At 46.2% G+C, this 57,671-nt stretch carries 46 protein-coding genes and 1 tRNA gene; 17 read left to right on the top strand and 30 right to left on the bottom strand.

The window, feature by feature from the left end:
• The first annotated feature begins 25 nt into the window (after window positions 1–25).
• The 5 genes from BQ8014_RS12450 to BQ8014_RS12430 all read left to right on the top strand — a co-directional run bounded on the left by BQ8014_RS12450 (window position 26) and on the right by BQ8014_RS12430 (window position 3,501).
• Window positions 26–99, top strand: a tRNA-Thr gene (locus tag BQ8014_RS12450).
• Between the two features lie 170 nt (window positions 100–269).
• Window positions 270–761 (top strand): DUF4199 domain-containing protein, encoded by a 492-nt coding sequence (locus BQ8014_RS12445; protein WP_234998037.1) that lies wholly within the window; start codon window positions 270–272, stop codon window positions 759–761.
• A gap of 39 nt (window positions 762–800) precedes the next feature.
• On the top strand, window positions 801–1,748 hold the full coding sequence (locus tag BQ8014_RS12440; protein ID WP_080904632.1) for a glycosyltransferase family 2 protein: 948 nt from the start codon (window positions 801–803) through the stop codon (window positions 1,746–1,748).
• Between the two features lie 124 nt (window positions 1,749–1,872).
• Window positions 1,873–2,487 (top strand): hypothetical protein, encoded by a 615-nt coding sequence (locus tag BQ8014_RS12435; protein WP_080904631.1) that lies wholly within the window; start codon window positions 1,873–1,875, stop codon window positions 2,485–2,487.
• A gap of 24 nt (window positions 2,488–2,511) precedes the next feature.
• The gene (locus tag BQ8014_RS12430) at window positions 2,512–3,501 is read left to right on the top strand and encodes an FAD:protein FMN transferase (RefSeq protein ID WP_080905957.1); all 990 of its coding nucleotides are present in this window, start codon (window positions 2,512–2,514) and stop codon (window positions 3,499–3,501) included.
• Window positions 3,502–3,532: 31 nt separating this feature from the next.
• On the opposite strand, the gene BQ8014_RS12425 is transcribed toward BQ8014_RS12430, so the two are convergent.
• From BQ8014_RS12425 to BQ8014_RS12405, 5 genes are all read right to left on the bottom strand, one after another.
• Window positions 3,533–4,114 (bottom strand): Maf-like protein, encoded by a 582-nt coding sequence (locus BQ8014_RS12425; protein WP_080904630.1) that lies wholly within the window; start codon window positions 4,112–4,114, stop codon window positions 3,533–3,535.
• Between the two features lie 22 nt (window positions 4,115–4,136).
• Complete coding sequence (locus BQ8014_RS12420; protein ID WP_080904629.1) at window positions 4,137–4,658, bottom strand: KdsC family phosphatase; 522 nt, start codon at window positions 4,656–4,658, stop codon at window positions 4,137–4,139.
• Window positions 4,651–5,430 (bottom strand): Rossmann-like and DUF2520 domain-containing protein, encoded by a 780-nt coding sequence (locus BQ8014_RS12415; protein ID WP_080904628.1) that lies wholly within the window; start codon window positions 5,428–5,430, stop codon window positions 4,651–4,653. Before BQ8014_RS12415 ends, BQ8014_RS12420 begins: the two co-directional genes overlap by 8 nt.
• Window positions 5,427–5,984 (bottom strand): nitroreductase family protein, encoded by a 558-nt coding sequence (locus tag BQ8014_RS12410; protein ID WP_080904627.1) that lies wholly within the window; start codon window positions 5,982–5,984, stop codon window positions 5,427–5,429. Before BQ8014_RS12410 ends, BQ8014_RS12415 begins: the two co-directional genes overlap by 4 nt.
• A gap of 70 nt (window positions 5,985–6,054) precedes the next feature.
• Window positions 6,055–7,350, bottom strand: coding sequence for an NCS2 family permease (locus tag BQ8014_RS12405; RefSeq protein ID WP_080904626.1), 1,296 nt, complete (start codon window positions 7,348–7,350; stop codon window positions 6,055–6,057).
• Window positions 7,351–7,630: 280 nt separating this feature from the next.
• On the opposite strand from BQ8014_RS12405, the gene BQ8014_RS12400 reads away from it, so the two are divergent.
• From BQ8014_RS12400 to BQ8014_RS12390, 3 genes are all read left to right on the top strand, one after another.
• Window positions 7,631–9,778: an alpha-amylase family protein gene (locus BQ8014_RS12400; RefSeq protein ID WP_080904625.1), complete on the top strand. Its 2,148-nt coding sequence runs from the start codon at window positions 7,631–7,633 to the stop codon at window positions 9,776–9,778.
• Window positions 9,779–10,079: 301 nt separating this feature from the next.
• Window positions 10,080–11,852, top strand: coding sequence for an ABC transporter ATP-binding protein (locus BQ8014_RS12395; RefSeq protein ID WP_080904624.1), 1,773 nt, complete (start codon window positions 10,080–10,082; stop codon window positions 11,850–11,852).
• Window positions 11,845–13,578, top strand: coding sequence for an ABC transporter ATP-binding protein (locus tag BQ8014_RS12390; RefSeq protein WP_080904623.1), 1,734 nt, complete (start codon window positions 11,845–11,847; stop codon window positions 13,576–13,578). Before BQ8014_RS12395 ends, BQ8014_RS12390 begins: the two co-directional genes overlap by 8 nt.
• 59 nt (window positions 13,579–13,637) lie before the next feature.
• On the opposite strand, the gene BQ8014_RS12385 is transcribed toward BQ8014_RS12390, so the two are convergent.
• Window positions 13,638–15,695, bottom strand: coding sequence for a DUF5686 family protein (locus BQ8014_RS12385; RefSeq protein ID WP_087880510.1), 2,058 nt, complete (start codon window positions 15,693–15,695; stop codon window positions 13,638–13,640).
• A gap of 303 nt (window positions 15,696–15,998) precedes the next feature.
• Between BQ8014_RS12385 and BQ8014_RS12380 the strand changes: the two genes are divergently transcribed.
• On the top strand, window positions 15,999–16,700 hold the full coding sequence (locus BQ8014_RS12380; RefSeq protein WP_080905955.1) for a Crp/Fnr family transcriptional regulator: 702 nt from the start codon (window positions 15,999–16,001) through the stop codon (window positions 16,698–16,700).
• A gap of 93 nt (window positions 16,701–16,793) precedes the next feature.
• Here the strand turns inward: BQ8014_RS12380 and BQ8014_RS12375 are convergent, their stop codons facing one another.
• The 6 genes from BQ8014_RS12375 to lepA all read right to left on the bottom strand — a co-directional run bounded on the left by BQ8014_RS12375 (window position 16,794) and on the right by lepA (window position 25,174).
• A complete protein-coding gene (locus tag BQ8014_RS12375; protein ID WP_080904622.1) occupies window positions 16,794–17,951 on the bottom strand; it encodes a Rid family hydrolase in 1,158 nt (385 codons plus the stop codon).
• Window positions 17,952–18,086: 135 nt separating this feature from the next.
• A complete protein-coding gene (locus BQ8014_RS12370) occupies window positions 18,087–19,619 on the bottom strand; it encodes a di-heme oxidoredictase family protein (protein WP_080904621.1) in 1,533 nt (510 codons plus the stop codon).
• Window positions 19,620–19,724: 105 nt separating this feature from the next.
• The gene (locus BQ8014_RS12365) at window positions 19,725–20,906 is read right to left on the bottom strand and encodes an imelysin family protein (RefSeq protein WP_080904620.1); all 1,182 of its coding nucleotides are present in this window, start codon (window positions 20,904–20,906) and stop codon (window positions 19,725–19,727) included.
• Between the two features lie 29 nt (window positions 20,907–20,935).
• Window positions 20,936–22,246 (bottom strand): hypothetical protein, encoded by a 1,311-nt coding sequence (locus tag BQ8014_RS12360; protein WP_080904619.1) that lies wholly within the window; start codon window positions 22,244–22,246, stop codon window positions 20,936–20,938.
• A 589-nt stretch (window positions 22,247–22,835) separates the two neighbouring features.
• Window positions 22,836–23,363 (bottom strand): flavin reductase, encoded by a 528-nt coding sequence (locus tag BQ8014_RS12355; RefSeq protein WP_080904618.1) that lies wholly within the window; start codon window positions 23,361–23,363, stop codon window positions 22,836–22,838.
• Window positions 23,364–23,386: 23 nt separating this feature from the next.
• Entirely contained in the window at window positions 23,387–25,174 is a 1,788-nt protein-coding gene (lepA, locus tag BQ8014_RS12350) for a translation elongation factor 4 (RefSeq protein ID WP_080904617.1), read from the bottom strand.
• 85 nt (window positions 25,175–25,259) lie between these two features.
• Between lepA and BQ8014_RS12345 the strand changes: the two genes are divergently transcribed.
• Window positions 25,260–27,431: a tetratricopeptide repeat protein gene (locus BQ8014_RS12345; RefSeq protein ID WP_080905954.1), complete on the top strand. Its 2,172-nt coding sequence runs from the start codon at window positions 25,260–25,262 to the stop codon at window positions 27,429–27,431.
• A 10-nt stretch (window positions 27,432–27,441) separates the two neighbouring features.
• Complete coding sequence (gene pncB, locus BQ8014_RS12340) at window positions 27,442–28,617, top strand: nicotinate phosphoribosyltransferase (RefSeq protein WP_080905953.1); 1,176 nt, start codon at window positions 27,442–27,444, stop codon at window positions 28,615–28,617.
• A gap of 28 nt (window positions 28,618–28,645) precedes the next feature.
• On the opposite strand, the gene BQ8014_RS12335 is transcribed toward pncB, so the two are convergent.
• The 11 genes from BQ8014_RS12335 to kbl form a co-directional block, all read right to left on the bottom strand.
• On the bottom strand, window positions 28,646–30,574 hold the full coding sequence (locus BQ8014_RS12335; RefSeq protein ID WP_080904616.1) for an NAD(+) synthase: 1,929 nt from the start codon (window positions 30,572–30,574) through the stop codon (window positions 28,646–28,648).
• 140 nt (window positions 30,575–30,714) lie between these two features.
• Window positions 30,715–32,898: a glutamine synthetase III family protein gene (locus BQ8014_RS12330; RefSeq protein ID WP_080904615.1), complete on the bottom strand. Its 2,184-nt coding sequence runs from the start codon at window positions 32,896–32,898 to the stop codon at window positions 30,715–30,717.
• An 18-nt stretch (window positions 32,899–32,916) separates the two neighbouring features.
• A complete protein-coding gene (gene asnA, locus BQ8014_RS12325) occupies window positions 32,917–33,951 on the bottom strand; it encodes an aspartate--ammonia ligase (protein ID WP_080904614.1) in 1,035 nt (344 codons plus the stop codon).
• Window positions 33,952–34,032: 81 nt separating this feature from the next.
• Window positions 34,033–35,343, bottom strand: coding sequence for an ammonium transporter (locus tag BQ8014_RS12320; RefSeq protein WP_369808829.1), 1,311 nt, complete (start codon window positions 35,341–35,343; stop codon window positions 34,033–34,035).
• A 91-nt stretch (window positions 35,344–35,434) separates the two neighbouring features.
• On the bottom strand, window positions 35,435–35,785 hold the full coding sequence (locus BQ8014_RS12315; protein WP_080904612.1) for a P-II family nitrogen regulator: 351 nt from the start codon (window positions 35,783–35,785) through the stop codon (window positions 35,435–35,437).
• Window positions 35,786–35,924: 139 nt separating this feature from the next.
• Window positions 35,925–36,671 carry a TorF family putative porin gene (locus BQ8014_RS12310; RefSeq protein ID WP_080904611.1) on the bottom strand — a complete coding sequence of 249 codons (747 nt, stop codon included), beginning with the start codon at window positions 36,669–36,671 and terminating at the stop codon, window positions 35,925–35,927.
• A 78-nt stretch (window positions 36,672–36,749) separates the two neighbouring features.
• A complete protein-coding gene (locus tag BQ8014_RS12305) occupies window positions 36,750–37,976 on the bottom strand; it encodes an LL-diaminopimelate aminotransferase (protein WP_080904610.1) in 1,227 nt (408 codons plus the stop codon).
• A 47-nt stretch (window positions 37,977–38,023) separates the two neighbouring features.
• Window positions 38,024–38,833, bottom strand: a complete 810-nt coding sequence (gene dapF / locus BQ8014_RS12300) for a diaminopimelate epimerase (RefSeq protein ID WP_080904609.1) — start codon at window positions 38,831–38,833, stop codon at window positions 38,024–38,026.
• An 821-nt stretch (window positions 38,834–39,654) separates the two neighbouring features.
• Window positions 39,655–41,325 carry a formate--tetrahydrofolate ligase gene (locus BQ8014_RS12295; protein WP_080905952.1) on the bottom strand — a complete coding sequence of 557 codons (1,671 nt, stop codon included), beginning with the start codon at window positions 41,323–41,325 and terminating at the stop codon, window positions 39,655–39,657.
• Window positions 41,326–41,384: 59 nt separating this feature from the next.
• A complete protein-coding gene (locus tag BQ8014_RS12290; protein WP_080904608.1) occupies window positions 41,385–42,233 on the bottom strand; it encodes a histidinol-phosphatase in 849 nt (282 codons plus the stop codon).
• 8 nt (window positions 42,234–42,241) lie between these two features.
• A complete protein-coding gene (gene kbl / locus BQ8014_RS12285; protein ID WP_080904607.1) occupies window positions 42,242–43,429 on the bottom strand; it encodes a glycine C-acetyltransferase in 1,188 nt (395 codons plus the stop codon).
• A gap of 159 nt (window positions 43,430–43,588) precedes the next feature.
• On the opposite strand from kbl, the gene BQ8014_RS12280 reads away from it, so the two are divergent.
• Entirely contained in the window at window positions 43,589–44,572 is a 984-nt protein-coding gene (locus BQ8014_RS12280) for an NAD-dependent epimerase/dehydratase family protein (protein ID WP_080904606.1), read from the top strand.
• A gap of 84 nt (window positions 44,573–44,656) precedes the next feature.
• Here the strand turns inward: BQ8014_RS12280 and BQ8014_RS12275 are convergent, their stop codons facing one another.
• Complete coding sequence (locus BQ8014_RS12275; RefSeq protein ID WP_080904604.1) at window positions 44,657–45,319, bottom strand: superoxide dismutase; 663 nt, start codon at window positions 45,317–45,319, stop codon at window positions 44,657–44,659.
• A 231-nt stretch (window positions 45,320–45,550) separates the two neighbouring features.
• Here BQ8014_RS12275 and BQ8014_RS12270 point away from each other — a divergent pair, with 231 nt between their 5' ends.
• The 5 genes from BQ8014_RS12270 (at window position 45,551) to gldH (ending at window position 50,584) form a co-directional block, all read left to right on the top strand.
• Window positions 45,551–46,090: a pyruvoyl-dependent arginine decarboxylase gene (locus BQ8014_RS12270; RefSeq protein ID WP_080904603.1), complete on the top strand. Its 540-nt coding sequence runs from the start codon at window positions 45,551–45,553 to the stop codon at window positions 46,088–46,090.
• A gap of 175 nt (window positions 46,091–46,265) precedes the next feature.
• Window positions 46,266–47,900, top strand: coding sequence for a dipeptidase (locus tag BQ8014_RS12265; RefSeq protein WP_080904602.1), 1,635 nt, complete (start codon window positions 46,266–46,268; stop codon window positions 47,898–47,900).
• 48 nt (window positions 47,901–47,948) lie between these two features.
• Window positions 47,949–48,422 carry an outer membrane beta-barrel protein gene (locus BQ8014_RS12260; protein WP_080904600.1) on the top strand — a complete coding sequence of 158 codons (474 nt, stop codon included), beginning with the start codon at window positions 47,949–47,951 and terminating at the stop codon, window positions 48,420–48,422.
• A gap of 337 nt (window positions 48,423–48,759) precedes the next feature.
• Entirely contained in the window at window positions 48,760–50,133 is a 1,374-nt protein-coding gene (locus BQ8014_RS12255; RefSeq protein WP_080905951.1) for a PSP1 domain-containing protein, read from the top strand.
• The gene (gldH, locus tag BQ8014_RS12250; protein ID WP_234998036.1) at window positions 50,102–50,584 is read left to right on the top strand and encodes a gliding motility lipoprotein GldH; all 483 of its coding nucleotides are present in this window, start codon (window positions 50,102–50,104) and stop codon (window positions 50,582–50,584) included. Before BQ8014_RS12255 ends, gldH begins: the two co-directional genes overlap by 32 nt.
• 3 nt (window positions 50,585–50,587) lie before the next feature.
• Here the strand turns inward: gldH and rodA are convergent, their stop codons facing one another.
• From rodA to purH, 6 genes are all read right to left on the bottom strand, one after another.
• Window positions 50,588–52,036 carry a rod shape-determining protein RodA gene (rodA, locus tag BQ8014_RS12245; protein WP_080904597.1) on the bottom strand — a complete coding sequence of 483 codons (1,449 nt, stop codon included), beginning with the start codon at window positions 52,034–52,036 and terminating at the stop codon, window positions 50,588–50,590.
• Window positions 52,023–53,885: a penicillin-binding protein 2 gene (gene mrdA, locus BQ8014_RS12240; RefSeq protein WP_080904595.1), complete on the bottom strand. Its 1,863-nt coding sequence runs from the start codon at window positions 53,883–53,885 to the stop codon at window positions 52,023–52,025. The genes rodA and mrdA overlap by 14 nt, the downstream gene beginning before the upstream one ends.
• Window positions 53,872–54,393: a rod shape-determining protein MreD gene (mreD, locus tag BQ8014_RS12235; RefSeq protein ID WP_080904594.1), complete on the bottom strand. Its 522-nt coding sequence runs from the start codon at window positions 54,391–54,393 to the stop codon at window positions 53,872–53,874. Before mreD ends, mrdA begins: the two co-directional genes overlap by 14 nt.
• Window positions 54,386–55,240 carry a rod shape-determining protein MreC gene (mreC, locus tag BQ8014_RS12230; protein WP_080904593.1) on the bottom strand — a complete coding sequence of 285 codons (855 nt, stop codon included), beginning with the start codon at window positions 55,238–55,240 and terminating at the stop codon, window positions 54,386–54,388. The genes mreD and mreC overlap by 8 nt, the downstream gene beginning before the upstream one ends.
• An 88-nt stretch (window positions 55,241–55,328) precedes the next feature.
• Window positions 55,329–56,348, bottom strand: coding sequence for a rod shape-determining protein (locus tag BQ8014_RS12225; RefSeq protein WP_080904592.1), 1,020 nt, complete (start codon window positions 56,346–56,348; stop codon window positions 55,329–55,331).
• Window positions 56,349–56,366: 18 nt separating this feature from the next.
• A partial coding sequence (gene purH / locus BQ8014_RS12220) for a bifunctional phosphoribosylaminoimidazolecarboxamide formyltransferase/IMP cyclohydrolase (RefSeq protein WP_080904591.1) occupies window positions 56,367–57,671 on the bottom strand: 1,305 nt, incomplete at its 5' end.

The following is a 57,671-nucleotide window of genomic DNA, read 5'->3' as shown; positions in this document are numbered from 1 at the left end:
CGCGATGTAGTAAGCTTACCCACTTGCCTCTTTAGCTCAGTTGGCCAGAGCACGTGATTTGTAATCTCGGGGTCGTTGGTTCGAATCCGACAAGAGGCTCTCCAAAGAAGAAGGAAACCGGTTCAGGTTTCCTTTTTTCATTAGAGGCAAGCCTTTGATTACATTCGTTCAAGAAATTTTCCCGCAGGAATTAGAGACTGATTCTATGAAAAGACGTACCTTTGGGAAGGTAATTTATTAACAGAATACTGGTGGGAGAAGATAAAAGTATGTTGGCTCATTCGGCGATGTTATATGGCGCTTTGATGGGACTCTTTTGGATAGTCAAATATTTGTTTTTCATGTTCGGCTTTCATTGGCCGTTTTTTGACATGGTTTATTGGGGATTGACCTTTTTGGTACCCGTGTTAGCCTATGTGATGACCCTCTATTATAAGCACGATATAGGAGGACACATCAGTTTCCTGCACGCTTGGCAGTTTGGTTTCTTGCTTTATCTTTTTGCGGCGCTGCTTGTCTCCTTGCTACATTTTGTCTTTTATCGCTTCGTTGCTCCGCCCGACTACATTGCCAACACTTTCCATCAGACAGTTCTTCTTTTGAAGGAGGTTGATTTGCCTGCCGATGTACAAGCGGCCATTGATAAGATGGAGGTGCCGAGTCCGATCCTGATGGTCTTTTCGCAGTTGTTGAATAATATTATTTACGGAATTATCTTTTCCATTCCGGTAGCCTTGCTTGCCTGCCGGAAGAATGCGTAATTATGATAGGTAGGAAGAAACTAATACAAATAAAATAGAATGGACATCTCAGTAGTAATACCTTTGTATAATGAGGCCGAATCGTTGCCCGAATTATATGCCTGGATTAAGCGGGTAATGGATGAACATCAGTTTAGTTATGAAATTATTTTTGTGAATGACGGCAGTACGGACAATTCATGGGAGGTTATCGAAAGCCTGAGCAAGCAATCGCCTTGCATCAAAGGAATCAAGTTCCGCCGCAACTATGGCAAGTCTCCCGGCTTGCAATGTGGATTCAGCCGGGCGGAAGGAGAAGTGGTCATTACAATGGACGCCGATTTACAGGACAGCCCTGATGAAATCCCTGAATTATACCGGATGATCATGGAGGATGGATACGACCTTGTTTCCGGTTGGAAGAAAAAACGCTATGATCCACTGTCGAAAACCATACCGACCCGCCTGTTCAATGCAACTGCACGCAAGTTCTCCGGCATTCAATTGCATGATTTCAATTGCGGGCTGAAGGCCTATCGCAAAGAGGTCGTGAAAAATATAGAAATTTATAACGATATGCATCGTTACGTTCCCTATCTTGCCAAAATAGCCGGATTTACCAAGATAGGGGAGAAAGTGGTGCAACATCGCGCCCGCAAATATGGAAAGACTAAATTTGGATTAAATCGTTTTGTGAACGGTTATCTGGATCTGATTACGCTCTGGTTCACCTCCCGTTTCGGAAAAAAGCCGATGCACTTTTTCGGCTTGCTGGGAAGTCTGATGTTTTTCATCGGCTTTGTCGCCTTGGTTGTTGTCCTTTCCATGAAGCTGGCTTCTCTCTGGAGCGGCGATCTAAGGCCATTGGTCACGAACTCGCCCTATTTCTATATTTCACTGACGGCCATGATTATCGGAACGCAGCTCTTTTTGTCGGGATTTGTGGCGGAATTGATTGCCCGCAGTTCTCCTCAGCGCAATAAGTATAAGATAGAGAAAGAAATATAATAGTCCTGAAAATTTGGCATTTTTAGATAAACTATTCTTTTTGTTAAGTCTTTTTGTCAGATCCGTTTTTTTATATCGTAGGTATAAGGTTACATTTGTCCAATACTTCTAAATAAGGGGAAAAATGGAGGGGATGAAGAAGCGGACGATTATATTGTTTGTAATCTGTTTGCAGCCGATTTTGGTAATGCATGCGCAGGAACAGGAAGAATGGACGCGAGAAGATTCCATCTGGCTGGAAGGTATAAAGTCCGGGAAGATTAAGTTGAAGTTGAATGATCAGACATTGAAGTCCATCAAATCCGGCACCTTGATTTCTCCGGATGCGGCATTACAGGGCATACAAAAGTCGGCTCCTTCCCACCTTCCAATTACAAAGTCTTTTTCTGGCATCCATCCTTTGGAGTCTCTTTCTCCTAATTTATCAGCGGGCACAAGATGGTTGGAGCATAAGCGATTAGCGCTTCCGGATTCCGTTGCCATGAAGAAAATCAATTATAAGGATTTGCCACCTGGTGTCTTTGTACATTATGAACCGAAATATCTTCCGGAATTGGATTTGCCGTCTTTTCGGATTTACGGTAGTGATAAAGAAGATTTGAAAGCGCGTACCCCCAAACCGCTGGCCACCTTTTCCGCTGAAGACCTTCTCCGTTCCATCTTCTGGAAAAGCCACCGTGCAAAGAAAAGGAATGCCCAAAAGGCCAATGCCTGGAAAACTTATCATGCGATTCCTTAACTTTGACGGATAATTTCAATGGCAATGAAGAAACGAATCTTATGGGTGGTTATCCTGGCGCTCGGCTTGTTCTCCTGTTCGAAGAAAGAATATTTTGAGGACAGCGGGACGACCTTTCATACGCTTTACCATATTAAATATGAGGCTTCCGGACTGCTGACTGAAAAGATCGACGCCGAATTGCAAGCCTATAACTTCTCCCTGAATCCATTTCATCCGCAATCTATTATCTCGAAGGTGAATCGGAACGAGGAGGTGGAAGTTGATGATTGGTTTGCCGATGTCTTCCTTAAAGCGGAGGAGGTTTCGGAAAAGACAGGAGGGACATTCGACATTACCTGTGCACCTTTGGTCAATCTTTGGGGCTTCGGCTTTAGCAAGACGGACAGTGTGACACCGGCGATGATCGACAGCATCCGTTCCTTTGTCGGCTACCGGAAGGTCAGGCTGGAAGGACGAAAAGTCATTAAGGACGATTCGCGGATTCTTCTCAATTGTTCGGCTATAGCCAAAGGATATGCATGTGATGTTATTGCCCGCTTACTCGAACGGGAAGGAGTGAAAAATTATATGGTGGAGATAGGAGGGGAGGTGACCGCCAAAGGCGTTAATGAAGAAGGGGAGTGCTGGCAGATCGGCATCAACCGCCCCGGAAGCGAAGCGGAAGTAACGGGTGCTGTTCAGGATATTTTGACTATTTGTGACAAGAAAGGAATTGCGACCTCCGGGGATTACCGGAAGTTTATTGTCAAAGACGGGAAACGTTATGGGCATCATATTGATCCTCGTTCCGGCTATCCGGCGGAGCAACAGATCCTGAGTGTGACGATTTTATCCGGCGATTGCATGACTGCCGACGCTTACGCCACCGCTTTTCTGGTTCTTGGCGTCGAAGAGGCGACCGCATTAGCCGCCCGTACGCCTGAAATTGATTACTATATTATATATAACGACTCCTCCGGAATTCAAAAGACCCTCTATTCAAAGGGAATGCAAACCTACCTCAACCGGTAAGGCGGGAGTAAAGTGCTAAGCCCGCTTTTTTTCAGAATCGCTTTAGTTCTTGATATACTCGCTGGATCGGTAGCCCCATGACATTATAGAAGGAACCGGAAATAGATTCGACTCCGATGTATCCGATCCATTCCTGAATGCCATAGGCGCCGGCTTTATCGAAAGGATGGAAGCGGTCGGTATAATACAGAATCTCTTCCGTATCCAGCGTTGCAAAGCGAACCTTGGAGACTACCGAAAGTTCCTTCCGCTTCTTCCGGGTGACAAGGCAGACGCCGGTAATCACTTCGTGAGTCCGACCGGATAAGGTTTGCAGCATTCGGATGGCCTCTTCCTGGTCCCGTGGCTTCCCCAATATCCGGCCATCGATATGGACGACGGTATCCGCCGTAATCAGTAATTCGTTTGCCTGAAGGGCGGCCAAATAGGCTTCCGCTTTTTTTCTTGCGACATATACCGGTATCTCATGGGCAGGCAAGGCCTCCGGGTAAGACTCATCGATGCCCGGAATAATCCTGACTTCGAAGGGGATTCCCAAACCTCCCAGCAACTCTTTGCGCCGGGGAGAGTTTGAAGCTAAGACCACCTTATATTTTTCCAGATTTCCTAACATCTTTTCTTTTTGCCTTTCTTTTTTACCATCCGAAAGCTTCTTCGCCCATCCAGTTCCCTTGCGCTTTCATTGTCTGCTCGATTACTTCGCGGGCTACGCCTTCCCCTCCCTTTTTCTGTGAGATATAGCCGGAGATCGCCTTGATCTCCGGAGCGGCATCAGCCGGGGCGACAGGTAAACCGACCAGGCGCATTACTTCATAGTCCGGAATATCATCTCCCGCATAAAGCACCTCTTCGGCTTTTAGATCCGTCTTTTGGATAAAATCGGCGTAATCGATGGCCTTTATGGCCGATTTCATGTAGATATGTTTCACTCCGAGGCGTTCGAAGCGGATGCGGACAGCCTCTGTATAGGCTCCTGTAATGATGGCCACTATATATCCTCTTTTGATGGCTAATTGCAGGGCGTATCCATCCTTAATATTGACCGTGCGCATCGGTTCGCCGCTTTCGGCCATTGGGACGATATTGGACGACAGCACGCCGTCCACATCGAAAATGAATGCTTTTATTTTGGTTAAGTCGTAATTGATACTACTCATGACTGAATTCTTTATGTATGCTGTCGCTTAATCGTTTGTATAATTCTTTCCGTTCCGGATCGTCCAGGAGTTCCAACTGCCGACGGATGACCTCTTGGTCGTAGCGCACGGCCGGACCTGTTTGCGCCTCCCGCGGCGTCATATCCCGGACTTTTGCGGCCGTTTCTTCGATTAACGGCAGGAGCAAATCTTGGGGGATTCCCTGTTCCGTTATGATTTGGCCGGCCAGATCGTAGAGATGATTGGTGAAGTTGCAAGCGAAGACGGCGGACAGATGCAGGTAACGCCGCTGTTCCGAAGAATAGAAGCGTACCGTGCGGGACAAGTCGCTGGCCAGGTAATAGAGTATGTCTTCGTCGGCCTTCGATGTCGCTTCCAGAATAAACGGGATATGCTCGAAGTCGACGTCTCGCTTTTTACTGAATGTCTGCAACGGATAAAGTACGCCATAGCGGTCTACATGTCCTTTGAAGATATCCATTGGCACCGAACCGGCGGTATGTACCCATAGCGCATTGTTCGGCTGGATTGTCCGGATCGCTTCCTCCAGCGCGGAGTCCTTCAGGGCGAAGATGTATAAATCGGCATCCTTCCGGATTTTTTCAGTGGAAGTTGTCCAACTGCATTGCAGGCGGATAGCCAATTCGGCCGCATGTGCTTCGGTGCGGCTGTAAACTTGCAGGATCTGCACACCGGCTTTTTTCATCGCAAGGGACAGTTGTGTCGCCAGGTTGCCCGATCCGATGAAAACAACTTTTAATTGTGTTTTCATTTTTCTTCTTCTTTTTTCTCCAGCAAGCTGAAGGTTCCTATATGTACATTTTCCCAAGGCAACTGGTCTTCCTTGATCGGCTGCCGCAGCTGGTCCTTATGCCCGAATCCGATGATCGACAGGATGTCCAGTTGGTAAGGCATATTCAACAAACCACGGATATAATCGTTGGAGTCGGTCTCGTCTTCCCTTTGACGGTTTCGGATCTGACACCAGCAACTACCCAGTCCCAGGTCTTCGGCCTGTAACTGCATGTAGATCGAAGCGAGCGAAGCGTCTTCTATCCATACATCGGTGATCGTTACATCGGCAGCCACGACCACTGCAAGGGTGCAACCGGAAAGGAAAGCCCCTCCGTGTTTTTTGCTGGCGCTTAGCTTGGCTAAGATTTCCTTGTCTTCCACGACGATAAAATGGCAAGGCCTGGAGTTCTTGGATGTCGGCGCCTTCAAGGCCGCTTTTAGTATAAGTTCTACCTGGTCAGGCGATAAAAGCTCGTCGGTGAACTTGCGTGTACTTCTCCGTCTCGTTATGAGGTCTGAAAAATTATTCATAGTCTTTATTGTAATTCCATTTCATGAAAGACAAATGTACGGATTTATTTGTTTCTTCCAACCCGCTTCCTTATCCGAAAACGTACCGCAAGACAAACAATACGGACAGCACGTATAAGGTCGGCGATATCTGTCTGAACTGTCCGGTCAGTACCTTCATCAGCGTATAACTCAGCATTCCTAACGTGATTCCCTCCGCAATGGAGTATGTCAGGACGATGGTCAGTATGATCGTAAAAGCCGGCAGTGCCTCCGAAAGATCCGTCAATTGGACCTCCTTGATGCTCTTCATCATCATGACGCCGACGACGAACAGCGATCCGGTCGTGGCGGCGCCTGGCACCAGCAGGAATAAAGGAGAGAAGAACAGAGCCAGCAGGAATAAGGCTCCGGTCGTGGCGGCCGTAAGTCCGGAGCGTCCTCCTTCCGCTATCCCGGCCGCGCTCTCCACATACGTGCAGACGGTAGACGTTCCGCATACCGAGCCGAAAGTCGTCCCGATGGCGTCGGCCAGCATTGCCTGCTTCATGCCCGGAAGATTTCCTTTCTTGTCCAGTAAGTTGGCTTGCGCAGCGGCGCCGATAAGCGTTCCTACGGTATTAAATATATCCATGAAAATCAGGATCAGGATGATGATGAACGTGTCGAAATTTAATAACGGAGCGAAATCGAATTTCAGGAAGGTAGGTTCCAGCGATTGCGGGACGGATACCGGGAGGAAATTTTCCGGCAGGGAAGTCACTCCCAGCGGGATGCCCAGAAGGGTGCAGAGGATGATGCTGATAAATAAGGCGCCCCGGACTTGTTTCCATAACAAGGCTCCGCTGACAAGGATCCCGAAAAAAGCGAGGAGTGCCGTCGGTGTGAATTTTCCCAAGGTCACGAAAGTAGCGGGGCTGGCCACGATAATACCGGCATTCTTCAGTCCGATAAAAGCGATAAACATGCCGATGCCGACCGAAATGGCATAGCGCAGATTCGGCGGAATGCTGTCGACGATTTTTTCCCGGATATTCCCCAAGGTGATGAGGATAAAGATAATCCCCTCCACAAAAATGATCGCCAGCGCCGACTGCCACGAATAGCCCATTCCTTGCACGAGTGTAAAGGCAAAGAACGTATTAATCCCCATACTGGGAGCTAACGCAAACGGCATCTTGGCGATAAAAGCCATCAACAGGGTAGCTACCGCTGATGAGAGAGCCGTCGCTGTGAAGACGGAACCTTTGTCCATGGAGGTCGTGCCCAGGATATCCGGGTTGACTGCCAGGATGTAACTCATGGTAAGAAAGGTGGTAAGGCCGGCCAACAGCTCGGTTTTCAGGTTCATGGCCTTCTTATCGAAGCCAAATAATTTCTTTAGCATACAAGCATATTAAAAAGAGAAGGCAAAGGTAAAAAATATTGCATTGCTTTCAAATGACTTCCTTTCGCACAAACTTTTTAACCGGAAATATGGATTGTTTACACTCCTTTTCCTACCCGGTAACGTTTTGCCTATGCCCTGGTATAAAAAAGAGTGTATATCCGATCCTAATTAACAATTAATAATTAACAATTAACAATTAATATTCGGTTTTGCTTTAACTTGCACAAGCTTTTCTATTACATAGACTGATTCATTAATTAGTAAAGATTTTAATGCCATGACGAAATGTATTTCATTTATAACCAATTGCCTGTTATGTTTCCTGATCCTTTCCTGCAGTACGGTTTCCAAGGGTAAACAGGAACTTGACATAAAACAAATCGCAGAGCGTTCGGAAGGGAATCCGCTGGCTATCGGCCAAAGTAGCGTCTTCGATAAACCGGCCTTGCAAATTTCACCGGAAGATGGAAATAAGGGCATCGTGATTTGGAAAAAGGGTGATCACCCTATTTGGAGTGCAAACGGATATCTCGTATTTGAGGTTTATAATAAAGCCGTTTACAGTGGAATCATCAATCTGGAATTTTATAAGGATACACGTAATTCCGACTCCGAAGAGATCGTCTTGCAAGGGGGAGCGATCTCCGGAACGAAAGAAGAAACACCCTGGATCTCCTGCATGCTCGGCATATTGCCCCAATTGAAGACCCAAATGGTCTTTCCGTTGTCTTATCTGGATGCGCAGCAGATCTTTCTTCCCCGTTTTCCCCGGCAATTGAAGGGAACGGTCAGTGGAAATCGATTGGATATAAATGATATAACCAAAGTCGTATTGCGCTTCGGCCCCAATGACGGAACGAATTACAAGACGGCCTACGAATTGGCGTCGGTATTCGTAACGGATTCTGTTCCGCAATCTTATCCTGCCATATCCAAGCCGGTTGTCGACAGATTAGGCCAACGGAAAGATAAGGAATGGCCGGGTAAATTGAAGGACGAAAATGATATGATCGCCCAAAACCGCGAGATGGAGAAAGAGGTAGGGAATGCGCCGTTTCCATCGGAATGGGGGCGCTATGGCGGCTGGAAAGAAAAACACTTCGAAGCTACGGGCTTCTTCCGGACACAGCATGACGGCAAACGCTGGTGGCTGGTTGATCCGGAAGGGTATGCTTTCCTTAGCGTCGGCGTCGATTGTATAGGCACGAGTTCGGGGGGGCCTGTGACAGGAATTGAAGACCTGTTCGAATGGCTTCCTGGGAAGGACGATCCGGATTTTGCCGAAGCGTTTCGTGAAAGAGGAGACTCGAAATCCGTCGATTTTTATGTCGCCAACCTTATCCGTATTTACGGGAAAGACTGGAAGAACCAATGGAATAAGGTGACGGCGGATTTGATGAGGAATCTGCGTGTAAATACAGTCGGCAACTGGTCGGATATCGATTTTTCACGGAAGAGCCGCATCCCCTACGTGCTGCCGCTTCATAGTTTCCCCAGTACGGATGTTGCTTTATATCGTGACTTTCCCGATGTATTTTCGTCAGAATATCAGGAAAATGCAAAGGAATTTGCCACCCAGTTGGAAGAATTCAAAGACGATCCCTACCTGGTAGGTTACTTCCTGCGTAACGAGCCGCAATGGGCTTTTGGATATCATAATCTGGCATACGAAATGTTTGCTACTTCGCAACAGTCCGCTACAAAGGATGAATTTACCAACTGGTTGAAGGATAGGTATAAGGACGACATCAAAGCCGTCAATGAAAAATGGAAATTACAGTTAAAGGACTTTGCTTCCCTGAAAGAAAGCATCTTTAAGGAATATCCTTCCGAGACGGCAAAAGTAGATTTCCATGAGTTTTCGGCCGTGATGGTGAAGAAATACGTGGATGTGCCTTGCGATGAAGTCGAAAAGGTCGACAATAACCATCTGAATTTAGGAATGCGTTACGCATGGATAAGTTCGGATTTGCTTTATAAGGCAGGAGAACGTTTCGATGTATTTTCTATCAACGGATACGGACTGACGCCTCCTGCCACGGCTGAGATCGCGGAACGCAGCGGCAAACCGGTGATGATCGGCGAATTCCATCATGGGGCGGTAGACCGCGCATTGCCTGCGACCGGCATCATCGGCGTGATGAGCCAGCAGGAGCGTGCGGATGCCTATCGGAATTATATAGAGCAGGGATTCGCTCGCCCGGAACTGGTCGGAATGCACTATTTCCAATGGGTGGATCAGGCTTATACTGGTCGTTTCGACGGGGAGAATTATAATATAGGTGTTGTCACGACAGCCAATATTCCCTACCCGGAGTTAACGGAAGGCATGATCCGGACCAATGAGCGTATCTATGACGTCGCAACCGGAAAGGCTAAACCTCATGCTGTAAACATTCCGAATACTCCGGCTATACATTATTAATTTATTGCTGACAAGGTGTAATTCAGTCTACCTATTTATTGTTATCGGCCTGTGGGTATTTACCTATATGTGGTGATTGATGTGTTTTCGATTTCTCCGGAAATTTGTAGAACTCATAAACATCATAAACTCATTACACCTTGAAAACAGAAAAATGTAAAATGTCACTGGCCCTTTTTTTATTATCATTTACTAATGTCATCTGCTCACAGGATAGGAATTCCATAATAACAAGTAGGTTTTTATCGACGGGAAAGAATGCGCTGGTTTCTGTCTATTATATAATATCGATCTATTTATTATGGGTACCTTGAAGAAACTCCAGGCATATATGGGCAACCGGAAAATCCTTCTGCCTGTCTCTATGGTATTGTCTGCGGTCAGTTACCTGGCGGGAATTCTGCCTTTTATCTTTGTCTGGTTTATTGTAAGGGAACTGTTTCGTGCGGGGGGAATCCAGGCGTCTGACAAAGTGATCACCTATGCCTGGTGGGCGGCCGGTTGGGCGATTATCAATACAATACTCTATTTTGTCGCCCTGATGTCATCGCATCTGGCGGCCTTCAGGGTAGAAACGAATCTTCGCCGTAAGGCCATGAAGAAAATAATCAACATGCCGTTAGGCTTTTTCGACACGAATACGAGCGGACGTATACGGAAAATTATTGATGATAACGCAAGCATAACACATACTTTTCTGGCGCATCAATTGCCTGATCTGGCCGGAACCATCCTGGTCCCGGTTGTTGCGGTCATCCTTGTTTTCGTGTTCGACTGGAAGCTCGGACTCGTTTGTATGATACCGGTGATTATTTCTTTCTTGCTGATGACGGTCATGATGAATAACAACAGCCGTAAATTCATGCAGGAATATATGACTTCCCTTGAGGAAATGAATGCAGAAGCGGTTGAATATGTAAGAGGAATTCCGGTTGTGAAAGTCTTTCAGCAAACTATTTATTCTTTCAAGAATTTTCATAGAAGCATTATGAATTACAACAAGATGGTTTCCTCCTATACGGCCATGTGGGAACAACCCATGTCCGCCTATACCATTGTCATTAACGGATTCGCCTTTCTACTGGCGCCTGCCGCCATTTTGTTGATTGGAAATACCGGAGATTATGCAACGGTGCTGCTTAACTTTTTCCTCTTTATCCTGATTACTCCCATGTTTTCCCAATGCATCATGAAAAGCATGTATCTGGAGCAGGCATTAGGACAAGCTACGGAGGCAATCAACCGTCTGGATAAACTAACCTCTTTTAAACCCTTGCGGGCTACGTCTTATCCAAAACCGGTTAAGAATTATGGTATCTGTTTCGAGCATGTTTCCTTTATCTATCCGGGGGCGAAGCAGAAGGCCATCGACAATATCAGTTTTTCCATTTCGCAAGGGAAAACCGTAGCATTGGTCGGTGCCTCGGGAAGCGGGAAGACAACAATTGCACGCCTGGTTCCCCGTTTCTGGGAAGCCACGGAAGGGCAGGTCTTGTTGGGAGGTACCAATGTCAACGATATTGGGCCGGAAGAGTTGATGAGCAAAATCTCTTTTGTTTTCCAGAATACACGTTTGTTCAAAACATCCCTGCTTGAAAATATCAAATACGGTAATTCAGAAGCAACGCTCGAAGAAGTCGAAAGGGTAGTGGATCTGGCCCAATGCCGCGACATCATAGACAAACAGCCGAACGGACTTGATACCTTGATTGGAACGGAAGGCACTTACCTTTCCGGAGGCGAGCAGCAGCGAATCGTGCTGGCTCGTTCCATCCTTAAAAATGCTCCCGTTGTGGTTCTGGATGAAGCGACCGCTTTTGCCGATCCGGAAAACGAACATTTGATCCATCAGGCGATGGTGGAACTGACCAAAGGTAAAACCGTCCTGATGATTGCCCATCGGCTGACCAGCGTAACCGATGCCGACAATATATTGGTAATAGATAAAGGGAGAATCGCGGAACAAGGCTCCCATAACGGATTAATTAATCAACACGGCCTTTATTCCGCCATGTGGGATGAATACCGACAGTCCGTCCGCTGGACCATAGGAAAGGAGGCTCGTCATGCTTGAAATAATAAAAAAACGCTTTGCTCTTTCGGATAAGGGGGCTAAAGACTTTTGCAAAGGAATATTTTTTACCAACTTACAGGATATTATACTGATGCTTCCTGCCGTTTTTGTATTCCTGTTTCTTGATGATTATCTCCGGCCGATTCTTATTCCGGACTCTTCACCGGTACACGGATTACTTTATTACAGCCTTCTCGCCCTGTTTTTTATTTTGGTAATGTATGTCGTTTCTGTCTTCCAGTACCGCAGTACTTATATCTCTGTTTATGAGGAGAGCGCTAACCGGCGTATTTCCCTTGCGGAAAAACTCCGTAAATTACCCCTGGCCTTTTTTGGAGAGAAGAACCTTTCGGACCTTACCGCTACGATCATGGACGACTGCACAGACCTTGAGCATACATTCTCCCATGCCGTACCGCAGTTGTTTGCCTCCCTAATCAGTATCGTCCTGATTGCCGTCGGAATGGCGTTTTACAACTGGCAATTGACATTGGCTTTATTCTGGGTCGTACCGGTAGCCCTGCTGGTTATTCTTTTGTCAAAGAAGAAAATGCGCAAGGACAACCGGATGAATTACTTAAATAAACGGAGCGTCAGCGAGCAGATACAGGAGGGACTGGAAACTATCCAGGAAATTAAATCCTATAACCGGGAGAATGATTATCTGGAGAAACTGAATGCCAAGCTGGACCGCTATGAAAAGGAAATGACCCGGGGAGAATTGCTGATCGGTGTCTTTGTGAACGGTTCACAAAGCATTCTGAAACTGGGATTGGCCAGCGTAATCATTGCGGGTGCCCAATTACTGGCCGTAGGAAGGATAGACCTGTTTACCTATTTGATCTTTATGATCATAGGTTCCCGGATTTATACACCGATCGATGAGGTTTTGAACAACCTGGCCGCCCTTTTTTACCTGGATGTCCGCATTAACCGGATGAACGAGATGGAAGAGCTGCCCATTCAGCACGGGAAAACGGAATTCACTCCCCAGGATTACGATATCGTATTCGACAAGGTCGATTTCTCCTATGAATCCGGGAAGCAGGTATTGAAAAACGTTTCGTTTTCTGCCAGGCAAGGCGAAGTAACCGCCCTGGTAGGGCCTTCGGGAGGCGGGAAGAGTACGGCCGTCAAGTTAGCCGCCCGCTTCTGGGATGTCCAGTCGGGCAAGATCACCCTCGGAGGAGAAGATATCAGCCTCGTTGAACCGGAGACGCTGTTGAAGAGTTATTCCGTTGTTTTTCAGGATGTCGTGCTCTTCAATGCATCCATTATGGAGAATATCCGCATCGGGAAACGGGATGCGACTGATGAAGAGGTGATACGCGCCGCCCGCCAGGCCCGCTGTGACGAGTTTGTGAGCAAGATGCCGCAAGGATACCAGACGGTTATCGGTGAAAACGGGGAGACGCTTTCCGGCGGTGAACGCCAGCGCGTGTCTATTGCCCGCGCCTTGCTGAAGGATGCCCCGATCGTATTGTTGGATGAAGCGACGGCCTCTCTCGATGTAGAGAACGAGACGAAGATACAGACGGCCATTTCCGAATTGGTACGAAATAAGACAGTACTGATCATAGCCCATCGTATGCGGACGGTTGCCAATGCCGACAAGATTGTCGTTTTGGATAATGGAAGCGTTGCCGAAACAGGCTCTCCTGAAGAGTTGGGAAAACATAACGGGTTGTTTGCCCGCATGGTCGACCGGCAGCGGTCAAAAGAATAAGAAAGTATGACTGAGGAACGAGCTGATATCTTCGATAATAAATGTTTTTGGGGTGGACTTTAGAAACCTTCGAATGTGAATTTAAGGCCTACACCCTGGCATTTCTCCGCATCGAAACCAAGGAAACCGGCCATGTTGAAAATATGGTTGCCGAATCCGTAACCTAATTCCGTGTAATTCGGCAACGCCGGCGTCCACAGTTTACTGATGTAAAACCGCTCGGTCAAGACATACCGTGAGATATTCAGCAGCGAGGAGAGGATAAAGGGACTTTCATATACGAAATGGGCCTGGGCAAAGGAATTGGAAGCATTGTACCATTCGCTTTTCAGAAGGTTGAACCGTCCGCCGATCGGCTCGTTCCACGATTCGGGGAAGTTCCGCCGGGCGAAGTAGCGGAAGTCGGCAAAATAAACCGATTTCTGTTTGGAAAAAAATCCTCCGCTCACATGATAGCTAAAGCGACGCAGCAATCCGAGCGAGATACTCTGGTGGATATCCGCCTCCATGCGTTCATAATTCCCGACGCTGCCTAATACGCCCGGAATCCCCCGGGCGTATTCGACTGACATCGTCGGGAAATTGGAGTATAGGTATTCCTTGTGTCTGCCCTCCATCCGATAATATTGGCGGGGCGTATAGGTTAGGCCGATATAAGGGGATAAGTCATTATAGTCTTCGTTGATAAGATCACTGATATCTTCATTCACAACTTTGTCTCCTTTTTCTTTCACCGGGATGCGGCAATGATAACTGACGCCGGTAGTTAGCTGCAAGCCGTTTATCAGTTCGATCCTGTTCTTCAGTTCGACGTAGTAGTCATTGTAATACTTTAAGTTTAGGTTGTCGAAATTGAAAGCCGAATCTTTCAGTAATTCATTGATGTCGTCGATCAGTTCCGATGAATAGGCCTGGTTGCCGTTTCCGATGATGCCGGATAGCGTACCCTGCCTTTCCGGCCAGTATTCCCATTCTCCGTCTACTTTATAGAAAATCTTCTTTCGTTTGAATACGTAACCGATTTCGGGATTGAAGCGTAGGATCGTCCCGTCGTCGTATTCCTTCCGGATGCGAAGCCGCTGCTGGTAAGAGAGGCCGTTGAACCCAGAATAGCCCAGTTGGAATGGGTTTAGGATACCCGAATATCTGATGTGCATAGTATTCCGGTCGAAGTTGAGAGAGTTGGTCAGGTTTTCCGTCAGTTTCATATATTCCAGTTTTTCAGATGAATCGGCCGGAGCTTCCAGTCCCTTCTCTTCTTTCTTTCTTTTCGCCGTATTATATAAAGAGTCTTCTTCGACCGAAAGGGGAACGGCCCGGACTCTTTCCCAGAAAGCGGTATCGCTGATAACCGGAACCGTGTCCGTAATAATCTGGTGATATTCGGTCAAGTCGAGAGAGCGATGCTTCTCTTTCTCCTTTTTCGATGCCTCGTCTTCGTTTACCCATTCAATGCGTTTGTATTTATAAAAGGAATGGTAGGTCGTTTCGATTACATTACCCAAGACGCTATACCATAATTTCAATTGCGCTTTTTCTGCCAAAAGAAGCTGGTGGGCTTCCTTTCCGAAATAGATTTGCAGTTCGAACCTGGCGTAAGGGGATAATCCCTTAAGCTTAAACTGGTCGATGGTCCATGACTTGTCGACAATGTGCATTGTTCCGGAGACCAGGCTGCGGCTTATTTTCTTGGGGTGAAAGTTAATGACGAATATTTTATTCCCCTGATCATTGTCTATCCGTTCCAGTTCGAAGGTATAATGCTTGAAGGCGTTGGGAGCGACCGGCATTAATATCTGATTCTTGTTGACGGTGGCTGTGTAAGCATTGATGTTTAAAAAGGAGAGGGCTTCCTTTTGCTTATCTTTATCCGGCAGTTGGGTTCCGTTGACAGCGCAGAAACGATGAATGTAGTTGTTCGGGGAATTATAAGTCGATTGGCTGAGCAACTCGAAAAAATATTGTTTTTTTTTCCGGTCGACCGGAATAATATGATGGGCAAACAGAATCAGGAAGTTCTGCTTTTTTATTTCCGTATAGCCCTTGACGTAGAGGTCGGCTTCATAGCGGGAAATTTGCGTTGCATAGGTTTCCGCATTTTTTATAACCTGTTTCATTATGGAATCTGCTATATACGACTCATTACCTTGCCTGCCGGAAGATGTTAAAGGGGATAAGGGGCAAGTGCTTGTTGCATGGGTCAAGGTGGCGGCCGAAACACAAAAAAAGATAACTATGAAAACAATATTTCTCAACTCAATTTGTTTCTTCTTGTACAAACTTAAGGATTATATTTCAATATTAATGCCTAAACAATGTGAATAGAAAGAATCCATCTTATTATATTATTTGAGAATGAATAATTATTAAAAAGAAAAAATGTATATTTGTGCTTCAAAAGCATGTTATTAAGCAGAGCCGTGATAAAACAGAACAAAGCAGAAGTCGACTTGTCGGCTAGTTTGTCAGAGGTATGGAGGGTCTTGACCGAAAATGAGCGGGAGGTGCTTCGAAGCAGTGCGACTATTCAGCAGTATAAGCGGAATGAGTTGATTTATTGTGAAAACGAAGAACCGAAGGATATGATGTGTTTATTGAGAGGGAAGGTAAAGATATTCAAGGAAGGGGTCGGAGGAAGAAGCCAGATTATCCGGATGATTAAACCGATCCAATACTTTGGCTATCGCGCCTATTTTGCTCAGGAAAACTATCTGACCAATGCTTCGGCCTTTGAGGCATCCACTGTTTGTTTAATCCCTCTGACGGTTGTAAAGACGTTATTGTTGGGCAATACGAGTCTGGCGTTGTTTTTTATTCGCCAGTTATCGATTGACTTGGGTATTGCTGATGAACGTACTGTTAACTTAACCCAAAAGCATATCCGCGGTCGTTTAGCGGAATCTTTGCTGTTCCTGAAAGACAGTTACGGGTTGGAAGAAGACGGTGCGACATTAAGTATCTATCTTTCGCGGGAGGATTTAGCCAATTTATCCAATATGACTACTTCCAACGCTATTCGTACTTTATCCACATTCGTGTCCGAACGTATCATTGTGATGGACGGGCGTAAAATAAAGCTGATCGACGAAGAAAAACTCCGGAAGATCAGCCGCATGGGATAATAATTCTTCTCCTTCGTTTAATGGATGAAACTGTAGACGCTATGTTTATATTACCCAATATAGACATAGTGCCTGCAAGGACTTTACGTCTTATTACAGGCAGTTATACTTCGGATCCCCGTCTCCCGTAATGGCGATGCATTCCGTTTCAATGAGCCACCCGGGACGGCATACCGGCGCCAGCATGATTAGGTGGGGCAGGTAAGGGTGATGAGCCTGAATATACCGTTCTACCACCTGATAATCCGACGGATCCCGCAAATAGACAAGAGCTTGCTTTATATCCCGGAGAGAAGCGCCGGCCTCTTCCAGTAGTGCCCTGATATTTTCCAGCATCCGCTCCGTTTGCTTCAGGATGTTGCCGGGATAAAGGATATTCCCCCGGTTATCAATACTTGCCGTGCCGGAAAGGAAGATATGTTTCCGGTCTCCATACGTAACCGCCACTCCCCGCTCAAAAGTCACCCCATATTCATAGGTAGGATTCAGGTGGGTCTTTGCGTAGAGGTACCGGATCTGTTCCGGTAAGAGGCCATCTACCGCATACGCATCCATGGTTGTCAGTACTTGTGGATCCGCATTCCGGCCTTCGATTCCCGTACTTGCGATATAATGTGTTTTCTCCGTCAGATCCTGGGTGAAGAATACCTCTTTACGGGCTTTGACGACTCCCGCATAGTTCACATCGATATTCTGTACGAAAAACCAGGTACGGATACAATTGGAGGCAAGCGTGCCTCCCTGTTCCGTGAGCCTCAGGATGTAATCTTCCAATGCCAAGCGGGTTTGGTATTCCGGATCAGCAGCCTTGGAATGCAGATTGCCGGCCCATAAGTGGCGGTATCCGTTATGTGCTGCTTCGAACATACCGGAAGAATGGGTTTCGGTTTCAATGCCGGATCCGGTCTGCAAATAAGCCCATAATGCGATTTTCGTTCCGTTTAGCGGAGCTTGCTGTATAACGGACAGGGCGCAGAAAGGATTCAAGCTTTCCTGTTCGGCCAGCAGATCTGCCTGGTTGGCCGCATCGCTCAGGAAATAGCGCCGGAATACCGCGACAGCCTTTCGCCCCAATTTCTCTTCGACGATAGCCGCATAGGATTGCCGAATTATTTGCAATTGTTCCTTAAAGGAGAGCAGTGGATTTGTTATCGATAAGAGAAGATGATAATCTGTTACCCCTCCTTTGCCTTCAAAAGCGTTTAATTGGATATGGATTGCTTGTGTTTCGTCTTTTGTTTTATATTCCATCTGAGATGTGAGCATCGTTATCTGTTCTTGTTTTATTGTTTTTTACTCTATGATAAAGGTAAAAAAAAAAAGCGTTACCCACAGCCTTTTTAAGGATGGGTGGGTAACACTTTTATATGTCATACGTTTTCTGCGTTAAATGGATTTCAGAAATTCTACAAGAGCATCTCTGTCTTCTTTCGACAAGTTACGGTATTTTTCCCTTGCATATTTGCCGTCTCCGCCATGCCACATGATCGCTTCGTTATAATTACGGGCGCGCATGTCGTGAAGGTGATCGCCCGCTCCGGTACATATTTCGGAGAGTCCTCTTCCCCATAACGGGGTCGTGCGGCACCATCCGGTACGGATGTTATTCACCATTTCCAGACGGTGTTGCAGGAGGTCGGTATAAGGCCATATTTTCTGGTTTGGATAACGCGGCAGTTTGCCTTTTACGATCGGGTCACCGGAATAGTCGTCCGCTCCGGTCGTCCAGGAAGGACGGTGGCAGTTCGTACATCCGATCTGATAGAAAAGTTCTTTTCCTCTCTTTACCTCAGGATCGTCCAGGTTACGGGCGGCAGGCACTGCCAATCCACGATGCCAGATCATGAATTGTATATACTCCCTTTCACTCAGTTCATTTGGTAATTCTTTGGACATCAGGTAATCAAAGATCTCCTCTTCCGATTGTCCCAATTGGTCCTGAATGGATTTATTCTGTGACATAGCCGTTGCATAGTCTTTCGTCACATAATGATAGTTCCTGCTGGGACGTATCACATTGGTTATGTTCCAAATCGCATTAGCTCCCGGTCCGTTTTGCAGGGTTCCCCGGGTAAGACCGTAGGTGTAACGTCCCGGATGGGATGTACCGTCTACTTCTTTTATGAAGTTTTCCGGTTGGTATTTCGCGTCGTTGAGTGTGTAACCCAAGTTTTTTTCGTGTTGGTATTGGGCCAGAAGCGAATCGTCCGGTATAGCGTCGATCAGTCCGGTTCCGTAAACGCCGATCGTAGCTTCCAGTCTTACCTTATAAAAATCAGGCATCGGAACATTGAAGGCTGAACGATCGATTGTCACTTCAGGATAGATCAGGCTGTATGTCTCGCCGTCAGGGAAACGATTGCCGAACTCGTCTACGTAGTCCTTCCATTCAATCTTGATTCCGGATTCGTCAATCGGGGGAAGAAACGGAGAAACAGCCTTTGTCTGGGGCATCCCGGTGAGGGTGGACACGTAATTATCGTTTTCATCGATAACAACGAGCAGATAGCCGTTTCCGTAATCATTCGCCCTGTAGCGGTCCATCCGTTTCCCGTGTCCGTATCCCGGATGGCAGATGATGCAGGCGCTCCGCACATAAACTGGGCCTAATCCATGCCGTACGCCGCTTGTGTTTGTATTGAAATCCTTTTCAAAGAAAGCTTCTCCGTATAGAAAATCACTCGCCATTCCGGCTTTCTCGACGGCTGGTGTCGGTTGTTCGTAAGAATTAGAGACAAAGTGCTGCCATTGGGGTTTTTGTACTTCCGGATCAACAGGGAAAAAGGTTCCAAGTTCTCCACCCGTATAATACTCTTCTGAAATAGGTTCTTCCGGTGTCGGTTCATCGCTTTCATTATCGCTACAAGAAACAAGGCCGGAGAGAATAACACTGATGATGCATAAATATTTTTTTCTCATAAAGCGTATTTATATTAAAACTGAAAAGCGGATGCGTCTAAATTCCACTAAAACCAGACGCATCCCCTGTATGAAGATTTATCAAACAATTAATCCAATTGATCGTTATTCTTGTAATAGAACAGCTTTGGCATCTTTCAACGCTTTTGCCAAATCAGTTCCGATGACCTTCACTGCGGCATCGGCTTGAGTTGAGGTGTAATCAAAGGGGAAAGGTATGGCTTTAATCGCTGCATAAGAAGCTGCAATCTGATCCTTTACGGCTTTATCCGCTTCCGGATTAACGCTGGCGATATATTCGCTGATAGAAGCGCCTTTTACTCCGTAAGCTGTACCCAGGTAAGCATTTTCGATGCTCTTGATATTGTTGGTAAAGTCCGTTAGCGAATTATAGCTATACGGAGATTCGATATAGTTTTTGTCTTCTTCGCTTGCACTTTCATTGGCAGCCGTACCAATCTTAGTATTACCGACTTCATCTGCAATAACGAATGCATATTCAAGAATATAGGACGCAGCAGAAGTAACCGTAACATACGGACTTCCTGGTTTCCCGGCATTAAGCATTTCTTCACCATATGAAGAAAAAGCAGAAGTGGAACGTTTTACCACCAATTCAAAATCTTCTACTAATTCCTGTTTCTTTGCTGATACGTTGTCGATTCCAGCCCATGCCGTTTCTGCACGTACACATTGATTTCGAAGATCCCCTGCTACAGCAGTGGCATATATCAATTCATTTTCTGTAATCTTCGAAGCTGACTTCGGCTTTCCTTCTTCGAACAAAATGTATTCAATGCCGTGAAAACCAAGTAAAGAGAAACCTAAATGGTCTGCGGCCCAAACAGAGCCATCTTCCTTTGCTAAACTTTCCATAAATCCTGCATTATTGAGAAGCTTGTTGAACCCTTCCACATCTAATGGCCATGAATCGATATGTGGGTCTATGGATAATTCGGAATCAGATACAGCTCCAAACAAGAAAGCTTCGCTTAATTCCCAGTGTTCACGAGCTGAAAGCCATGCATCTGTAGCTGCCTTAATATTCGCATCGGTCTTTTCTTTTTTTAAAGCTTCTAATTTCTCGTATAGAAGAATTGTTTCATCCGATAGATTTTTATAGGTTGCTATAACTATATTGTTTACATAATTTTCAACGACCGGTGTCAAAACTTCTGCCTTCGGATCTGTTTCGATTGGATCATCATCATCATTACAACCCACAAAGATTGATGTAGAGAGGGCTATACAAATTAAATAGAGTGGTAAAATTAAATACTTTTTCATCTTTTTATTATGTTAGAAATTATTGATCTTTACTTTGTGAAAAAACCGGCATAAACAACGCCTATATTTATTGCATTCTCATCTATATAAGGTTTTTTCATTATACCAGCGGAGAATTCAGCCTTAATGGCTACTTCTTTTATCGGATAATAGTTCAAACCACCTACTATAACTTTACGTCCACACCAATCTTTATCCGTGATGTTTTGGGGAACTTTATACATGGAGTCGAAATACTCATAACGTCCGAATAGATATAGTTTCTGCTTTTTTTGTTTCAGTTTAGGTATCTGGGAGAAAATATCATATCCCACCTCCACTCCAGTGGCAAGGGCATCCGATCCAATATTTGTCCGTGGTGATGCGGATTGGTTCGATAGATTTCTATTGTAAATAGAGATTGTTTGGGCATCTCCAAGATGTCCATAGTCAAAATATCCACGTCCTATCCAATTGTGTGCATTATATTCAAAATCAAAACTGCCAATTAGAACTTCTCCTTTTATATCTTTGTATTTATCGCTAGAGGTAGTTTTTATCCCATTATTAAAACTTTGTCCATAGTAACCACTAACTCCCAAACGAAGTCCCGGAATAGAATAATTGTCAATTCTCAAGGCGGAGGCAAGTTTATTTCCAGCTTTGAATTCATATGGCGAACCGGCACCTCCGGAAATCCAACTCTCGCTACCAAATAATTCAGAATCCAAACCTCCCAATATCTGTACCTCGTAGCCCCACTTCCCGATATGTCCCCAAAGGCTTATTCCGTTTTGGTGCCAGGTACATGGTAAAATCGTACGTTCACCCTCCGGACGGAATACGGTGAAAAACTGGGTGGGCAAGTGGTTTCCGTTCGTCAGGCCTACCGGGATGATAATATGTCCCATGCGAAGATTCAACGCCCTGCTGAACGTTTTCTCAATCCAAAACTGTTCCAGTGCCACTTCGCCTCCGCGTTCCACTTCCATTTCATATTCACCCCCTTCTTCCGGTTCTACTTCCATGGCAGATTCCGTACCGCCGTGTTCAAACTCGATTTCCGAATTCATCCGCCATCCGTTTCCGAACTCATAGCCCAAAAAAACGACGACATGTGGCAGGTCAAATCTCCCATGTGCCGGGTCGTCTTTGTAGTTATTAGGGGTCATGTAACGGAATACGTTGCCGCTATAAAAATTACGGCTGTAGGTTGCTTCTCCGTATCCTCCGACTATTAGTCCTGAGGTTTTTGTTTCATTACTATTGCTCTCGCCGGCGGATAAGTTATCATTGGTCTGCGCTATGCTTGGGAGAGTGAGTATGAACGAAATTGTGAATAATTGCAATATTCTCTTCATTCTTTAAATATTTTTGGCAAAGGTATGGAGTACTCGATTTTTTACAATCACCAGGTGTAGGTAAAAAATGTCTTAAAATACCTATATGTAGGTATATGAAGTTAAAAAACGATGTATAGATGTGTTTAATGGAATCTACTATAATAAATAATAGGTATGCGGAGCCAGCCTTTGGGATTGGTAAAGCAAACAAATGTTTTGCTTTTGCCGGTCAACAGCATGAAAACGGCGCACCCATATACTGATTTTCATATAGATATGCACTCTTTGCCCTGCTTCACTGAACTCAATTGGGTGTTCGACGGCTGTAGAATAGGTGTTTGACGGCTGTAGAACACGTGTTTGACAGCTATAGAACACGTGTTCTACAGCCGTCAAACACTCAACCGGATGCACCCGAAATAGATCGACTTAAGCATCATCCGACAATTTCACGCGGCCATAACAATTAAGAGGATAAATGCATTAAAAAATGTGTAGGGGCAACCCGTCGGCCGCCCCTACACATCTTCCCTATGGGTCCTTGATTTTATAAATGGATTTGGTCAAATCCGTTTATCGTCCATACTTCATCGTTTACTTTACACAATCAGAAGATGAAGCTTTCGCCTTCCGTGCTTTTGAATATCTTATGCACTTCGGCTACATATAAATAGTGGTGGTCGTTCTCCGGATACCAGGTCTTATCGATCTTAGAGTCCAGGAAGAATTCCGGCGCCAGTTGTTGGATGTATAGCTTTTTGACGAACAAGACGGCGTTGGCCTCGGTAAAATAGGGGATGCCGTCCTCATGCGCTATGGTAAAGCCGGATTTGGTGATTTTATCCTCGTCCCGTCCGGAAACTTTACCTAAATATCCCAATTCTTTTTGGTATTCCTTATTGAAGAAGGTTAAGGAAAAGGAGGTGGCGGCATCCACAAATTCCTTTGTGTATCGTTGCGGGCGAATGACGACAAAGACGACTTCTTTATTCCATAATACGCCGAAGCCTCCCCAACTGGCTGTCATCGTATTTACTTTTCCCTCTTTCTCCGCTGTAATCAACATCCATTTGTGCTTTAGGTCAAATGGGTTGATTTTAAATTCTTTATAGCCTATTTCTTTAAATCCGTTCATCTTTTTACCTCCTATTAAATAAATTAGTCTAATTTCAAAACTGCCAGGAAGGCCTTTTGCGGAACCTCGACGGAGCCAATCTGTTTCATGCGTTTCTTTCCTTCCTTCTGCTTTTCCAACAGTTTGCGTTTACGGGAGATGTCTCCTCCGTAGCATTTGGCCGTCACATCCTTGCGGACGGCTTTGATTGTTTCGCGCGCGATGATCTTGGCACCGATAGCCGCCTGTATCGCAATGTCGAATTGTTGGCGGGGAATGAGTTCTTTCAGTTTCTCGCACATCCGGCGGCCGAAATTCACGCTGTTGTCGATATGGGTTAAGGTGGAAAGCGCATCGACCGACTCCCCGTTCAGGAGAATATCCAGTTTTACCAGTTTACTGGGACGGTAATCGTGCAGGTGATAGTCGAAAGAGGCGTATCCTTTAGATATACTTTTCAATTTGTCGTAGAAGTCGATGACGATCTCGCCCAGAGGGAGATCATAATAGATTTCCACCCGGTCACCCGAAATATATTCCTGTTTGATCAGACTGCCCCGCTTCCCCAGGCAGAGGGTCATTATCGGCCCGATATAGGCCGTCCGGGTGATGACGGAAGCGCGTATGTAAGGCTCTTCAATACGATCGATCAGCGTCGGATCGGGCAAGCCGCTGGGGTTATGCACCTCGAGGCAGTTTCCCTTCTTATCATAAACTTTATAGGAAACGTTGGGGACTGTGGTAATGACATCCATGTCGAATTCCCGGTCCAGGCGTTCCTGTACGATTTCCATGTGGAGCAATCCGAGGAAGCCGCAACGGAAACCGAAACCCAGGGCAGCCGAACTTTCCGGTTGGAAGGTGAGGGAGGCGTCGTTCAGCTGCAATTTTTCCAGCGAAGAGCGGAGATTCTCGAAATCTTCCGCTTCGATCGGATAAACGCCTGCGAACACCATCGGTTTCACCTCTTCAAACCCGGCAATTCCTTCTTTAGCCGGCCGGGCCACGTGCGTAATCGTATCGCCTACGCGTACTTCCTTAGAAGTCTTGATGCCGGATATGATATAGCCCACATCACCGGTTCGCAGTTCCTGACGCGGGCTCATGGTCAGTTTCAACACTCCGATCTCGTCGGCGTCGTATTCTTTTCCCGTCGCGATGAATTTTACCCGGTCTCCTTTGCGGATCACGCCGTTTTCCACTTTGAAATAGGCGATGATCCCCCGGAAGGAATTGAATACCGAGTCGAAGATCAGGCATTGTAGCGGAGCGTCCGGGTCTCCTTTGGGAGGGGGAACTTTCTTGATGATTACCTCCAATATCTCGTATACGCCTTCGCCCGTCTTTCCGCTGGAGCGGAGTATGTCCTTCCGCTTGCAGCCGAGCAGCTCTACGATCTGGTCTTCCACCTCTTCCGGCATAGCGCTGGGGAGATCTATCTTGTTGATGACCGGAATAATCTCCAGGTCATTCTCGATGGCCATGTATAAATTGGAAATGGTCTGTGCCTGTATGCCCTGCGCAGCATCCACGATCAGGAGGGCACCTTCGCAGGCCGCAATGGAACGGGAAACCTCGTAGGAGAAATCGACATGTCCCGGGGTGTCGATCAGGTTCAGTATATATTCTTCCCCATCCAGGGTGTAATTCATTTGAATGGCATGGCTTTTAATGGTGATCCCCCGTTCACGCTCCAGATCCATATCGTCCAAAACCTGCGCTTGCAAGTCTTTACCCTCTATGGTTTTGGTGTATTCGAGCAAGCGATCCGCCAGGGTGCTTTTGCCATGGTCAATATGAGCAATGATACAAAAATTGCGGATATTTTTCATCTGCCAAACTTTATTTAGGATTGCAAAGATAGGAATTATTGCGCAAAAACTCTATTTTTGGCATGGCATTTGTCTGTATGAAAGTATGACACAGCAAGAAATAATAAAAGCATATCATCGCATTACCGGCTTTCTGGAGAACAAAGAAATAAAGAATGCCTTGGATTCACTTCAGAACCTTATTTCCGGAGCGCAGAGCTATGCCTTTCAGGACAGACTGGATGAAGTCCGGGATACCTATAAATATATGCTTTCTTATTTTACGGAGGGGATGGAAGACCCGCTGCAGCCTAAGATTTATGACGATATCCAAATTCGCTTATACCAACTTGCCGATCAGATACATACCGATCTGCTGATTGCCGAATCCTTGTTGTCATACTATCGTACACGTAGGAAAATGAGGATATTGTCCCTTACCTACGATCAGGTGGGCGAACAATTGAGGAATAGTTACGAGGTGGATAATTACGCTCAATTCGATGATTCCCTGCTGTTACTGTTTAATTTGGTATGGACTTCCGATTTTCTTACCCGGGAGGCGGCGGGCAAATTGAATATGTTGCTGATCGATCGTTCTCTGCCTTCGGCCGTAGGCTCCCAACTGGTGTCCGCCCTGTTTCTGGGGCTTCAGCAGGTCTTCGATATCGAGAAACTGGAACTCCTTTTCGATGCGGCCGCTTTGGAGGATGAAGAGATCAGGATCCGCGCTATTATTGCCATTCTTGTGACGCTCTATTTTTACCGTAAACGTATCTCTCTTTATCCCCAGATAAGGGACCGCTTGGACGATTTATCAGAAAGGCCTGATTTTAAAAATATCCTGCGTATTATCATCCTGCGTTTTATCCTTTCCCGGGAAACGGAAAAGATTACGCGGAAATTGCAGGACGAAATTATACCGGAGATGATGAAGATTGCTCCTAAGTTGAGCAAGAAGATAAATCTATCCGATTTGACGCCGGATATCCAGGGTGATGAAATGAATCCGGAATGGCAAGACCTTATTTCGGGCACGAATCTGGAAAAGAAGATGCAGGAATTCAGTGAATTGCAGCAAGAGGGCGCGGATGTCATGCATTCCACTTTTACCAATTTGAAGAGTTTCCCGTTCTTTAACGAGGTGGGTAATTGGTTCCTTCCTTTCTACCGGAGGTATTCGTCCCTGAAGCCTATTTTCGGCGAAAATGCGGAGAAACATGGGCTTGACTCCATTGTGGAAGCTCCTTTTATGTGTAATTCGGACAAATACTCGCTTTGCTTCAGTTTTATTCAGATGCCGCCGATGCATCGTGAGGTTGTAATCAGCCAAATTGACAGTCAGTTTTCGGATGCCGTCCAGCAATCGAAAGAAGAATTGGCGACCGTAGGCAAGAGGCAACTGGTTGAACAGATTGCCGGGCAGTATATTCAGGACTTATACCGTTTCTTTAAACTCTATCCTTACCGCTACGAATTCGAGGATATCTTTGCCTTGGGTCTCGATTTCCATCATTTGCCGATTCTGGCTCCTTATCTGCAAGATGAGGAAAGCCTGTTGATGATTGCGGAGTATTACCTACGCAAAAACTATTTCAGCGATGCGCTTTCGATCTATAACCAACTGGAAGTAAAAGATCAGACAAGTGAGATGCTATATCAAAAAATAGGCTACTGCAAGCAAATGAGCGGTGATTGGCAAGGTGCATTGGATGCTTATCTGCGGGCAGATTTGTTAAATCCGGACAGCAAATGGCTGATTCGCCGGATAGCCAATTGCTATCGTTCGTTGAAGAGACCGGAAGAAGCGTTGGTCTATTACCGCCGGCTGGAGAGCCTTTTGCCGGACGACTTGTCCATTCAGTTGAATATCGGGCATTGTTATCTGGAATTGCGAAACTTCGATGAAGCACTGAAATGCTATTACAAAGTGGACTATCTGGACAGCAAGAGCCATAAAGCCTGGCGACCGATTGCCTGGTGTTCCTTCCTTACGGGGAAATTCGACCAGGCGCGGCATTATTACAAACAGATTTTAGATGAAAAGCCGAATGCGCAGGATTATATGAATGCCGGGCATACGGAGTGGATTTTACAAAATATAAAGGGAGCGTTGCAGTTCTATAAAGAAAACGTGCGGTTGGAAGAGGGCGATTTCCATAAGTTTAACGAACAGTTTAACCAAGATATCCCCGACCTGTTGATTGCCGGCGTGGAACCTGATGAAATTCCCCTGGTATTGGATCAGCTACGCTACCTGATGGAGGAAAATGAATAAGTATCAGAGAATGGCAATTATAAAAAGTATATTAGACACCGACCTTTATAAATTTACTACGAGTTATGCTTATGCCAAATTGTTTCCGCGTGCCTGTGGTGAATTTGAATTTGTAGACCGGAGCAACGGTAATTATCCGGACGGTTTCGATGAATTGGTGAGGAAAGAATTGGACGAAATGGCCAACCTCCGGCTTTCGCGGGAAGAAGAAGCGTTTGTCCGCTCCAGGATGACTTATCTGCCGCCCATCTATGTCGATTTTCTGAAAGGTTTCCGGTTTGATCCTTCGGAGGTGGAGGTTACGTTGGTCAATAATAAACTGGCAATCCGTACCAGCGGGCTGCTTTACCGGATAACCCTTTGGGAAACGCCCATCCTGGCGACCGTCTCTGAGCTTTATTTCCAGGCAACGGGACAATACCCGGAGGATCATTATATGGAAGAAGTCGCTATTGAAAAGGCAAAGAAGTTGAAAGCAAACAACATCAGGTTTTCGCTTTTCGGAATGCGACGCCGGTTCAGCTTTGACGTGGAGGATCGCGTTACGGCCTTGCTTAAGCAGTATGCCGGAAATTCTTTTTTCGGTACAAGCAATGTCTACCTGGCGTATAAGCATAATCTCCATGTCTCCGGAACGCATCCGCATGAATGGGTACAGTTCCATGCTTCCATTTACGGGTACAAAATGGCGAATTATATGGCGATGGAAGATTGGATTAATGTTTATGATGGTGATCTGGGAACAGTGCTTACCGATACATATACGACGGATGTCTTTCTACGCAATTTCAGTAAAAAACATGCGTTATTGTTCACCAGCCTTCGCCAGGATAGTGGGGATCCTTTTGTTTTTATCGAAAAGGTGATTCGCCGTTACGAGGAGTTGAGGGTCGATCCGAAGCTTAAGTATCTTGTCTTTTCCGATAGCCTGAATGTGGATAAGGCCATCGAGATCAAGAAGCATTGCGGCGATCGTATCGGGTCGACTTTCGGCATCGGCACTAATTTGACAAACGATGTCGGCCACAATATCAAGGGCATGAATATTGTGATGAAGCTGTTTCGTTGTAAGATGACAGCTAAGGAGCAATGGCAGGAGTGTGTGAAGTTGTCGGACGTAGACGGCAAGCATACCGGCAGTGAAAGGGAAATTCGTATCGCCCAGGAAACTTTAGGGTTGGCTTAGACGCGCCTCCTCCGAAAGTCTCCGCTTATCAATCTTCAATCGTTTCCAATTCTTTTAGCCAAAGAGTAACTGCCGCATCGCTCGGCATGCGCCAATCTCCGCGGGGAGACAGGCTGACAGATCCGACCTTGGGACCATCGGGCAGGCAACTCCGTTTGAATTGCTGGCTGAAGAAGCGGCGGAGGAAAGTTGCTATCCATTTTCTGATCGTATCCTTGGTATATTTATCTCCGAAAGCTTGTTGCGCAAGGAAATAAATTTTCGATGGAGTGGAGCCGAAGCGAAGAAAATGATAGAGAAAAAAGTCATGCAACTCGTAGGGCCCTACGAGATCTTCCGTTATCTGGCAGATATTTCCGTTGCTATCGGCAGGCAGCAGCTCCGGGCTGATCGGGGTATTGACAATATCGAGCAACGTCTCCCTCGATGCCGGGTCGAAGCGGTGACGCGCAGCCCATTCCACCAGATATTTGACCAGGGTTTTCGGGATGCTCGAGTTAATTCCGTACATCGACATATGGTCTCCGTTATAGGTTGCCCAGCCTAAAGCCAGTTCGGACAGGTCGCCTGTTCCGATCACCAATCCGTTCTCTTGGTTGGCAAGATCCATAAGTATCTGTGTCCGTTCCCGGGCTTGGCTGTTTTCATACGTTACGTCATGTCTATTAATGTCGTGTCCGATGTCTGTAAAATGTTGTATGCAGGCTTTCGTTATGGATATTTCACGCAGTGTTACGCCTAAGGAGCGGATTAATTGTATGGCATTCTGATAGGTGCGGTCGGTCGTTCCGAATCCGGGCATGGTTACGCCGATAATCCGGTTGCGGGAAAGCCCTGTTGCATCGATCGCCAAGGCGGTGACAAGTAGCGCCAATGTAGAATCCAGACCTCCTGATATACCGATAACCGCTGTCTTTGCGTGTGTATGCAACAAGCGTTTGGTCAGTCCAGTTACCTGGATCTGCAGTATTTCTTCGCATCTTTCCTGCAGGGCGTCGCCGGAAGGGATGAAAGGATGCGGGTCGATCACGCGGGTCAACCGGGTTGCCGTTTCGTTCCGTTCGAAAGGAATAATGGTTGGTTTCGGATAGGAAAAGTCCGTGAGTCCTTGCATGAAACTATTGGTAACCTGCCGGTCATGGCGCAGGTTAACCAAATCGATCTCGCTGACGATTAGTTTTTCTTTCATTGTGAAACGCTCGGATTCCTGCAATAAAACTCCGTTTTCGGCAATAAACCCTTTGCCGACAAAAACCAGATCGGTACTGGACTCTCCGAATCCAGACGAGGCATATATATATCCGGCAATACACCGGGCGGATTGTTGTTTAATCATGGATCGTAGGTACCGGTTCTTACTGATCGCCTCGTTGCTCGCCGACAGGTTGAGCAACAGATTGGCTCCCTGCATCGCCAGAATGGAACTGGGTGGAACAGGCACCCAAAGATCTTCGCAAATCTCGATGCCGATGCTCGCCTCTCCGTCACTGAATAGCAAATGGCTTTGAATCGGGTAGGAGTGGTCGCCTATCCGGACAGTTTCATTTCTTAATTTTTTAGAGGAGGCAAACCAGCGTTCTTCCTGAAACTCCTTGTAATTCGACAGGTAGGTCTTGGGAACGACTCCGAGGATTTTTCCTTTTTGAAAGGCAACGGCTGTGTTATATAACTGGTTTTCCGTATAAAGAGGCATTCCTACGATAGAAAGTAACGGCAGATCGGATGTCTTTTCGACTAATTGAAGCAGTGCTTTTTCTGCACTTTGCAGCAACGCTTCCTGTGTGAAAAGATCCATGCAGGTATAGCCCGTAACGGACATTTCAGGAAAGACAATGAGCTCGACTTCCTGCTCCGACGCTTTGCGCATTAGGCCTTCTATCTGTTGAATATTGTAAAAACAGTCGGCTACCTGAACTAATGGGGAAGCGGCGGCCACCTTAATGAATCCGAATTTCATTTTCCTCTCTTTTTTTAAAGAAACAAATGTACATGATAAAAATCAATTGACCGCACAGACGGAAAAAAAAGGAGAGACTACTTCGCAGTACTCCCTCCCAGCAAACACAAAACAATCAACAAAAACAACTGTCTACCGACTTAGCGGATAAACAGTAACTCTCTGTATTTTGGTAAAGTCCATAATTGGTCGTCAATTGTTAGCTCCAGCTTGTCGATATGATAGCGTATTTCATCCAACATAGGAACTATTTCATGATAAGCAATAGCTTTTTCCCGTTCGCATTCGATTTTATTAGCCACCTTGCGGGCTTCGATCATTGCATCGACCTTCTCTTTGATAAGGATCGTTCGATTGGCAATATCTTCAATGATTTCCAGATTCTTAACTGATAAAGCGTTTGCTTTTGCTTCCGGGAAAAGTTTTTTGACTTTGGAAACATTTTCTACCAGCAAGGTTTGATAGGTTGTTGCTACCGGAATAATATGATTCATGGCTAAGTCACCCAAAACACGCGCTTCGATCTGAATTTTCTTTGTATAGGTTTCCCATTTCACTTCGTTGCGTGCTTTCAGTTCTTTTTCGGTCATGACGCCGGTTGTATGGAACATTTTAACACTGCTTTCCTTCAGGTATGCGTCGAAAATAAGGGGCACGCTTGTTTCGCAGTCCAGGCCGCGTTTTTTAGCTTCCTCTTTCCACTCTTCGCTATATCCGTTACCATCAAAACGAATGGCCTTGCTTTCTTTCAGGTCTTTACGGATTACATCGAGAATCGCTTCCACCTTTTCCTGTCCTTTGGCAATATTGGCATCTACTTCTTGTTTGAAGAGAATCAATTGTTCCGCTACTGCAGCATTTAATGCGAGCATTGCAGCGGCACAGTTGGCAGAAGAACCTACGGCACGGAACTCAAAACGGTTTCCTGTGAAAGCAAAAGGAGAAGTCCGGTTACGATCAGTGTTATCGATCAACAATTCGGGAATCAACGGAATGTCCAATTTCAATCCATGCTTTCCTTCGATAATCAATTCCTTGGAATCGCTGTTTTCCAATTTTTCCAGGACAGCAGATACTTGTGAACCCAAGAAGCTGGAAATAATTGCCGGAGGCGCCTCGTTCGCTCCTAAACGGTGTGCGTTAGTTGCCGAAGAAATACTTGCCTTTATAAGGGCATTATGTTTATAGACCGCCTTCAATGTATTCGATACGAAGGTGATAAAGCGAAGGTTTTCTTCCGGAGTCTTACCCGGGGCCATTAATAGAATGCCGGTATCCGTTCCCAAAGACCAGTTGTTATGCTTTCCGGAGCCATTGACCCCTTTGAACGGCTTTTCATGGAGCAGTACCCGGAACCCGTGATTGCGAGCCACTTTTCTCATAAGCGACATAATCAGTAGATTATGATCGTTTGCAAGATTGCATTCTTCATAAATCGGAGCTAATTCAAACTGGTTCGGAGCTACTTCGTTGTGACGGGTTTTTAATGGAATGCCCAATTTCAATGCCTGGATTTCCAAATCCTGCATGAAAGCGGTGACACGGGTCGGAATGGCGCCGAAGTAATGGTCTTCCAACTGTTGGTTTTTGCTGCTCTCGTGCCCCATCAGGGTACGGCCGGTCAATAATAAGTCCGGGCGTGCGGCATACAAGCCTTCGTCTACCAAGAAGTATTCCTGTTCCCATCCGAGGTAAGCATATACTTTTTTTACATCCGGATTGAAGTAATGACATACGTCTACGGCCGCTTTGTTTACAGCGTCCAACGCTTTTAATAAAGGAACTTTATAGTCTAAAGATTCACCCGTATAGGCTATGAAAATAGTTGGGATACAAAGGGTATCTCCTTCGATAAAGGCGGGAGAAGAAGGATCCCATGCCGAATATCCACGCGCTTCGAAAGTATTGCGGATGCCGCCGTTCGGGAAGCTGGATGCATCCGGCTCCTGTTGAACCAACAGTTTTCCTGAAAACTCTTCCATTACTCCCCCTTTGCCGTCATAGTCAATGAAAGCGTCATGCTTTTCAGCGGTTCCTTCAGTCAAAGGATGGAACCAGTGGGTATAATGGGTTACACCTAATTCGGCCGCCCATTGTTTCATGCCTGCTGCGACAGCGTCTGCAATTCCGGGAGTTAATGGCTTTCCATTATCTATCACATCAACGATTGCATTATATGCTTTGGCTGGCAGATATTTAGCCATTTTTGCACGGTTAAATACCAATGATCCGAAATATTCCGAAGGACGTTCCGCCGGGACGTCTACTTTTGCGGCTTTCTTCTTAAAAGCCTCTTCTACCACTCTGAATCTTAATGTAGACATAATGATTTTAATTATTGATTATAATAAGTGAATGTTGTTTTGTTCGCAGATTTTTATTTGTTCTTCCGGCCAGATGGAGGCTTGTACCTCACCGACATGGGCTTTTTTCAGGAAAAACATGCAAAGCCGGCTTTGGCCGATCCCGCCTCCGATAGACTGGGGGAGTTCCCCGTTTATGAGAGCCTTGTGAAATTCCAGTTCAACCCGCTCAGGGCATCCGCACAGATCCAGTTGCCTTAGCAACGCTTCCTTATCCACCCGGACTCCCATGGAAGAGAGTTCAAAAGTACAGTTTAATATATCATTCCATAAAAGAATATCTCCGTTTAAACCAAGGTAACCATCCGAATTCGGCGTACTCCAATCATCATAGTCCGGGGCACGACCGTCATGCTTTTCCCCATTGGACAATACTCCTCCGATTCCTATAACAAAGACCGCTCTATAGTGTTTCGATATTTTTTCTTCACGTTCCCGCGGGGTAAGCGAAGGAAACATCTCCAGCAATTCTTGGGAATGAATGAAAGTGATATCATCCGGTAATGAGGGAGTGATATGCGGAAATACATCATACACGATATATTCTATCTCTTTCAGTATAGAGTAGATCTGACGGACGGTTTTTTTCAAATAGTCGATCGTACGGTCTTCCGTACGGATTGATTTTTCCCAATCCCATTGATCTACATATAAAGAATGCAGATTGTCCAACTCTTCATCGCTCCGGATAGCATTCATGTCGGTATACAGTCCATATCCCGGGGGGATATCATAGAAACCTAATTTCATCCGTTTCCATTTAGCCAGCGAATGAACTACCTCTGCCTGCCTGTCTCCCATGCATTTAATTGGAAATTTGACGGAACGTTCCACGCCGTTCAAGTCATCGTTCACACCCGTTCCCGAGAGAACGAATAGCGGTGCCGTAACACGACGTAAGGATAATACTTTTGTTAGTTTCTCCTGGAAACTGTTCTTTAATAGCTTGATCGCAAGTTCTGTTGTTTCCGGAACCAAAGTGTTTCTGTACTTTTGGGGAATAATTAATGACATAATTTTTGTTGTTGCTTGTTGTTTGTTTTATAGAAAGCCGGCAGCAGCTTTTCGCTGCTGTCCGGCGGGTCTTTTTAAATATTAATAATTATAAGCCGATTCACCATGTTCGTAAATATCCAAGCCTTCTTCCTCAACTCTTGGAGCCACACGGATCCCAATGGTTTTATCGACGATGAAGAACAGGATGAAAGTCATTATGGCGCTGAAAGCGACGGAAGCAACGGTGGCAATTACTTGTATCCACAATTGATTCCAGTCTCCGTACAATGCGCCCTGTACTCCTCCTTCGCCTGAGATCGCCTGCGTAGCGAATACGCCGGTCAGGATAGAGCCTACAATTCCTCCGATACCGTGAACACCGAAAGCATCCAACGAATCGTCATATTTCAGTTTCGGTTTAATATAGGCTACCATCATAAAGCAAACGAGGGAAGAAATCGCACCGATAAAGAAAGCTCCCAATACATCGACGGTACCTGCCGCAGGAGTGATAGCGACCAATCCCGCGACGGCTCCCGTACAGAAACCGACTGTCGTAGGTTTTTTATGGAGAAGCCAATCGATGGACATCCAGACTACGGCAGCAACCGAAGTGGCCAGATGAGTTACCAGAAAAGCATTGGCAGCCAGTCCGTCTGCAGCCAGTCCGCTTCCGGCATTGAATCCGAACCAACCTAACCAGAGGAAGGCTGTCCCGATAAATACAAAGACAACATTATGAGGTTCGCCGGAGCGTCCGTTTTTGTAGTCTTCTCTCGGACCCAACAAAAGGCACATGATCAGTGCGGATATACCGGCATTAATATGCACGACCGTACCTCCGGCAAAATCGATTGCACCCATTTGCTGCAGCCAGCCGCCTCCCCATACCCAGTGCGCCATCGGGTTGTAGACCAAGATCGTCCAAAGAATGGAGAAAAAGAGGAAGCCGGTGAATTTCACCCGTTCGGCAAAAGCTCCGATAATCAAGGCCGGCGTAATGATTGCAAACATACATTGGAAAAGAGCGAATAATATTTCAGGAATATTGCCGGCCGTCAATGTATTTATGGTCAATCCGTTTAGAAAGACCTTATCGAAACCGCCGATAATTGCCCCCCAAGGACTATTGGACTCCATAAAGGCCGTCCCGAAAACCCAACTGTATCCGAAGGCAATCCATAGGATAGTGATAACCCCGACCAGAATCGAGCATTGCATCACAATGCTCAGTACATTCTTCCGGCGTACTAATCCGCCGTAGAACAGAGCCAATCCGGGTATTGTCATCAGCATGACTAGGATGGTCGCCACAATAAGCCATGCCGTATTTCCGGAATCGAGCGTCGGAATTTCGGCTGTCACTTCTTCCATCGTTATCGCTGTTGTATCTTGAGCAAATATTGCCATCGAGGTCGCAAAGATAAGGAATAGTATAATTGAAATATATCTCGTAAATCGTAGTTTCATGACTTTTTACTTATTAAAATTCAATATTCTTTTATTTTTTTATATCGTATAATGAAATATCCCCTCTTTCCCCGGTACGAATTCGTATGGATTCGTCTACCGTTGAGATGAAAATCCGGCCGTCTCCGATTTCTCCCGTCTGGGCTTCTTCCAGAATAGCTTGAATTGTTTTTTCAACATTGATTTCCCGGACTACAATGGTCAGCATAATTCGTTCGATAGAACTCGTATCGTAAACGATGCCTCTGTATATCCTTTCCTGTCGTGTTTTGCCGACTCCCCTTACGTCCCAGTAAGAGAACCATTCGATGTCGGCAGCCAGAAGAGCTGCTTTTACCTCTTCAAATTTGCTTCTACGAATAATCGCTTCAATCTTTTTCATTCCTTGTTCGTTTTTATGAAAGTAAATAAAGGAAGTATAGAGTTATCGCCATGCATGAAAGTTGCGGTATAACATTCTATAATCAAAGACAGAGCAACAAACTCTATACTATCCTTATGCTGTTCATTATTTTTTACCATTACAAACTAATCCCAAATACGAAATATACATTGTCTTGATTCGGTGCTACAATTACCTGCGTAAAAACGGGTAAGGCAAACGAATCGGTTAGTTGGATTGACTTGGAGGCTTTTATCGAAAGCATCGAGAGGACAAAACCATCAGTCCCGGCTTTATGATATAGACCAGTCCAAGGAGAGACTCCGGCAGACGCCGTTACATTTATGCCTTTTACCGAAAAATCGTATGCGGCTTCGACAAATGTAGAGTAATTGCGATCTCCGTTATCGTCTTTATCTCCATCCATTCCAAACATTGTATTCCAAGTTAAAGTTAACGGCAAGCTTTCGCCAAAGCTATACCCGATTGTCCCTTCCAAAAAATGGCTTTTCTTATAGTGTCCGTATGGAGCACCTTCTCCCGACCACCAATAATCCGTAACTGCCAGTTTCAACCCGCTTGCCGTATATCCTAACGTTACATCAAACTCTTTCGGTAGGGTTGAAAAGTCGGATGTGTTGGTTAATGACATTAAGGTCGTTGATCCCCACGCGGATAAACTAATACCTTTCCAACTAATGTCCAAGCCCGGTTGTATCGAAGCTCCAGTTTGATGTACGCCTCGCCAGACGTATCCACTTACTATATCGGCCGATGGGGTTAGTGATATACCCTCGTTCGCTTCTTCTTCTTGAGCAAAAATCAAATTTGAAAACATGAGTGAAACCATAGTTCCCAGTAAAGCTCGCTTGCTTACTTTTTTCATTTCATAGTATGATATTACGTTAAAAAATAAAACAGTTCTCCCGTCTTTACCGGTTAAGACCTTGGAATAAACTATTCCTTACAACCACTTTTTAAGCCTGGCCATGGCTTCCAAAGTATCTTTTCTTTCCCCAAAGGCAGTCAATCTCAGATAGCCTTCGCCGCTCGGTCCGAAACCTACTCCGGGCGTACCGACAATACTCACTTCATATAGCAGCTTGTCGAAAAACTTCCAAGACGACAACCCGTTTGGGGCCTTGATCCATAAATACGGTGCATTATCACCGCCGAACACTTTCAATCCACATTCTTGAATACCTTCTTTCAGTATTCTGGCATTTGTCATATAGTAATCTATATTCTCTTTTACTTGTATGGCTCCTTCGGGAGTATAGATCGCTTCAGCTCCACGTTGGGTTATATAGCTTGTTCCATTAAATTTCGTACATTGGCGACGATTCCATAAATGATTCAGCGGTACCCGCTCACCTGCTAACGTAAAACCGTTCAATTCTTTCGGTACTACGGTATATCCACATCTCACGCCTGTAAACCCTGCCGTTTTCGAGAAACTTCGGAATTCGATCGCGACCTTCTTGGCTCCTCTTATTTCATAAATCGAATGAGGTATATCCGGATCCTGAATAAAAGCCTCATAGGCAGCATCAAATAAAATTAGAACATTATTTGCCAAGGCGTAATTAACCCATTGCTTCAGTTGGCCTTTCGTAAGTGAGGTTCCTGTCGGATTATTGGGATAACATAAATAAAGAATATCCACTTTCCGGTGAGGAAATTCCGGGACGAAATGATTTTCTTCGGTGCAAGGGATATATACCACATTACTCCATTTCGAACCGTCCGAATCACCTGCCCGTCCACTCATTACATTAGAATCGATATAGACGGGATAAATCGGGTCGGTTACTCCCACGCTGTTATCATGGCGAAGGATATCTCCGATGTTTCCCGTATCGCTTTTTGCTCCGTCGTTGATAAAGACCTCTCCGGGATCGAGCGTCACACCGCGGCTGGCATAATCATTCTTAATAATCGCGTCGATCAAAAAAGAATATCCTTGTTCCGGGCCGTACCCGCGGAATGTTTGCTGGTTTCCCATTTCATCCACCGCCTTATGCATTGCTTCGAGGCACGCTTGGGGTAGAGGGCGTGTTACATCGCCGATGCCCAAACTTATCACCCTTTCTTTCGGGTGTGTAATCTTATATGTTTTTACTTTCTTCGCAATATCTGAAAACAGATAATTACTGGATAATTTCAGAAAATTTTCATTAATCAATGCCATGTCCTATTGTTTGTTGCCTTGTGTTTTGTCATTTTTGCTTTTCTATGCTATGCTTCTATGCTCCCTTCGAATACCGTGACGGCGCCGCCGGTCATAAATACGGGAGATGTATCGGAGGGCCATTCAATGGTAAGGGGGCCTCCGTCCATGTGTACGATCGCTTTCCGGGCCGTTTTGCCGTTGATAACCCCTGCCACTAAGGTGGCGCATGCTCCGGTTCCGCAGGCTTGTGTAATGCCTGATCCTCGTTCCCAGACGCGCATACGTACTTCATTCTCATTCAGGACTTGTACGAATTCCACGTTCGTACGGTCGGGAAAAAGCGGATGGTGTTCTATGCCGGGCCCTACTTTGGGCAGGTCTACCTGCATTATATCATCAGTAAAGATGACATAATGAGGATTCCCGACCGAAACGATGGTTCCTTTGTAATGCTTTCCTCCGGATTCTACTTCTACGTCTTTTCCTTTTACCGCAGGCTCCCCCATGTCTACGGTAACGGTCGAAACTTTTCCGTCTTCAATCTGTAATTGTAACTTTTTGATGCCGGAAAGCGTTTCGAGAGTGACTTCCTTTTTTGTCGTCAGTCCTTTTTCGTATACATATTTTCCTATGCATCGGGAAGCATTACCGCACATAAGTGCTTCCGAACCATCCGCATTAAAAATGCGCATGCTAAAATCAGCTATATTTGATATACCTATTAAAACCAATCCGTCGGCTCCTATGCCTGTATGGGAAGCACTCCATTTAATGGCCAACTCTTCAGGGCTATCAAGAGGGAATTCTATCGTATTGACATATATATAGTCATTTCCTGCCCCTTGCATCTTTGCGAATCTTATTGGCTTTCCCATTTGCTATTTGTTTTTGTTCTCGTGTTGACTATTTGTTTTGTTCTTTTACAAAAGTATGTCTTTTTGTATTTATGGCAATGAAAATTGAATATTTTTTGATAGAAAAAAATATTAATTTTAGAAAGTGGGGATTTTATACACTTAATGCTATTGATTTGATATTAAAAAAGGCGTTTTTGTAATACATTACAATTAAATTATTTTCCGATGAAATTTGAAAATGTTATTTTTTAGTGATAACTTGTTTTTTGCCTTCTCGATACTGCTTATTTGGTCTATCACTATGTCAAAATGATTGATCTTTTTATTTTTTAGCATTAAAATGTGTAATCGGTTTTGGAGGGTCGTTTTGAATTTTACCGGACGATTCTTATAGTTAAACGCGGGCTAAGTATCGCAAGTCGAATCAAGGCCTCTGCCTTATGATAAGCTTGCCGGGAGGAATAAAATACCCGAACGTTCCACATCTGTCGGCTCACAGTCGTGAAACGCGCTATCCTATACTGATTTTCATAAGAGAGTATACCCTCTGTCGCATTCACTGCACAGCAATTGAGTGTTCGACGGCAATGAAACACGTGTTCTACAGCTGTGAAACACCTGTTTGACGGCTGTAGAACACGTGTTTTATAGCTGTAAAACACCTACTCGATTGTAGTTTAATGATTTTAATTGACTACATCTTCTCTAACTTGTAAGTTAGGTTGGCTTGTTTATTACTTAGTTATAAATCACGTTGACTCGTTTTGTACTGTCAGCTGAGGCACAAGCATCATCCAGCAACTTCTTGCCTACCGGTAATTCTGAATGTACTATCGTAATTAACTAAGCCCTTCGATTTTCCCGTCTACCAGGTCTATTTTTGTTGCTTGCGGTACTTGGGGCAGTCCGGGCATACGCATGATGTCGCCCATGATCACGACGATCATCTCCGAACCGTTATTTAAAATCAGATCACGCACGGTTAATTCGAAATCCCGGGGGACGCCGACCGCTTTCGGGTCGGATGAGAAGGAATATTGTGTTTTGGCAATGCATACGGGATAGCGCGCGGCTTCGGGCAGGCTTTCTATCTGCTGCAATTTCTTTCCTGCGGCAGAGGTATAATTGACCGATGATGCGCCGTAGATCTTCCGGGCTACCTTTTCAATCTTTGTCTTTATCGGATCTTCATCGTCGTAGGTAAAGCGGAGCGGGGAGGGGGTGCTTTTTTCAACCGTCTCGCTCACTAACCGGGCCAATTCGATCGCTCCGTTTCCCCCTTGGGCGTACACGTTATTCAGGGCGAAGCCGATTCCTTTCCGGCGACAGTGCTCGGCTATCAGGGCAATCTCTTCGTCCGTGTCGGTCGCATATTTATTGAAGGTAACGATTACCTTTTGCCCGAAACCCTGGATATTATCGATGTGTTTGTCCAGGTTGGGGATGCCCCGGCGTAAACCTTCCAGGTTTTGCTCCTTAATCTTGTCTTCCGGTATACCGCCATGCAGTTTCAGGCTCTGGGCCGTGGCTACCAATACCGTCAAACAGGGGGTAAGTCCCGCTTTCCGGCATTTGATGTCGAAGAACTTCTCCGCTCCCAGATCGGCGCCGAAGCCGGCTTCTGTAATGACATACTCCCCATAGGTCAGCGCCATGCGGGTAGCCAGAATCGAATTGCAGCCATGGGCTATGTTGGCGAAGGGTCCCCCGTGGATAATAGCGGGCGTATTTTCCGTTGTTTGCACTAAATTGGGTTGCAGGGCGTCCTTGAGCAATACCATGATAGCGCCGGCTACTCCTAAGTCATCGACCGTAAAAGGTTGCTCGTCAAAGGTATATCCAAGGATGATATGGCCGATCCGCCTCCTCAGGTCGTCCGTGTCGGAAGCGAGGCAAAGGATGGCCATGATCTCGGAGGCGGGGGTGATATCGAATCCGGATTCACCCGGTATGCCGTTCAACGGGCCTCCCAGGCCGGTGACGATACTTCTCAGGCTGCGGTCGTTGACGTCCAGTACGCGTTTCCAGCGTATTTCTTTCAGTCCCTTTCCTTTGCCCCGGTTCTGATAAATATAGTTGTCCAATAAGGCCGCGATCATATTATGGGCGGAAGTAACGGCATGGAAATCTCCGGTAAAATGGAGATTGATATTTTCCATTGGCAGCACCTGTGCATGTCCTCCTCCGGCAGCTCCTCCTTTCATCCCGAAGCAGGGGCCCAAGGAAGGTTCGCGCAAGGCGATCAGTGCTTTTTTGCCTATTTTATTTAATCCCAAACCAAGTCCGATTGAAACGGTCGTCTTTCCGACACCGGCTTTGGTGGGGGTGATAGCGGTAACAAGAATCAAATGATGCCGGTCGATCTGTTCGGGTTTTATCAAATGAATCGGTAACTTCGCCATATATTTTCCGTAATGCTCCAATTCATCGATGGGGATATGGATTTGTTGCGCAACTTCGTCGATTTTCCGTAACGTCACTTCTCTTGCTATTTCAATATCTGATTTCATATATATTATTAACGTATATTCTTCTTTTATTATTCTCTGTCTCTTTTCTGTGGAATGAATCAATCGATCGGCACGTCCTGCCATTTGCCTTGCACTAACTCCCGGGTGGAGCCGTATCCCGCCGCCAGGAGCAATTCGAAAGCTTCCTTCCGCCCGTCATTAACCAGGTCCGGATAATGGCAATCGGAATTGACCATGACAGGTATGTTCCTTTGCCGCAGGCGGGGAAGGTATTCGGCCCGGGGGAATGTCTGCCGTTTCCGGGTCAGGTTTTTTGTATTGATCTCTACCATCAATCCTTTTTCTGCGATCAAATCGAGATAGGAGTTGAAGGGCCGTTGATACCATTCGGCTTCAAAATTGAAATCAGGGTTCAAGCAGCTGTTCATGTAGATTTTATCCAGATGTCCGACGATGTCGATACCTCCCGATTCCACCATTCGCATGGAGGATTCGAAATATTGGGCGACCAGGCGGCGCACGCTTCCACCGTAATGTAAGCGGATTGCCTGCTCCAACTCGGCGTACGGGCCGTCGATCGTAACCACATGTCCGGGGGATAAAGGAAGGGCTACGGGAAGGAAATGGACGGATCCGATCCGGTAATCCAACGGCAAATCCCGGAAATAGGAAACGGACGGGTTGTAAGTCTCGTCCAGGTAATCTATTTCCAACCCGATATAAATCTCTATCCGGTCTTTATACTTTTGTTTTAGGCGACCGATCTCCGTCAGGTAATCGGGCATGTCCTCTTTCGACATGTTCCAGAAGGTTTCAAACGGGAGTGGGGAGTGGGAAGAAAATCCATAGGCCCTGAAATGATGCGCAAGTGCAAATTTGATAAATTCTTCAGGATAACTGCGCCCGTCGCAAAAAGTACAATGGCTATGGTAATTACTCAACTGCATAAAATCCGTTAAATCACTTTTAATTCCTTGCCGATCTTGATGAAGGCTTCGATCGCCTTGTCCAGATGAACTTGTTCTTGTCCCGCCGATAATTGTACCCGGATGCGCGCTTGTTCTTTAGGGACGACCGGATAGTAAAAACCGGTTACGTAGATCCCTTCTTCCTGCATCCGCGCAGCAAAGACCTGCGAGAGTTTGGCATCGTAAAGCATAACGGCGCAGATGGCCGACTGGGTCGGCTTGATATCGAAGCCGGCAGCCAGCATCCGGTCGCGGAAATAGGTGACGTTATTCGCTAATTTCGTATGTAATTCATCACTCTCTTTAAGTATCTTGAAGGCTTCGATGCTGGCTCCGACGATACTTGGCGCCAATGAGTTGGAGAACAGGTAGGGGCGCGAACGCTGGCGGAGCAGATCGACGATTTCTTTCCTTCCGGTTGTAAAGCCGCCCATGGCTCCTCCGAAGGCTTTCCCTAAAGTGCCGGTAAAGATGTCCACTTTCCCGTACACGTTGAAGAGTTCGGCCACTCCGTGTCCCGTAGGCCCGACAACTCCTGCCGAATGTGATTCGTCCACCATGACCAAAGCGTTGTATTTATCGGCCAATGTGCAGATCTTGTCCAATGGAGCGACATTCCCGTCCATCGAAAATACGCCGTCGGTAGCGATGATCCGGTAGCGTAGCGACTGGGTTTCCTTTAAGATACGTTCCAGGTCGTCCATGTCCGCATTCGCATAACGGAAGCGTTTGGCCTTGCAAAGGCGGACGCCGTCGATAATGGAAGCATGGTTCAGCGAGTCCGAGATGATTGCGTCTTCTTCCGAAAAGAGGGGCTCGAACAAGCCGCCGTTCGCATCGAAGCAGGCTGCATATAAGATTGTATCCTCTGTCTTGAAATAATCGGAGATCGCTGCTTCCAATTGTTTATGCAGGTCTTGCGTTCCGCAGATGAAACGGACGGAAGACATGCCGTATCCATGCGTATCCATCGTGTCTTTAGCCGCCTGTATCAATCGTTTGTCGTCCGAAAGTCCCAGGTAGTTGTTCGCACAGAAGTTTAGTACCTTATCCCCGGGCTCGACCTGTATGTCTACTTTTTGCGGCGTTGTGATCACCCGCTCGCCCTTGTATAATCCGGCTGCCTTGATATCAGCTAATTCTTTTGACAAAAAGTCCTTAAATTTTCCGTACATCGTTTTTTTATTTTAGGTGTTTTATTTACAGTCTTTCTTCTTTGATTTTACAGGAACAAAGGTCTTCTTTTTTTTTGAAACGAGAGCCAAAAAGAGGGTGAAATAGTCTGAAAACTGTTTTATTCTCTCTACATTTGCAGCGGATTTAAAGTCTCTTTTATGAAGAATGTATTAGTTATTGGTTCTACGGGCCAGATCGGTTCGGAGTTAACAATGGAACTGAGAAAGCGTTACTCAGGAAATATCGTGGCGGGACATATCCCCGGCGCGGAACCGAAGGGTGAATTATTGGAAACCGGACCTTCCGCCGTCGTGGATATTACGAACCGGGAACAAATAGGAGAGGTCGTCTCCCGTTATCAGGTGGATACGATTTATAATCTGGCCGCCCTGCTTTCCGCAGTGGCCGAAGCCAAGCCCCAACTGGCTTGGAAGATAGGCGTAGACGGTTTGATGAATGTATTGGAGGTCGCGCGTGAAAAGAAATGTGCTGTCTTCACTCCGAGTTCCATCGGGGTATTCGGTGAGAATACTCCCAAGGATAAGACGCCGCAAGACACGATTTGCCATCCTCGTACGATGTACGGAGTGACCAAAGTTTCGGGTGAGTTGCTGAGTGATTACTATCATCTTCGTTATGGAGTAGATACCCGATCGGTTCGTTTTCCCGGGCTGATATCTTATGTAACGCCTCCCGGAGGAGGTACGACGGACTATGCAGTGGATATCTATTATGCCGCTGTCCAGGAGAAAGTTTTTGAATGTCCGATTGCCGCCGGCACTTTTATGGATATGATGTATATGCCGGATGCATTGCACGCGGCTATCCAATTGATGGAGGCCGATCCTGCCCGCTTGAAACACCGGAACTCGTTCAATATCGCTTCCATGAGTTTTGCCCCGGAGATTATCTATCATAAGATTAAGGAGAAGCTACCCGATTTCAGGATGGTTTATAACGTCGATCCGTTGCGACAGGCCATCGCCGAATCCTGGCCGAATTCGTTGGATGATTCCTGTGCCCATGAGGAATGGGACTGGAATCCAGTCTATGATCTGGACGCAATGACCCGCGACATGCTGGACAAATTAGGGAAAAGAATGGGGAAAAGTACTGCTTCCCTCTTTGCCCACCAACATTGATCCGGATCCGGAACAAATAAAAAAGGCCGGACTTCAAAGCCCGGCCTTTTTCGCGCAATCTTGTTAGTATAGTATAGTACAGTATTAATATCTGCTACCAACGACATTCCAGTCGATGATTTTCCAAAGCTCATTCAAGTGATCTCCCCGACGGTTTTGATAATCCAGGTAATAGGAATGTTCCCATACATCGAATCCCAAGATAGGAGTTAATCCTTTGGTTACAGGATTGCCTGCGTTTTGTTCTTTGGTGATGAATAGCTTGCCCTCTTTGTCTTTGGAAAGCCAAACCCAACCTGAACCGAAAAGTCCGACACCGGCTGCAACAAATTCTTTCTTGAAGTTTTCAAAAGAACCGAATTCTTTTTTGATTGCCTCTGCCAGTTTGCCGGTAGGTTCACCTCCGCCTTTCGGTGAGAAAGAGGTGAAATATATATTATGGTTTAATACCTGACCTGCGTTATTGAAAATAGCGCCATCCGATTCCTTTACAATTGTTTCCAAGTCCGCATTTTCAAACTTGGTTCCGGGAATAAGGCCGTTTAAATTGTTGACGTAAGTCAATAAATGTTTTCCGTGATGGAGTTCTACTGTTTGTTTACCGATAACGGGCTCCAATGCATCCGTTGCATAAGGTAATGTTACTAATTCAAATTTCATTTTTTTTTCGTTTTTATCGTTTATATTCGGATTGTCGTTCACAACTGTTGTATTCAGCAGTAATAAACTAAGACATAATGCTATCATAATTTGTTTATTATTTGGTTTCCTTTTATAGTTAAAACAGCATTTCTTTTCTATTTGTTTATATTAAACGTTGATTATATTATAAATTTTATTGATGGGCTGTATTCCCGGGTGAATATAATGCTTTTGCCAATCGATAATAAAGAAGTCTGGAATTATTCGTCTTCTTATTCTAATAAGTTTGTACTTTTGCCCGTCACTGGATGATTTAAATTAAAACATTTTGCATAAATGGTTAAGAAAGTAGGCAATTTAATTCCAAATGCCTTTTTTATTACAAAAGGGAGTGGAGAATCTGATTTGGAAAAACATGCAGGTTCCTATCATATGGCTCTTTACGATGCCGGTATTGCTGATTTTAATATCATGACCTATTCGTCGGTCATTCCGGCAACCGCCCATTTGGTGACGGTGGATGAGATTGATCTTCCTCCTTTCGGATCAGAGTTGAAGACCATCATGGCCGTTTCGCACGGTTATCAAGATGAATTTGTTTCGGCCGGGATAGTCTATGCCTGGATGTATAAGGATGAGGATTTCGACGAGAAAGCCGGAGGGCTGGTTTGTGAAGTGAGCGGACGCTACAGGATAGAAGAGTTGGAATCCAGACTGATACGCGTTATCAATGATTTGCATCAAAAGACCTATCATCAGTATTACCTGGGAGAATTAAACTTTATAACGGAAGGCATCACGGTTGAAAAAAGATACGGGACGGCATTGTCTGCGCTTTGTTTTATCGATTTTATCGTGCCTGAGATCCAGGAATAGGATAAAATAAGTCCGCTGATTTTTGGAATAAGGGGTATTTTCTTTACTTTGCAAAACAAATATCAGTTAATAAGAAATAAGAATAACCCATGCGTATAGGTCGGCGCACATAGATGCGCTTGATATTCCTATACGTTATAATAAGTAAAACAAACAATTGGAGAAATTTAGAAATATGAGAAAAGTCATAGGAACGACAGGCGTATTGCTGTTATCCCTAATGGAGGCGACGGCCTGTACCAGTCTGCTGGTAGGGCGGAAAGCCTCGGTGGACGGGTCGGTAATGATTAGTTATGCGGCGGATTCGCATGCTTTATACGGTGAGTTGTATCATTGGCCGGCAGCTACATGGCCCAAGGGAGCCTTGTTGGATGTCGTGGAATGGGATACCGGTAAGCCTTTGGGCAAGATTCCGCAAGCAGAGCAGACTTATAATGTGGTCGGCAACATGAACGAACACCAGGTCGCGATCACGGAGAGTACTTTCGGAGGCCGGCCGGAACTGGTCGATACCACCGGGATCATCGATTACGGCAGTTTGATCTATATCACCCTTCAGCGGGCGAAAACCGCCCGCGAAGCCATCCGTATCATGACGGATTTAGTAAAAAATTATGGTTATTACAGCGGCGGAGAGTCTTTCTCGATTGCTGATAAGAACGAAGCCTGGATCATGGAGATGGTAGGAAAAGGCGTTGGAAACAAAGGCGCCCTCTGGGTAGCTATCCGCATCCCTGACGACTGTATTGCGGCGCATGCCAACCAATCCCGAATCCAGAAAATCCCTTTCAACGATAAAGAGAATTGCCTTTATTCGCCGGATGTGGTCAGTTTCGCCCGTGAAAAGGGCTATTTCAAAGGAAAAGACGAGGACTTCAGTTTTGCAAAAGCCTATTGTCCGTATGACTTCAGCAGTTTGCGGGGCTGCGAAGCGCGTGTCTGGTCTTTTTTTCGGAGATATGACGATTCGATGTCTAAGTATGAAGCGTTCATCCGGGGAGATGCCAGCAAGGAGCCGATGCCGCTCTATATCAAGCCGGACCGTAAGCTATCGGTGCAGGACGTACAGAGTGTCATGCGGGATCATTATGAAGGGACGAGCCTGGATATGACGAAAGACGCCGGGGCGGGCCCCTATAAAGTGCCTTATCGCTGGCGTCCGATGACTTTCAAGGTCGACGGGCAGGAATACGTGAACGAGCGGGCGATCGCAACGCAGCAAACCGGCTTTGTTATTGTCCCGCAGATGCGTAACTGGCTGCCGGATGCGCTGGGCGGTATCCTTTGGTTCGGGACGGATGATGCCGATATGGCTGTCTTTACACCTGTGTATAGTTCCTCGGTCGCCATTCCGGAAAGTTACCGCGTAGGAAACGGAGACTTGCTAACATTCTCCTGGACTTCCGCCTTTTGGATCCATAATTGGGTAGCCAATATGGCATACGGTAAATACAGTTATATGATCAAGGACATTCGCAAGGTACAGCAGGAATTGGAGGATGCCTATCAGCAGGCAGTTCCGGCTATTGACAAGGCTGCTGCCGGGCTTTATGCCGAAAATCCCGCCGAGGCGGTCAAGTTCCTTTCCTGGTTCAGTACGACGACCGCCGACCAGGCGACTGCCCGTTGGAAACAGCTTGGGGAATACCTTCTGGTCAAATATATCGACGGCAATGTGAAAAAAGAAGAAAACGGCAAATTTAAGCGGAATCCTTACGGATTGCCGGTTTACCCTGATTTCCCGGGATATGATGAAGCCTATTACCGGAGTATTGTGCAGAGTGCCGGTGAACGATTGAAGGCCGAATGATGTTTATTAGTAAACAACTTTTTTGAGTATAAACAAAAACTTAATGGTATGAAAAAAATTTTTATTGTTTTCTCGCTCGTAATGATTGCTTTTGGCGCTTCAGCCCAAAAGCAAGGGCTTTCTTCTATCGGGCTTAGCATGGGATACGGATTTGATACCGAGAATGCAACATTGGGGATTGATTATCGATATAGCATTACGGATGAATTCCGTTTTGCCCCTTCCTTGACTCACTATGTGAAGAAAGACGGTTTGAGCGCTTGGTCAATCGATATGAATGCGCATTATGTGGTACTGTTGAGCAATCAGTTTGCCTTTTACCCGATTGGCGGTTTGAGTTTATCTTTTTGGGATTTTAAATGGAATGACAATACCACTTATACCCGTTTCGGCGCCAATATCGGTTTGGGCGGCGAGGTCTACGCCACTCCCGAATTGACCGTGGGGCTGGATTTAAAGTATCATATCATCAAAGACTTTGACCAAGCCCTCTTTGCGGTTCGTGTAGCCTATAATTTCTAAAGAAGAGTTTTATCTACTTAGTTTTTTCATGGACGGCGTCAGGCGGTTTTCGCCTGCGCCGTTTTTTATTGTTTCCCTGTCAAAAGATAAATCGGGAATGCGCTGATAAAAAGTTAGCAGGCAGGAATAAGAACAAAGGCGAGGGGGATGCTTATCGTTACCATAGAGAGATTATCGGTAAATAAAAAACCTTCGGGAAGCTTTTTTCATATCAGTATGACAGATAAAGGGGGAAGAGAAGAGGAGTATGAGATTAATTTTTTATTTTTGTATGCTGAATAAATTTTGCATATCAGAATAAATGAGATACATACAAACGAATGGAGGTTGTTGCAGCATGTGCGTCAAAGGATGTTGCAAAAAACATAAAGATAAACTGGAAACCTATGATTGGCTTTGTGACGTGCCGGATGCCGAAGGGGCAACGGATTATGTGGAAGTACAGTTTAAAAATACCCGTAAGGGGTATTATTTGAATAGCGCGAAGATCCCGCTTGAAAAGGGAGATATCGTTGCAGTGGAATCGAGTCCGGGGCATGACATCGGGACAGTCACGCTGACCGGTAAACTGGTACTCCTGCAGATGAAGAAAAACAATGTGCGCGACACCACTGAGATTAAAACCATCTACCGCAAGGCCAAACCGGTCGATCTGGAAAAGTACGAAGAAGCGAAAGCTAAGGAACATGATACGATGATCCGTTCGCGGCAGATTGCGGCTGACTTGAAGCTGAACATGAAGATCGGGGACGTGGAATACCAGGGAGACGGTAATAAGGCGATCTTCTATTATATTGCCGATGAACGCGTAGACTTCCGCCAACTGATAAAAGTGCTTGCGGATGCATTCAAGGTGAGGATCGAAATGAAACAGATCGGCGCCCGCCAGGAGGCTGGACGGATCGGTGGAATCGGCCCTTGCGGACGTGAACTCTGCTGCTCGAAATGGATGACAAACTTTGTATCGGTGGCTACGAATGCCGCCCGTTACCAGGATATTTCGATGAATCCCCAAAAGCTGGCTGGACAATGCGCCAAACTGAAATGCTGCATCAACTTCGAGGTGGATGCCTATATGGAAGCTCAGAAGAAACTTCCGCCCCGGGATGCCGTCCTGGAAACAAAAGATAATACATATTTTCATTTCAAAACGGATGTCTTTAAGCAGGAAATCAGTTATTCCACAAACCGCGCGTTTGCCGCCAACCTGGTGACCATCTCTGCGGAAAGGGCTTTGGAAGTGATCGATTTGAACAAGAAAGGGACAAAGCCGGTCGCTTTGGATTCCGACGCCAAACCCCAGGCTAATCACCGGGAGACGCATGATCTCTTGGGACAAGATAGCGTGACGCGTTTCGACAACCTGAAGAAGAAAAAGAAAAAAGGGAACACGAACAATAATAATAACAACAGGAAGGAACCTGCCGAACAACCGGTAGCCACCCAGGGCAAAGAGGCAGGCGTCCATGCCCCTAAGATTGTGGCTCCCAAGGTCTTCAACGGCACACAAAATAGCAAAGAACGGGAAGAAGCGCCCGGAAACAAGGCGGCTAAAGTAAACCGCCCTCCCAGGAATGATAATAACCAGAGTGGTAAAAATAACCGGAACAGAAACCGGAACAAGAAGAACAAACCACAGGCAAACTCTTCGAACAATGACAAGCCGCAAGAGGATAGGAATGCAAATCCGGAAGTGTCTCCCAGGGCATAAGGCAGGGGTAGCCCTTCTGCTTGCCTTGTTCTTTGCCTCGTGCGGCTCGCCTTTTGTTTACGACCAGTACCAGGTTATCGAGGGGACTTCATGGGATAAGGAAAAGATTTATTATTTTACTTTTGATATTGAGGATCCTTCCGTTCCCTACGAGATTACGCTGGAGATAAGGAATAATAATTTTTATCCCTACCAGAACCTATGGTTATTTATCGGGGAAGAGCGTCCGATTGGCCCGATGGTACGGGATACGATTGAGTGCTTGCTGGCCGACGAATTCGGTAAGTGGAAAGGAAGGGGCATCACCCTTTTTGAATTTAGCTACCCTTTGCGTAAAAAGTACGTGTTTCCCCATTCCGGACGGTATACGCTGGGCATCCAACAGGGCATGCGTGACCAACGCCTTCCCGGTATCGAGGAAATAGGAGTAAGGGTAGAGGTGGCAAAATGACGGCTACCGTTCCCTGCGCAAGGCGTCGATGCGAAGGAAGACGAAAAGCAGGATGGTGAATCCCCAAAGAGAGGATCCTCCATAGCTGAAAAAGGGAAGGGGAATGCCGATTACGGGGCTCAGGCCCATGACCATCCCGACGTTAATCGTCAGGTGAAAGAGAAATATCGAGGCCACACTATATCCGTAGACCCTTCCGAATGCGCTTTCCTGCCGTTCTGACAGCACAAACAGGCGGATGATGAAGGCGCCATAAAGCAGCAGTACAAATACGGAACCGACGAAGCCGAATTCTTCGCCGATCGTACAGAAGATAAAATCCGTATCCTGTTCCGGGACATATTTCAGCTTGGTTTGTGTTCCGTTCAGGAAGCCTTTTCCGGTCAGACCGCCTGATCCGATCGCGATCTTCGACTGATTAACGTTATAGCCGGCGCCGCTCGGGTCGTCTTCCAATCCCAAAGATACTTTGATACGCATTTGCTGGTGCGGTTCCAACAAGTCGTCAAATACATAATCGACGGAATAAAGGAAACCGACGGATAGGGTGGCGAACAGGGCGATCAGGGCGTAATGCGGCATCAGGTTTATTACCGACAGGAAAACGAGATAGAGAACCAGCGCTCCGATTAATCCCAGAAGAACCCAGGCGAAGTTGACCGGATAAAAGAATGAAAGCGCTCCTGCGATCAGGAGGACGCCCGTGATTCCTATCAGGATAATCCGGATGGCCGGCCTTCCCTTCCTTTCGATCAATACGAGTAAGGTAGAAATCAAAAGGATTAGTGATGAAACAATGAGTTTACCCATCGGGGTGATGCCGATAATGGCATCCGAAAATTTCAACTCCACGATGAAAAAGACAATCGCACAGATGCCGGCCAATAAGATATAGCCGGACATTCCTTCCCGATACAGCATGAAGAAAAAGGCGAGGAAGACAAGTGCGGAACCGGTCTCTTTCTGTAAAAGGATACAGCACATCGGGAGGAGAATGAATGCTATTGTGAGCGCAAAGTTACGGGCTGTATTCAGTACAAAGCCGTAGGTGCTCATCCATTTGGCCAAAGCCAGAGCGGTGGCGAACTTGGCAAACTCGGCCGGCTGTATGTGTACGGGCCCTAATACGAGCCAGGAATAGGAGCCTTTGATATCTTTCGCCAGAAAGATGGTCGCGATCAACAGCAGGATTATAATAGCATAGATGACATAGGCGTAGACCTCAAAAAAACTCTTCTCCAGCATGAGTATGATGAAGATGAGAACGAATGACGTGGCGATCCACAACATTTGCGATCCGGGACGCCCATTGGGGTCGAAGAATGAATTACTGTCGAATTCATAGCTGGCTCCACAGATACAGAACCATCCGGTTACTATCATCAGCACGTAAAGCAGGATCGTGAACCAGTCGACTGTTTTCCAAATGGATGTTCTATTATCGTAATACATAATTCGGCTCTATAACGGTGTTGATTACTTGCTCTTCCAGATACCGGTTCTCTTCCGCGACTTCTCCCTTCAGGTACTTTTCGATCATCAACTTTCCGATCGGCACAGCGACAGTCGCTCCGAACCCGGCATTTTCGACGAAGACGGCAATAGCTACCTTGCTGTTCTCATACGGAGCGAAGCCCATGAAAATGGAGTGGTCTTTCCCATGCGGATTCTGCGCCGTACCGGTCTTTCCGCAAACGGAAATGTCCGGCAGGTTTGCCGCCCGGCAAGTCCCTTCCGTGACGGCCCTTCTCATTCCATCGGCTACGGGGTAGTAGTACCGCGATTCGATGGTCGTATTTCTCTTCTCCGTGTACTTTGCTTCTAGCGTAGTATCCTCTATCTCCTTTACCACATGGGGCGTGATAAAATAACCCCTGTTGGCGATCGTCGCCGCCAAATTGCAGATCTGCAATGGAGTCGTCACGATTTCCCCCTGACCGATGGCAGTCGATATGATGCTGCTGGAATTCCAGCGCTTATTATGCATGGTGTCATAGACTTTGCTGTTGGGAATATATCCTCTTCTTTCCGAAGGCAAATCGACGCCCAGCCGGTATCCGTAACCCATGGATATAATATGGTTTTTCCACACTTCAAAGGCTTCCTGTACGCTCTGGTACCTTCTCCGATTGTCCAGCATGTCATGCAGTCCCCAGCAAAAATAGGAGTTGCACGAAGTAGCCAGGGCCGCAATTAAGTTCAAGGGGGAAGCATGCGAATGGCAGGCCGGTTTGCCATGAAGGTAAGGATAGCCATGATTGCAGGTATACAACGTCTGGGGGGTAATGATGCCTTCCTGCAGGAAGACCAGAGCCTGGGCCGGTTTAAAGGTAGATCCCGGAGGATAGTAGGCCATGATGGAACGATCCAGTAATGGTTTACGGGTATCTTTTTCCAGAAGCATGTGGTTTTTTCCCCTCTCTTTCCCTACGAGAATGGAGGGGTCGAAGGTTGGAGAGGAGACCATACATAGAATTTCTCCTGTTTCCGGTTCGATCATCACGATTCCTCCCAGTTTATTCGCCATGAGTTTTTCCCCGTAGGCTTGCAGTTCCTGGTCGATTGCCAGCTTGATATTTCTGCCCGATACCGGCGGCCGGTCGTATTTCCCGTTTTCGTATTTTCCTTTGATCCTCCCGTGTACGTCACGAAGAAGTATTTCCACTCCCTTTTCGCCCCGCAATATTTTTTCATAGGAACGTTCTACTCCGGCTCTTCCCGAATAGTCGCCAATGCTGTAGTAAGGCTCTTCCTCCAGGTCTTTTCGGTTTACTTCCCCGACGTTGCCCAACACATGGGCCGCATTCGGGAAACCATATTCGCGTACGGTACGGTTTTGGATGTAGAATCCCGGGAATTTATACAGCTTTTCCTGCAATACGCCATGCTCGGCTGTTGTCAGGTGGTTCATAAAGACCTGGGGAGTATAAGAGGAATAGTTCGGATTGAGCTTTCTGTTTTTAATATTCTCAAATCGCTGAATCAATTGCTCTTTCGTAATGTTAAGCGTCGAACAAAAATCAAGCGTATCGAAAGGCTGTACCTCCCGCATGATCAACATGACGTCGTAAGCCGGCTGGTTATAGACCAAAAGTTTGCCCTTACGGTCATAGATGGCCCCCCTGGACGGGTAGAGCGTTTTCTTCAGGAACGCATTGCTGTCCGCCCATGCTTTGTAATCGCTGTCGATGATCTGCAAGTAAAACAGTCGTACTATAAACAAGAGAATGACAAGAACGACTGCCCCCGCAATGACATAAAAGCGGTTGCTTAATGTATATTTCGAATCAAAATTCTCCACTTCGTTTGGCCCCGATATTAAATGCTTCGACAATACAAATCAGCAAGGTACTTAAAAAAATACTTGCCGCAATCCGGAGAAGAAGGAATAGCGGGTCAAAGAGTGTAAGGGATTCAATAAAGAATAACATAAGATGATGAATTGCCACTATCGCTATTACGTAGCGAATGAATCCTCCCACACCGAACAGGCGGTAAGAGGGAACTGCTTCTCCGGGGAGTTCATCCCCCTTGAAAAAACGGATCAACGGGGCACGTACGGCTCCGGCCAGTGTGCAGGCGGCGGTGTGCATGCCCGGCGTATTAGAAAAGGCGTCGATCACCAGTCCGATCAGAAAGGAAAGGAATACCACTTGCGTACGATGCGTCCGGATCGGAAGCTTGATGATAAAATACAAGTAGATAAAAGGGGTTGCGATCCGGAATAAATGAATATTATTCAGAATCAATACCTGAATCAGTACAAATACGATGAAATTGAAGGTTCCTGTCAGTATGTGTTTAATCATTTTTCTTCGCCTCCTGTTCGATACTGATTTGTTCCGGACGCCGGTAATTTTTAATGATACGGACATTTTTCAATGTCCAGAAATTGGTTGCCAATTCCACTTTGAGCGAGTAGAAGTCGTCATTGTATTGTTGGGCATCAGAAGCAATCCTTCCCACCATTAACCCGGGAGGGAAGACGGCGGAATAACCGCTGGTAACGACCGTATCTCCCTTACTGAATTCGGCATGCCTCGGCAATTCGTATAAATAGGAATGCCGGGCATCCCGCCCGTTCCAGTTCATCGATCCGAAATAGTTCGTCCGTAGGAGCTTGCAGCTCAAACGGAATTTCGGATTAATTAACGGCATGACTACGGAATAATGCTTGTTGGCTACCGCAATGACTCCGATTACCCCTTCGTCGGAAACAACCCCCATGTCAGTAAAGACGCTGTCCTCCGTTCCCTTGTCGATCGTAATATAATTATTCAGTTGGGCCGCACTGTTGGAGACAACTTCCGCTGAGATAAATTCAAAAGGAAAGACTTCTGTCGAATCGGGCACATATCCGGCAAAATGTACGGTATCGGCCATTATGGCTTCGATCTGGTCTTGCAATTTCAGCAATTCAAGCTCCAAGGTGCCGTTCCGTTCCGATAAAACCTTGTTCTCCTCATAGAGGTTCAGGTAGGAACGTACCGATCCTGCAATCGATCCAATTTTTCCGGTAAACAGATTGGCTGAACTTAAGATTATATTCCTTTGGTACGCATTATTTCGATAAATGAGCGTGAAGGAGATGATCTCAAGAAATAAGAATAAAAACCAATGCCTTTTCCTTACGAGGAAATCAAGCAATTTGCGCATAGTATCTTACAGACATTGTCAGCCCATCCTCCGGAAGGCCGTAATTTATTTGGTAAAGACACTGCCGGTAAAGGCAGTGTCCGCAGAATTACCTGATTAAAAACTTAAACTTATCGATATTCTTCAGAGCGACACCCGTTCCTTTGGCAACGGCGTGTAACGGATCTTCCGCCACATGGAACGGTATGTTGATCTTGTCTGTCAGCCGTTTATCCAAACCTCTGATCAAGGCGCCACCACCTGCCAGATAGATTCCATTGCGAACCACATCGGCATATAATTCGGGCGGCGTTTGCTCCAGAGCGCTCAGTATGGCAGCCTCCATTTTTGATATGGATTTCTCCAGACAATGGGCGATTTCCTGATAGGAAACCGGTACTTCCATCGGCAACGCGGTCATTTGGTTAGGCCCGTGTACGATATAATCTTCCGGTGGGTTTTCTAAGGTGGTCAGCACGGCGCCTACATTGATTTTTATCTGTTCGGCCGTGCGTTCGCCTACCTTTACGTTATGCTGGCGGCGCATATATTCCATAATGTCCGCCGTCAGTTCGTCCCCGGCGATCCGGATAGATTTGTTGGAGACGATACCTCCCAAAGAGATGACTGCAATTTCAGTCGTTCCTCCGCCTATGTCTACAATCATATTTCCTTCGGGAGCCTCCACGTCGATGCCGATGCCGATAGCGGCTGCCATCGGTTCGTAAATCATATATACATCACGTCCTCCGGCATGCTCGGCGGAGTCGCGTACGGCGCGTAGTTCCACTTCCGTACTTCCGGACGGTATGCAAACAACCATTCGGAGGGAGGGAGAAAACCAACGGTTTTTCGGGTTCATCATCTTGATCATCCCCCGGATCATTTGTTCCGCTGCATAGAAATCCGCAATCACGCCATCTCTCAGAGGACGTACGGTACGGATATTTTCATGCGTTTTGCCATGCATCTGGCGCGCTTGTTCTCCTACAGCCAGCACCTTGTCGGTACGTCTGTCGAGGGCGACGACGGAGGGAGCATCTACCATAATCTTTCCATTGCAGATTATAATGGTATTCGCCGTTCCTAAGTCCATCGCTATTTCTTGAGTGAAAGAAAATAGTCCCATCTTTCTTGTATTAAAACATTAGTGTTTAAAATGACGAATGCCCGTCTTCACCATACTAAGCCCGTGTGCGTCGCAATATTCGACGGATAGGGAGTCTTTGATAGAGCCACCGGGTTGGATGACTGCCGTGATACCTGCCTTGTCGGCTATTTCAACACAGTCGGGGAAAGGAAAGAATGCATCCGAGGCCATCACGGCGCCTTGCAGGTCGAAACCGAACGAGTGCGCTTTCTCAATGGCCTGCCGGAGGGCGTCTACGCGGGAAGTCTGTCCGATTCCGCTGGCACAGAGTTGTTTGTCTTTTACCAGCGTAATGGCGTTGGACTTACTATTCTTTACAATCTTGTTGGCAAATAATAAATCTTCCACTTCCTTCGGCGCCGGCTGTCTGTTGGTCATGGCTTCCAAGTCGTTTTCCGTTTGGATGCTCAAGTCTTTGTCTTGTACCAACACGCCGTTCAGGATTGAACGGTATTGAATGGAGGATGTCTTTGCCTGTTTACGGGTAAGGATGATCCGGTTCTTTTTCTGCATCAGCACCTCCAGTGCATCCGTCGTATAATCCGGAGCAATGATCACTTCAAAGAATATCTTATGGATTTCTTCGGCCACTTCTTTGTCTATCATTTCGTTGGTGATCAGGATGCCTCCGAAGGCCGAAACCGGATCACCGGCCAGGGCGGCGCGCCATGCCTGTAGGATGGTCGGGCGGGAGGCGATCCCGCATGCGTTGTTGTGTTTCAGTATGGCAAAGGTCAATTCGTCGAACTCGTCGATCAAACTAACCGCCGCATCGATATCCAGCAGGTTGTTGTAGGAAATTTCTTTCCCTTGCAATTGTTCGAAAAGACGGTCGAACTGGCCGTAGAAGATTCCTTTCTGATGAGGATTTTCTCCGTAGCGCAGGTTTTTCGCATCATCAATAGCGACGCGAAATGCACTGCCTGCCTGCCTGTCGAAATAGTTGAAGATGGCCGTGTCATAACCGGAAGATACGGCAAAAGCTTCTTTCGCGAACCATTGGCGATCCTCTAAAGTCGTATTGGCTCCCTTTTCCTCCAGTAAGTGAAATAACGGTTGATATTGCGTTTTGGAAGCGACGATTATGACATCCCTGAAGTTCTTGGCTGCTGCACGGATCAGTGAAATTCCGCCGATATCGATCTTTTCGATGATAGACGCTTCGTCCGCTCCGGATGCTACCGTTTCTTCAAACGGATATAAGTCGACAATCACTAAATCAATTTCCGGTATCTCGTAGGTTGCCAATTGGCTTTTGTCTTTTTCATTCTCACGGCGGGCAAGGATTCCACCGAACACTTT

It is taken from the genome of Parabacteroides sp. Marseille-P3160, from assembly GCF_900162725.1.
GTDB lineage: Bacteria > Bacteroidota > Bacteroidia > Bacteroidales > Tannerellaceae > Marseille-P3160.
The sequence above is the reverse complement of the archived record's forward strand: the minus strand, read 5'-3'. Positions and strand labels throughout refer to the sequence as shown.

Coding starts and splice junctions, on each gene's coding strand:
- BQ8014_RS12445 (WP_234998037.1), top strand. CDS start 270: ATGTTGGCTCATTCGGCGATGTTATATGGCGCTTTGATGGGACTCTTT.
- BQ8014_RS12440 (WP_080904632.1), top strand. CDS start 801: ATGGACATCTCAGTAGTAATACCTTTGTATAATGAGGCCGAATCGTTG.
- BQ8014_RS12435 (WP_080904631.1), top strand. CDS start 1,873: ATGGAGGGGATGAAGAAGCGGACGATTATATTGTTTGTAATCTGTTTG.
- BQ8014_RS12430 (WP_080905957.1), top strand. CDS start 2,512: ATGAAGAAACGAATCTTATGGGTGGTTATCCTGGCGCTCGGCTTGTTC.
- BQ8014_RS12425 (WP_080904630.1), bottom strand. CDS start 4,114: ATGTTAGGAAATCTGGAAAAATATAAGGTGGTCTTAGCTTCAAACTCT.
- BQ8014_RS12420 (WP_080904629.1), bottom strand. CDS start 4,658: ATGAGTAGTATCAATTACGACTTAACCAAAATAAAAGCATTCATTTTC.
- BQ8014_RS12415 (WP_080904628.1), bottom strand. CDS start 5,430: ATGAAAACACAATTAAAAGTTGTTTTCATCGGATCGGGCAACCTGGCG.
- BQ8014_RS12410 (WP_080904627.1), bottom strand. CDS start 5,984: ATGAATAATTTTTCAGACCTCATAACGAGACGGAGAAGTACACGCAAG.
- BQ8014_RS12405 (WP_080904626.1), bottom strand. CDS start 7,350: ATGCTAAAGAAATTATTTGGCTTCGATAAGAAGGCCATGAACCTGAAA.
- BQ8014_RS12400 (WP_080904625.1), top strand. CDS start 7,631: ATGACGAAATGTATTTCATTTATAACCAATTGCCTGTTATGTTTCCTG.
- BQ8014_RS12395 (WP_080904624.1), top strand. CDS start 10,080: ATGGGTACCTTGAAGAAACTCCAGGCATATATGGGCAACCGGAAAATC.
- BQ8014_RS12390 (WP_080904623.1), top strand. CDS start 11,845: ATGCTTGAAATAATAAAAAAACGCTTTGCTCTTTCGGATAAGGGGGCT.
- BQ8014_RS12385 (WP_087880510.1), bottom strand. CDS start 15,695: ATGAAACAGGTTATAAAAAATGCGGAAACCTATGCAACGCAAATTTCC.
- BQ8014_RS12375 (WP_080904622.1), bottom strand. CDS start 17,951: ATGGAATATAAAACAAAAGACGAAACACAAGCAATCCATATCCAATTA.
- BQ8014_RS12370 (WP_080904621.1), bottom strand. CDS start 19,619: ATGAGAAAAAAATATTTATGCATCATCAGTGTTATTCTCTCCGGCCTT.
- BQ8014_RS12365 (WP_080904620.1), bottom strand. CDS start 20,906: ATGAAAAAGTATTTAATTTTACCACTCTATTTAATTTGTATAGCCCTC.
- BQ8014_RS12360 (WP_080904619.1), bottom strand. CDS start 22,246: ATGAAGAGAATATTGCAATTATTCACAATTTCGTTCATACTCACTCTC.
- BQ8014_RS12355 (WP_080904618.1), bottom strand. CDS start 23,363: ATGAACGGATTTAAAGAAATAGGCTATAAAGAATTTAAAATCAACCCA.
- lepA (WP_080904617.1), bottom strand. CDS start 25,174: ATGAAAAATATCCGCAATTTTTGTATCATTGCTCATATTGACCATGGC.
- BQ8014_RS12345 (WP_080905954.1), top strand. CDS start 25,260: ATGACACAGCAAGAAATAATAAAAGCATATCATCGCATTACCGGCTTT.
- pncB (WP_080905953.1), top strand. CDS start 27,442: ATGGCAATTATAAAAAGTATATTAGACACCGACCTTTATAAATTTACT.
- BQ8014_RS12335 (WP_080904616.1), bottom strand. CDS start 30,574: ATGAAATTCGGATTCATTAAGGTGGCCGCCGCTTCCCCATTAGTTCAG.
- BQ8014_RS12330 (WP_080904615.1), bottom strand. CDS start 32,898: ATGTCTACATTAAGATTCAGAGTGGTAGAAGAGGCTTTTAAGAAGAAA.
- asnA (WP_080904614.1), bottom strand. CDS start 33,951: ATGTCATTAATTATTCCCCAAAAGTACAGAAACACTTTGGTTCCGGAA.
- BQ8014_RS12320 (WP_369808829.1), bottom strand. CDS start 35,343: ATGGCAATATTTGCTCAAGATACAACAGCGATAACGATGGAAGAAGTG.
- BQ8014_RS12315 (WP_080904612.1), bottom strand. CDS start 35,785: ATGAAAAAGATTGAAGCGATTATTCGTAGAAGCAAATTTGAAGAGGTA.
- BQ8014_RS12310 (WP_080904611.1), bottom strand. CDS start 36,671: ATGAAAAAAGTAAGCAAGCGAGCTTTACTGGGAACTATGGTTTCACTC.
- BQ8014_RS12305 (WP_080904610.1), bottom strand. CDS start 37,976: ATGGCATTGATTAATGAAAATTTTCTGAAATTATCCAGTAATTATCTG.
- dapF (WP_080904609.1), bottom strand. CDS start 38,833: ATGGGAAAGCCAATAAGATTCGCAAAGATGCAAGGGGCAGGAAATGAC.
- BQ8014_RS12295 (WP_080905952.1), bottom strand. CDS start 41,325: ATGAAATCAGATATTGAAATAGCAAGAGAAGTGACGTTACGGAAAATC.
- BQ8014_RS12290 (WP_080904608.1), bottom strand. CDS start 42,233: ATGCAGTTGAGTAATTACCATAGCCATTGTACTTTTTGCGACGGGCGC.
- kbl (WP_080904607.1), bottom strand. CDS start 43,429: ATGTACGGAAAATTTAAGGACTTTTTGTCAAAAGAATTAGCTGATATC.
- BQ8014_RS12280 (WP_080904606.1), top strand. CDS start 43,589: ATGAAGAATGTATTAGTTATTGGTTCTACGGGCCAGATCGGTTCGGAG.
- BQ8014_RS12275 (WP_080904604.1), bottom strand. CDS start 45,319: ATGATAGCATTATGTCTTAGTTTATTACTGCTGAATACAACAGTTGTG.
- BQ8014_RS12270 (WP_080904603.1), top strand. CDS start 45,551: ATGGTTAAGAAAGTAGGCAATTTAATTCCAAATGCCTTTTTTATTACA.
- BQ8014_RS12265 (WP_080904602.1), top strand. CDS start 46,266: ATGAGAAAAGTCATAGGAACGACAGGCGTATTGCTGTTATCCCTAATG.
- BQ8014_RS12260 (WP_080904600.1), top strand. CDS start 47,949: ATGAAAAAAATTTTTATTGTTTTCTCGCTCGTAATGATTGCTTTTGGC.
- BQ8014_RS12255 (WP_080905951.1), top strand. CDS start 48,760: ATGTGCGTCAAAGGATGTTGCAAAAAACATAAAGATAAACTGGAAACC.
- gldH (WP_234998036.1), top strand. CDS start 50,102: ATGCAAATCCGGAAGTGTCTCCCAGGGCATAAGGCAGGGGTAGCCCTT.
- rodA (WP_080904597.1), bottom strand. CDS start 52,036: ATGTATTACGATAATAGAACATCCATTTGGAAAACAGTCGACTGGTTC.
- mreD (WP_080904594.1), bottom strand. CDS start 54,393: ATGATTAAACACATACTGACAGGAACCTTCAATTTCATCGTATTTGTA.
- mreC (WP_080904593.1), bottom strand. CDS start 55,240: ATGCGCAAATTGCTTGATTTCCTCGTAAGGAAAAGGCATTGGTTTTTA.
- BQ8014_RS12225 (WP_080904592.1), bottom strand. CDS start 56,348: ATGGGACTATTTTCTTTCACTCAAGAAATAGCGATGGACTTAGGAACG.